50 protein-coding genes and 6 pseudogenes (1 of these 56 cut by a window edge) are annotated in these 56,173 nt (G+C 65.4%); 38 read left to right on the forward strand and 18 right to left on the reverse strand.

Annotation, left to right across the window (positions count from 1 at the left end):
- Positions 1 to 182, reverse strand: a pseudogene (locus ACFXHE_RS39425) (cytochrome b); the annotation flags it as partial.
- A gap of 17 nt (positions 183 to 199) precedes the next feature.
- Positions 200 to 1,612 carry an FAD-dependent monooxygenase gene (locus ACFXHE_RS39430; protein ID WP_379390097.1) on the reverse strand — a complete coding sequence of 471 codons (1,413 nt, stop codon included), beginning with the start codon at positions 1,610 to 1,612 and terminating at the stop codon, positions 200 to 202.
- On the opposite strand from ACFXHE_RS39430, the pseudogene ACFXHE_RS39435 reads away from it, so the two are divergent.
- From ACFXHE_RS39435 to ACFXHE_RS39460, 6 genes and pseudogenes are all read left to right on the forward strand, one after another.
- Positions 1,562 to 1,831: pseudogene (locus ACFXHE_RS39435) on the forward strand (transposase); the annotation flags it as partial. The gene ACFXHE_RS39430 and the pseudogene ACFXHE_RS39435 sit on opposite strands and share 51 nt — an antisense overlap.
- A 161-nt stretch (positions 1,832 to 1,992) precedes the next feature.
- Positions 1,993 to 2,205: a hypothetical protein gene (locus ACFXHE_RS39440; RefSeq protein WP_379390099.1), complete on the forward strand. Its 213-nt coding sequence runs from the start codon at positions 1,993 to 1,995 to the stop codon at positions 2,203 to 2,205.
- 145 nt (positions 2,206 to 2,350) lie between these two features.
- Positions 2,351 to 3,208: pseudogene (locus tag ACFXHE_RS39445) on the forward strand (nitrilase-related carbon-nitrogen hydrolase); the annotation flags it as partial.
- 69 nt (positions 3,209 to 3,277) lie between these two features.
- On the forward strand, positions 3,278 to 3,490 hold the full coding sequence (locus tag ACFXHE_RS39450) for a hypothetical protein (protein WP_379390236.1): 213 nt from the start codon (positions 3,278 to 3,280) through the stop codon (positions 3,488 to 3,490).
- Positions 3,491 to 3,790: 300 nt separating this feature from the next.
- The gene (locus ACFXHE_RS39455; protein WP_379390101.1) at positions 3,791 to 3,964 is read left to right on the forward strand and encodes a hypothetical protein; all 174 of its coding nucleotides are present in this window, start codon (positions 3,791 to 3,793) and stop codon (positions 3,962 to 3,964) included.
- 50 nt (positions 3,965 to 4,014) lie between these two features.
- A pseudogene (locus ACFXHE_RS39460) lies at positions 4,015 to 4,372 on the forward strand (transposase); the annotation flags it as partial.
- A gap of 45 nt (positions 4,373 to 4,417) precedes the next feature.
- Here the strand turns inward: ACFXHE_RS39460 and ACFXHE_RS39465 are convergent.
- The 6 genes from ACFXHE_RS39465 to ACFXHE_RS39490 all read right to left on the reverse strand — a co-directional run bounded on the left by ACFXHE_RS39465 (position 4,418) and on the right by ACFXHE_RS39490 (position 12,126).
- The gene (locus ACFXHE_RS39465) at positions 4,418 to 6,043 is read right to left on the reverse strand and encodes an indolepyruvate oxidoreductase subunit beta family protein (RefSeq protein ID WP_379390103.1); all 1,626 of its coding nucleotides are present in this window, start codon (positions 6,041 to 6,043) and stop codon (positions 4,418 to 4,420) included.
- Positions 6,040 to 8,205 (reverse strand): thiamine pyrophosphate-dependent enzyme, encoded by a 2,166-nt coding sequence (locus ACFXHE_RS39470; RefSeq protein WP_379390105.1) that lies wholly within the window; start codon positions 8,203 to 8,205, stop codon positions 6,040 to 6,042. Before ACFXHE_RS39470 ends, ACFXHE_RS39465 begins: the two co-directional genes overlap by 4 nt.
- A 13-nt stretch (positions 8,206 to 8,218) precedes the next feature.
- Positions 8,219 to 8,989 (reverse strand): cyclase family protein, encoded by a 771-nt coding sequence (locus tag ACFXHE_RS39475; protein ID WP_379390107.1) that lies wholly within the window; start codon positions 8,987 to 8,989, stop codon positions 8,219 to 8,221.
- A gap of 112 nt (positions 8,990 to 9,101) precedes the next feature.
- Entirely contained in the window at positions 9,102 to 10,712 is a 1,611-nt protein-coding gene (locus tag ACFXHE_RS39480; RefSeq protein ID WP_379390109.1) for a phytoene desaturase family protein, read from the reverse strand.
- Between the two features lie 110 nt (positions 10,713 to 10,822).
- Positions 10,823 to 11,260, reverse strand: a complete 438-nt coding sequence (locus ACFXHE_RS39485) for a cupin domain-containing protein (protein ID WP_379390111.1) — start codon at positions 11,258 to 11,260, stop codon at positions 10,823 to 10,825.
- Complete coding sequence (locus tag ACFXHE_RS39490; RefSeq protein WP_379390113.1) at positions 11,260 to 12,126, reverse strand: fumarylacetoacetate hydrolase family protein; 867 nt, start codon at positions 12,124 to 12,126, stop codon at positions 11,260 to 11,262. The genes ACFXHE_RS39485 and ACFXHE_RS39490 overlap by 1 nt, the downstream gene beginning before the upstream one ends.
- A gap of 174 nt (positions 12,127 to 12,300) precedes the next feature.
- Here ACFXHE_RS39490 and ACFXHE_RS39495 point away from each other — a divergent pair, with 174 nt between their 5' ends.
- The 4 genes from ACFXHE_RS39495 to ACFXHE_RS39510 all read left to right on the forward strand — a co-directional run bounded on the left by ACFXHE_RS39495 (position 12,301) and on the right by ACFXHE_RS39510 (position 17,325).
- Entirely contained in the window at positions 12,301 to 12,705 is a 405-nt protein-coding gene (locus ACFXHE_RS39495; protein WP_379390115.1) for a RidA family protein, read from the forward strand.
- Between the two features lie 105 nt (positions 12,706 to 12,810).
- Positions 12,811 to 14,424 carry an AMP-binding protein gene (locus ACFXHE_RS39500; protein ID WP_379390117.1) on the forward strand — a complete coding sequence of 538 codons (1,614 nt, stop codon included), beginning with the start codon at positions 12,811 to 12,813 and terminating at the stop codon, positions 14,422 to 14,424.
- Complete coding sequence (locus ACFXHE_RS39505; RefSeq protein ID WP_379390119.1) at positions 14,421 to 14,912, forward strand: acyl-CoA thioesterase; 492 nt, start codon at positions 14,421 to 14,423, stop codon at positions 14,910 to 14,912. The genes ACFXHE_RS39500 and ACFXHE_RS39505 overlap by 4 nt, the downstream gene beginning before the upstream one ends.
- A 7-nt stretch (positions 14,913 to 14,919) precedes the next feature.
- The gene (locus ACFXHE_RS39510) at positions 14,920 to 17,325 is read left to right on the forward strand and encodes a bifunctional salicylyl-CoA 5-hydroxylase/oxidoreductase (protein WP_379390121.1); all 2,406 of its coding nucleotides are present in this window, start codon (positions 14,920 to 14,922) and stop codon (positions 17,323 to 17,325) included.
- A 70-nt stretch (positions 17,326 to 17,395) separates the two neighbouring features.
- On the opposite strand, the gene ACFXHE_RS39515 is transcribed toward ACFXHE_RS39510, so the two are convergent.
- A complete protein-coding gene (locus ACFXHE_RS39515) occupies positions 17,396 to 18,394 on the reverse strand; it encodes a helix-turn-helix domain-containing protein (RefSeq protein ID WP_379390123.1) in 999 nt (332 codons plus the stop codon).
- Between the two features lie 37 nt (positions 18,395 to 18,431).
- Between ACFXHE_RS39515 and ACFXHE_RS39520 the strand changes: the two genes are divergently transcribed.
- From ACFXHE_RS39520 to ACFXHE_RS39540, 5 genes are all read left to right on the forward strand, one after another.
- Entirely contained in the window at positions 18,432 to 19,415 is a 984-nt protein-coding gene (locus ACFXHE_RS39520) for an SDR family oxidoreductase (RefSeq protein WP_379390125.1), read from the forward strand.
- A gap of 27 nt (positions 19,416 to 19,442) precedes the next feature.
- Positions 19,443 to 20,672 carry a styrene monooxygenase/indole monooxygenase family protein gene (locus ACFXHE_RS39525; RefSeq protein ID WP_379390127.1) on the forward strand — a complete coding sequence of 410 codons (1,230 nt, stop codon included), beginning with the start codon at positions 19,443 to 19,445 and terminating at the stop codon, positions 20,670 to 20,672.
- A complete protein-coding gene (locus tag ACFXHE_RS39530; protein WP_379390129.1) occupies positions 20,669 to 22,384 on the forward strand; it encodes a flavin reductase in 1,716 nt (571 codons plus the stop codon). The genes ACFXHE_RS39525 and ACFXHE_RS39530 overlap by 4 nt, the downstream gene beginning before the upstream one ends.
- A 164-nt stretch (positions 22,385 to 22,548) precedes the next feature.
- Complete coding sequence (locus ACFXHE_RS39535; RefSeq protein WP_379390131.1) at positions 22,549 to 23,454, forward strand: acyl-CoA thioesterase; 906 nt, start codon at positions 22,549 to 22,551, stop codon at positions 23,452 to 23,454.
- Positions 23,455 to 23,477: 23 nt separating this feature from the next.
- The gene (locus ACFXHE_RS39540) at positions 23,478 to 24,362 is read left to right on the forward strand and encodes a PaaX family transcriptional regulator C-terminal domain-containing protein (RefSeq protein ID WP_379390133.1); all 885 of its coding nucleotides are present in this window, start codon (positions 23,478 to 23,480) and stop codon (positions 24,360 to 24,362) included.
- Positions 24,363 to 24,531: 169 nt separating this feature from the next.
- Here ACFXHE_RS39540 and ACFXHE_RS39545 read toward each other — a convergent pair whose 3' ends face one another.
- On the reverse strand, positions 24,532 to 24,732 hold the full coding sequence (locus ACFXHE_RS39545) for a hypothetical protein (RefSeq protein ID WP_379390135.1): 201 nt from the start codon (positions 24,730 to 24,732) through the stop codon (positions 24,532 to 24,534).
- Between the two features lie 62 nt (positions 24,733 to 24,794).
- On the reverse strand, positions 24,795 to 25,382 hold the full coding sequence (locus ACFXHE_RS39550; protein ID WP_379390137.1) for a TetR/AcrR family transcriptional regulator: 588 nt from the start codon (positions 25,380 to 25,382) through the stop codon (positions 24,795 to 24,797).
- A gap of 107 nt (positions 25,383 to 25,489) precedes the next feature.
- Here ACFXHE_RS39550 and ACFXHE_RS39555 point away from each other — a divergent pair, with 107 nt between their 5' ends.
- The 4 genes from ACFXHE_RS39555 to ACFXHE_RS39570 all read left to right on the forward strand — a co-directional run bounded on the left by ACFXHE_RS39555 (position 25,490) and on the right by ACFXHE_RS39570 (position 28,503).
- Positions 25,490 to 26,635, forward strand: coding sequence for an FAD-dependent monooxygenase (locus tag ACFXHE_RS39555; RefSeq protein ID WP_379390139.1), 1,146 nt, complete (start codon positions 25,490 to 25,492; stop codon positions 26,633 to 26,635).
- An 18-nt stretch (positions 26,636 to 26,653) separates the two neighbouring features.
- Complete coding sequence (locus tag ACFXHE_RS39560; protein WP_379390141.1) at positions 26,654 to 27,322, forward strand: MBL fold metallo-hydrolase; 669 nt, start codon at positions 26,654 to 26,656, stop codon at positions 27,320 to 27,322.
- Between the two features lie 31 nt (positions 27,323 to 27,353).
- The gene (locus ACFXHE_RS39565; RefSeq protein ID WP_379390143.1) at positions 27,354 to 27,842 is read left to right on the forward strand and encodes an ester cyclase; all 489 of its coding nucleotides are present in this window, start codon (positions 27,354 to 27,356) and stop codon (positions 27,840 to 27,842) included.
- Between the two features lie 115 nt (positions 27,843 to 27,957).
- On the forward strand, positions 27,958 to 28,503 hold the full coding sequence (locus ACFXHE_RS39570; protein ID WP_379390145.1) for a 2,4'-dihydroxyacetophenone dioxygenase family protein: 546 nt from the start codon (positions 27,958 to 27,960) through the stop codon (positions 28,501 to 28,503).
- Between the two features lie 113 nt (positions 28,504 to 28,616).
- On the opposite strand, the pseudogene ACFXHE_RS39575 reads toward ACFXHE_RS39570, so the two are convergent.
- Together ACFXHE_RS39575 and ACFXHE_RS39580 are read right to left on the reverse strand one after the other, a co-directional pair.
- Positions 28,617 to 29,006, reverse strand: a pseudogene (locus ACFXHE_RS39575) (hypothetical protein); the annotation flags it as partial.
- Between the two features lie 602 nt (positions 29,007 to 29,608).
- Positions 29,609 to 30,361: a GntR family transcriptional regulator gene (locus ACFXHE_RS39580; protein WP_379390147.1), complete on the reverse strand. Its 753-nt coding sequence runs from the start codon at positions 30,359 to 30,361 to the stop codon at positions 29,609 to 29,611.
- A gap of 98 nt (positions 30,362 to 30,459) precedes the next feature.
- Between ACFXHE_RS39580 and ACFXHE_RS39585 the strand changes: the two genes are divergently transcribed.
- The 8 genes from ACFXHE_RS39585 (at position 30,460) to ACFXHE_RS39620 (ending at position 38,221) form a co-directional block, all read left to right on the forward strand.
- Positions 30,460 to 31,647, forward strand: a complete 1,188-nt coding sequence (locus ACFXHE_RS39585) for a CaiB/BaiF CoA transferase family protein (RefSeq protein WP_379390148.1) — start codon at positions 30,460 to 30,462, stop codon at positions 31,645 to 31,647.
- Positions 31,644 to 32,510, forward strand: a complete 867-nt coding sequence (locus ACFXHE_RS39590; protein ID WP_379390150.1) for an HpcH/HpaI aldolase/citrate lyase family protein — start codon at positions 31,644 to 31,646, stop codon at positions 32,508 to 32,510. Before ACFXHE_RS39585 ends, ACFXHE_RS39590 begins: the two co-directional genes overlap by 4 nt.
- A 52-nt stretch (positions 32,511 to 32,562) precedes the next feature.
- Positions 32,563 to 33,312 carry an ABC transporter ATP-binding protein gene (locus ACFXHE_RS39595; RefSeq protein WP_379390152.1) on the forward strand — a complete coding sequence of 250 codons (750 nt, stop codon included), beginning with the start codon at positions 32,563 to 32,565 and terminating at the stop codon, positions 33,310 to 33,312.
- On the forward strand, positions 33,309 to 34,151 hold the full coding sequence (locus tag ACFXHE_RS39600) for an ABC transporter permease (protein WP_379390154.1): 843 nt from the start codon (positions 33,309 to 33,311) through the stop codon (positions 34,149 to 34,151). The genes ACFXHE_RS39595 and ACFXHE_RS39600 overlap by 4 nt, the downstream gene beginning before the upstream one ends.
- A gap of 11 nt (positions 34,152 to 34,162) precedes the next feature.
- Positions 34,163 to 35,194 carry an ABC transporter substrate-binding protein gene (locus tag ACFXHE_RS39605; RefSeq protein WP_379390156.1) on the forward strand — a complete coding sequence of 344 codons (1,032 nt, stop codon included), beginning with the start codon at positions 34,163 to 34,165 and terminating at the stop codon, positions 35,192 to 35,194.
- Positions 35,191 to 36,042 carry a cyclase family protein gene (locus tag ACFXHE_RS39610; RefSeq protein ID WP_379390158.1) on the forward strand — a complete coding sequence of 284 codons (852 nt, stop codon included), beginning with the start codon at positions 35,191 to 35,193 and terminating at the stop codon, positions 36,040 to 36,042. Before ACFXHE_RS39605 ends, ACFXHE_RS39610 begins: the two co-directional genes overlap by 4 nt.
- On the forward strand, positions 36,032 to 37,405 hold the full coding sequence (locus tag ACFXHE_RS39615; RefSeq protein WP_379390160.1) for an MmgE/PrpD family protein: 1,374 nt from the start codon (positions 36,032 to 36,034) through the stop codon (positions 37,403 to 37,405). Before ACFXHE_RS39610 ends, ACFXHE_RS39615 begins: the two co-directional genes overlap by 11 nt.
- A gap of 114 nt (positions 37,406 to 37,519) precedes the next feature.
- Entirely contained in the window at positions 37,520 to 38,221 is a 702-nt protein-coding gene (locus ACFXHE_RS39620) for a hypothetical protein (RefSeq protein WP_379390162.1), read from the forward strand.
- A gap of 279 nt (positions 38,222 to 38,500) precedes the next feature.
- On the opposite strand, the gene ACFXHE_RS39625 is transcribed toward ACFXHE_RS39620, so the two are convergent.
- On the reverse strand, positions 38,501 to 41,782 hold the full coding sequence (locus ACFXHE_RS39625) for a protein kinase (RefSeq protein ID WP_379390238.1): 3,282 nt from the start codon (positions 41,780 to 41,782) through the stop codon (positions 38,501 to 38,503).
- Between the two features lie 316 nt (positions 41,783 to 42,098).
- Positions 42,099 to 42,728, reverse strand: a complete 630-nt coding sequence (locus ACFXHE_RS39630; RefSeq protein ID WP_379390163.1) for a TetR/AcrR family transcriptional regulator — start codon at positions 42,726 to 42,728, stop codon at positions 42,099 to 42,101.
- Between the two features lie 57 nt (positions 42,729 to 42,785).
- Here ACFXHE_RS39630 and ACFXHE_RS39635 point away from each other — a divergent pair, with 57 nt between their 5' ends.
- From ACFXHE_RS39635 to ACFXHE_RS39650, 4 genes are all read left to right on the forward strand, one after another.
- Positions 42,786 to 45,173, forward strand: coding sequence for an alpha-L-rhamnosidase N-terminal domain-containing protein (locus tag ACFXHE_RS39635; protein WP_379390165.1), 2,388 nt, complete (start codon positions 42,786 to 42,788; stop codon positions 45,171 to 45,173).
- A gap of 18 nt (positions 45,174 to 45,191) precedes the next feature.
- The gene (locus tag ACFXHE_RS39640; RefSeq protein WP_379390167.1) at positions 45,192 to 46,460 is read left to right on the forward strand and encodes a DUF3089 domain-containing protein; all 1,269 of its coding nucleotides are present in this window, start codon (positions 45,192 to 45,194) and stop codon (positions 46,458 to 46,460) included.
- The gene (locus tag ACFXHE_RS39645) at positions 46,457 to 47,692 is read left to right on the forward strand and encodes an MFS transporter (protein ID WP_379390169.1); all 1,236 of its coding nucleotides are present in this window, start codon (positions 46,457 to 46,459) and stop codon (positions 47,690 to 47,692) included. The genes ACFXHE_RS39640 and ACFXHE_RS39645 overlap by 4 nt, the downstream gene beginning before the upstream one ends.
- 136 nt (positions 47,693 to 47,828) lie before the next feature.
- A complete protein-coding gene (locus ACFXHE_RS39650; protein WP_379390171.1) occupies positions 47,829 to 48,506 on the forward strand; it encodes a hypothetical protein in 678 nt (225 codons plus the stop codon).
- A gap of 256 nt (positions 48,507 to 48,762) precedes the next feature.
- On the opposite strand, the gene ACFXHE_RS39655 is transcribed toward ACFXHE_RS39650, so the two are convergent.
- The 3 genes from ACFXHE_RS39655 to ACFXHE_RS39665 all read right to left on the reverse strand — a co-directional run bounded on the left by ACFXHE_RS39655 (position 48,763) and on the right by ACFXHE_RS39665 (position 51,779).
- Positions 48,763 to 49,080, reverse strand: a complete 318-nt coding sequence (locus tag ACFXHE_RS39655) for an EthD family reductase (RefSeq protein ID WP_379390173.1) — start codon at positions 49,078 to 49,080, stop codon at positions 48,763 to 48,765.
- On the reverse strand, positions 49,077 to 51,089 hold the full coding sequence (paaZ, locus tag ACFXHE_RS39660; protein WP_379390175.1) for a phenylacetic acid degradation bifunctional protein PaaZ: 2,013 nt from the start codon (positions 51,087 to 51,089) through the stop codon (positions 49,077 to 49,079). The genes ACFXHE_RS39655 and paaZ overlap by 4 nt, the downstream gene beginning before the upstream one ends.
- A gap of 81 nt (positions 51,090 to 51,170) precedes the next feature.
- Positions 51,171 to 51,779, reverse strand: a complete 609-nt coding sequence (locus tag ACFXHE_RS39665) for a TetR/AcrR family transcriptional regulator (protein ID WP_357011584.1) — start codon at positions 51,777 to 51,779, stop codon at positions 51,171 to 51,173.
- A 108-nt stretch (positions 51,780 to 51,887) separates the two neighbouring features.
- Between ACFXHE_RS39665 and ACFXHE_RS39670 the strand changes: the two are divergent.
- From ACFXHE_RS39670 to paaC, 7 genes and pseudogenes are all read left to right on the forward strand, one after another.
- Positions 51,888 to 52,277: pseudogene (locus ACFXHE_RS39670) on the forward strand (beta-ketoacyl synthase N-terminal-like domain-containing protein); the annotation flags it as partial.
- A 32-nt stretch (positions 52,278 to 52,309) separates the two neighbouring features.
- Positions 52,310 to 53,032, forward strand: coding sequence for an enoyl-CoA hydratase/isomerase family protein (locus ACFXHE_RS39675; protein ID WP_379390240.1), 723 nt, complete (start codon positions 52,310 to 52,312; stop codon positions 53,030 to 53,032).
- Positions 53,029 to 53,910 carry a 3-hydroxyacyl-CoA dehydrogenase family protein gene (locus ACFXHE_RS39680; RefSeq protein ID WP_379390177.1) on the forward strand — a complete coding sequence of 294 codons (882 nt, stop codon included), beginning with the start codon at positions 53,029 to 53,031 and terminating at the stop codon, positions 53,908 to 53,910. Before ACFXHE_RS39675 ends, ACFXHE_RS39680 begins: the two co-directional genes overlap by 4 nt.
- Positions 53,907 to 54,689: an enoyl-CoA hydratase/isomerase family protein gene (locus ACFXHE_RS39685; protein WP_379390179.1), complete on the forward strand. Its 783-nt coding sequence runs from the start codon at positions 53,907 to 53,909 to the stop codon at positions 54,687 to 54,689. Before ACFXHE_RS39680 ends, ACFXHE_RS39685 begins: the two co-directional genes overlap by 4 nt.
- 11 nt (positions 54,690 to 54,700) lie before the next feature.
- The gene (gene paaA, locus ACFXHE_RS39690) at positions 54,701 to 55,645 is read left to right on the forward strand and encodes a 1,2-phenylacetyl-CoA epoxidase subunit PaaA (RefSeq protein ID WP_379390181.1); all 945 of its coding nucleotides are present in this window, start codon (positions 54,701 to 54,703) and stop codon (positions 55,643 to 55,645) included.
- Between the two features lie 2 nt (positions 55,646 to 55,647).
- A complete protein-coding gene (gene paaB, locus ACFXHE_RS39695; RefSeq protein WP_379390183.1) occupies positions 55,648 to 55,941 on the forward strand; it encodes a 1,2-phenylacetyl-CoA epoxidase subunit PaaB in 294 nt (97 codons plus the stop codon).
- A 9-nt stretch (positions 55,942 to 55,950) separates the two neighbouring features.
- Positions 55,951 to 56,173, forward strand: partial view of a 1,2-phenylacetyl-CoA epoxidase subunit PaaC gene (gene paaC / locus ACFXHE_RS39700; RefSeq protein WP_379390185.1) — the 5' end (the start) only. Its footprint extends 695 nt past the window's final position; 223 of the gene's 918 nt are visible here — the first part of the coding sequence; it begins with the start codon at positions 55,951 to 55,953; its stop codon lies beyond the right edge, outside the window.

Genomic DNA, 56,173 nt, shown 5'->3' on the forward strand with positions numbered 1-56,173 from the left:
AGCGTCAGGTAGATACCCGACAGCAGCAGGATGATGAACGCGTACAGCGCGATCTCACCGAGCAGGAACGACCAGTGGGTCGGGAAGACCTTGTTCATTGCCCCGCGTACCATCGCAGCGGGGTGAAAACGCTCATCAACCTCTTTTGCGAGGTTGCCTGACTGATCTGGCTTTGTCCGCATTGCCGCGTCCTTATTCTTCAGTAAACTGGATTAATCAGGCTGGCGACTGTGATGCGCGCGAGACGATCGGATTCAAGGCGCTTGAATATACCGCGGCGTACTGCAAGTGCAGGTCTGGTCTTCCTGTGAACCATCCATCCATACTGGTGAGACTTGCGCTGTATGTCCCGTACTCGCCGGCTCCGCTTGATTTGATACTCGAGAAGTGCGCCGCCGATTTCTGGCGAATTATTCAGGGTTCGTGCGAGTGTAATAGCATCTTCGATTGCCATCGAACCGCCCTGCCCGAGGTCTGGGCACATAGCGTGTGCCGCATCGCCGATAAGAGCAACCCGTCTCGTAACCCATGTCGTAAGTATTACCTCCTCGATATCTCCGGAGTGTATGGAGGCATCGTCCGGATTTGATTCCACGACGTACCTGGCCGGTCCATCGAAAGAACCGAAGAGCTCCCGCAGAAGTCTCATGCTTTCCGATGCGTCGCGAACCACTCCCCGCGCCGAGGGGAAAGTGGAGTAGGAATAGAGCAGATCATCCCCGATCGGGAGAATTCCCATTCTCCGTCCACTGCCCCAGAGCTCCGACATGCCTTCGAACCCCGTCGGGCGCGGGATGACGACCCGTATTGCCGAGTATCCCGCGTAACGGCGTTCAATCTCTCCGAAGATCAGCTTCCGAACTTGCGAGGCGCGTCCGTCCGCGCCTACTACGAGGTCGTACTCTGCGCTGGTTCCATCGCTGAATTCTGCAACAATACCGCCGGGGAGCTCTCGAAGGCCCGTCACGGTAACACCCAGTCGCGGATTATTCTCGAGCGATGCGGCAAGGGCGTCATGGAGAGCACCTCGGTGGATTCCGATGGTTGTCGTCCCGTATACATCGGCCACCGCACCGAAACCGAAGCCATTCATATGGCTTCCATCCGAGTCGAAGATAGTCACCTTGTTCAGAGGGACTCCTCGATCCTGGACCGCAACCCCCATGCCGATCGTATTGAGCGCCAGGATCCCGTTGAAGCCAATCGCGATTCCCGAACCTACTGGGCGCCATTCCGGCGCGAGATCCACCATGTCGGCGGTAGCACCGTGATGCTTCAGCGCAGCGGCGAACGTCAGTCCCGCAATTCCGCCACCCACGATCAATATTCTTCGCGGTATCGCCACCGTCGCTCCTCTTCGAGTCATGCCGGGGTTGCTACAGATAGAGTAGTTATTGCTACAGTTGTAGATGCACCTGCTGATGCTGTCAAGAGCCGATGGGGTGCTGAGCTGGCAGCAGGCGACAAATTCGTGGGTGCCGTCACCGGCGTCGGTGCGGACCCGGTACTTTCTTCCCGGCCCGATAGCCCGGCCGCCACGGCAGGCTGTGATGCGATCACCGCCGGTGACCCACTGATCATCGACCTGGACGCCACCCTGATCGACGCCCATTCGGACGAGCAGCACGCCGCTCCAACAGTCAAGCGGGACTTCGGCTTTCACCCGCTGCTCGGCTTTCGTCGACCGTGGTTGGCGAGAGCGCCGGGGAACCGGTCGCCGCGCTGCTGCGCCCCGGCAAACGCCGGCGTCAGCACCGCCGCCGACCACGAACGGTCGCTGGCCGGCGCGCTGGAACCTCGGCCGGATACACCGTCACCGGGGCGATCGGTTCACCGCTGGATCAAGGACCAGATTCGGGTTCCCGCGGATCACCTCCGTCGGCATGGCTCTCATCGCGGCTACGCCCAGAGATTCAGAAACTTCTCCATTTGGAGAAAACATGAGATACGCTGTGCGCACAGGACACAACGTGTCGGTAGTGAAGGACAACGATGACCAACACGATCATCACCGACGGGCGGGTGCGAGCACTCGCGCCTGACACGCCGGAAGGACAAGCGCTGGTGCTATCCGACGGATGCGGGCTGGCGGCGGGGGACCGGGACTCCATGGTCCTGCACGCATATCTGGGCGGCTCGATCGTCCACGACAGCGGCGACCACGACTCGCTGGCCGCCGCGAAGACCGAGGGGGTTCGGTCGTGAACGCCGAAGTGACGAGCCGGGTGCTCGCTCGGATCGACAGCTTGCGTGACGAATGTGCCGCGAAGACATACGCCGTCGCCGCTATCGAATGGTGTGGTGCGGAATGACCGGCCTCGCCGCCGGGGCAGCACCGGTCGCACCGTATATGGCGGTCGGGTTGTCGACCATCGTTCACGGCATCGGGGCGCGCGACCACATCGCGCGCAACCTCGACACGATCGAGGAGACCATTCACGCGGCGGTGTCGATCGTCGGCATCAACCTGCCGGTGAAACTCGTCGCTCTGGCCGAAGGGGCCCTCACCGGCTTCACCGACGAGATCTTCGATCTGCCGCACAGCCGGTGCGCCAGAGAGCTTTTCATCGATATACCCGGCCCGGAGACCGATCGTCTCGCTGCGCTGGCCCGGCTGTACGAAACCTACCTCATCGTCCAGTGCAAAGCCCGCTGGCCCGAGGTCATCGCGGACCGGTTCTTCAATGTCATGGTGGTGATCTCGCCGCAGGGTGAGATCGTCCACCGGGCCGCCAAGAACCATGTGTGGTGCCGGGAGCATTCGTGTACCCCGCACGATGTCTACGATCGGTGGGTCGAGCTGTTCGGCGATGGCATCGACGCCTTCTATCCGGTGCTGCGGACCCCGGACATCGGCAACATCGGCACGCTGTGCTGCAGCGACGGCGAGTACCCGGAAGCCGTTCGGGCACTGGCGTTCAACGGCGCGGAGGTGGTGTACCGACCCAGCGAAGCCGTGCCGATGACCGCGGCCGGTCCGGACGCTGGAGGCACCTGGCTGCTGCAGAATCGGGCGCACGCGCACTTCAACGGGGTGTACATGGTGTGTCCGAATACCGGGCCGGTTTACTCCAGCCCCGCCGCCGAGCACCCTGTGGACATCGCCGGCGGCAACGGGCACATCGTCGACTATCACGGTCAGGTGATCGGGCGGGTATCGTCGGGCGCCAACGCGATCATTGCCGCGCCGGTGGATGTCGAGGCGCTGCGCCAGTATCGGATGATGAACCTGAACTCGAACTGGCTCAAGGACATTCGCACTGAGCTATTCCAGCGCATGTACGACCGATCGATCCATCCGGCCAATCTTTGGCTCGACCGTGAGCCCGGGCGGCACGCCGCGGTAGACGACATCTACCGGGCCAATATCGCTCGTCTGGTACAACAGCGCGCGTATACCGAACCCGCACAACGGTTTCCCGGTGCACGCCATATCCCTGTGTCAGGCGACAGCGACATGGACGCCGTCGTGGCCAGGTGGCGGACGTAGCCGTCCTATCACCACCGCGGCCGAAAGGACGTGACGTGTTCCTCACCTCCCGCAAGCCCCGCCTTGTCGTCGGCACATCGGGTTGGAGCGCACCGCAACTCGGTATCGACCTGCTGTGCACGCTCGCCGAATCCGCGATGGTGGAGACACACCGGGTCATCTCGCACGGAGCACGGCGCTGCATCCAGCTGGAGGATGGCCGGGGTGAGGACGTCTCCGGGTATGGCCGTGGTGCCGACGTCACGCCGAAGGAACGCCGGCACCTGGTGCTGGCCGTACGTGAGACTCCACATCCGAAACATGAAAATCGTTGCGCTCGCCGGAGCGACGGTCCTGCCGCGGGTGCCCGCCTTCTACCACCGGCCCCGGACAATCGACGACCTGCTCAGGCAGACTGTCGGCAAGATCCTCGACCAATTCGGCATCGACCACCACCTTGTCGCCCGCTGGCGTGCTCCCGATGAAGACCGATGAACCACGCGCGCAACGATTTCCGGACACGCTCACCGCAGCGGGACCGATGCTCGGATCGGCAAACAGTCGAAGCGCCGCGCTGTGATCTTCGGTGGAAGATCGCGTGTGGGTTCGTGTTGGACGACGAGGGGTTTCATCCGAGCACGCTGACGTATTGGCGGCGGTGACTGGCGGCTTCGGATCGGCCGATCGGATCTTCTATTCCGTGCGTGCGGTGGTCGCCGAAACCGGTGTGCTGCAAGGCAAGACACGTCGGACGTTGGATTCGGTAGTACTCGACGCGGTCGAGTACTACCCAGGACCCGGTGATGCAGTCGATTGCGGCGATCCGCCGGGTCCGCCGCCAGGTTTCCCGCGAAACTCATCGACACGCGATGCCGAGCCCATGGTTACGACGACCCGGGCAAGTGTTGGTTGTGCCGGGATGTCCGACGCGTTGCCTCGAGAGGATTGTCAGCTGGGCACCGCTGCAGCGAGCGCGATGGTCAGAGCTGTATGGGTCTCGTCGGCGAGTGCGGCCGCCCGGAGCTTCGAGAGTCGTTCGGCTGCATCTGGGTGCCCGGTTAGTTTGTGGGCGGCGTGCATGAGTTTCCCGAAACTATCGGTGCCGTGTTCGAAGGTGGCGCCGTAGCCTTTCAGCACACATTGGCATTCGAGGATCTCGCGGGCGAGGTCGGCATCGAGTGGGGCAGCGGTTGATGCTGCTTTCAGCCATTCGTTGATGGCTTGCTGTTCGCGCTGATAGCGCAACGATCGTGGGCGCAAAGGACGTAGTCGGGCTGTTATCGACAGGGCCGTGTAGCCGGTGATCGAGCTGGTATTGACGGTCATGCCTCGACGGGTGAATTTTCGGACCAGACTTTGGAATGTGCTGGAGCGTCGCAGGACCGAGCCAACTCGAGCCGGCATGGTGTCGGTGATCTCGTCGATCTGTGGGTGGAGGTACTCGCGGACCTGAATCAGTTGGTCCGGTTCGGCACGCGCCTCGGAGCGGATGCGATCCATGCGGCGTCGCCGGATTTTTTGCAGCGCAACCTGAATGGTGTCCTGATAGCACATCCACAGTGCGATCTGCCGGGCCGCTTCGGTGGTGAGCAGGGCACTGCCCTCTGCATCTGGATCTACTGCCGCGAATTCCCTTACGCGACTCAGATATAGCCGAGAGTACGAAGTGTCCTGATACACCGCGGTGCGGACCAGGCCATGCAGGATCATGGACCGCGCCGCAGGCGGGAGATCTCTGACGGTCTCCGCGAGCTTCCGCAGTTTGGGGCCGACGAGCGCTCCGGGGTCGAAGGCGGCTATTTCGTTGCGGTGCTCATCTTCTCGTGCCTTCCGCTCGTCAGCGGTGAGCGGCCGGGAAATAAGGGTCAATTCCACTGGCTGTGAAGTTCGCGGTGGGATCAGGGGTTCGGTGACTGTCGGTGTGGCGGCAGCGCGGAAGCCGTCGGCGAACGCACGCAGGGACTGTTCGACCCCTTTGCCGAAGCCGCGAATCGGCTCTTCGAATTGTTCTCGGGTGAACGGTAATACGCCGGATCCGGCCACTGCGCCGAACAGCGCCGCACTGATCACGCTGCGGTGCTGGTCGGCTACTGCCATGAAGTCGGACGCTATCAGTCGCTTCGATCCGCGCCGGGCCGCGTCCAGCAGCGTCGCGCTGTCGACCCGACCGTCGCCGAGAGCCATCTTCTCGTCGATCGAATACACCCTGTGTGTGGAGGTGAACAGGGTGGTTCGATCCGGTGTTGTGAAACCACGTTGGACGGCGCGGGCCGCTTCCATCAGCTCGGAGGCAATCACGATGTCCACTTCACCAGGGGTGGGGAACACGCTCAGCACAGGTTCGCTGCGTGCGGTTCCGGTGGTGTGGCCGGTTCGGGAGGGTGGGAACAGTTCCACGTAGTACACGGTGGATCCGGTGCGCTGGGCGACACCGGGCACAGACGTGGTCTGGGCGAAGTAGTCAGCTGACTCGGCGACTTCCACGATCCAGTCGGAGAGTACGCCCCCGCCTTCGCCGCCCATGGCCAGGATCGCGAGTGTTATGGGGCGCTGTCCGGTGTACCAACCTGTCATGGAGTTACCTCGAATCCGGCGGCGCGGCGCTCTATTCCGCGCGCGAGCATGTTGATCCACCAGGTGCGCAGCCGGGCCAGCATGCGATCGCGCCGGGTGGGGTTGTAGACAACGTCCGTTCGGTAGAAGGACGGACACAATACGGCCGCATGCGCGTTGGCGCCGCACACTCCGCATCCGACGCAGCTGTCGATCACGGTCGCGATCGGATCGGTGCGCATAGGGTCGGGGTTGTCGGTGATGGTCAGCGACGGGCAGCCGGAGATGCGGATGCAGGCGTGGTCACCGGTGCAGGTCTCCGGGTCGACGCCGAAACGTTCGCGGACCACCCGCTCGCCGGCCTGCAAGGCCTGTGCCCGCTGCGGCTTCTCACGCCGCTGCCGATTGAGCTGGCATTCACTTTGCATGACAAGGACTTTCGGCCCTGTTTGATCGGTGGTGAGCGCATCGACGAAGGTGTCGCGCACGGTGGTGACGTCGTAGGTGTTGTCTATTGTCTTGGCCCAGTTGACACCGATGCCGCGGACGGCCCTCTCGATGGGATGTTTCGTGGAGCGGGTCGGCAGGTCGGCGTGCGAGGAGAGCACGTCCTGACCTCCAGTGGCGGCCGCGTAGTCGTTGTCGACGACTACCAGTAGCTGGTCGTTCTTATTGAAGACCGCGTTGCCGACGCCGCTGCTCAGCCCGTTGTGCCAGAAGCCCCCGTCGCCCATCATCGCGATGGTTCGGCGGTCGGAGCCCTTCGAGTTCAACGCCGCCGCAGCCGCCGAACCGAGGCCATAGCCCATGGTTGTCGCCCCCAGACCGAACGGCGCGTTTATCGAAAACAAGTGACAGCCGATGTCGGCACTGATGTGGTGTTCGCCCGTTTCGCGTTCGGCGAGTTTCAATCCGCTGAAGATGGGGCGCTCTGGACATCCGGTGCACAGCCCGGGCGGCCGGGGCCGCACAATGTGCGGCTCGACCCGGACCGCGAACGGGCTCGCCGGGTCATCGGCCGAGCGCAGGAGCGCGGGTTCGGCAGTGATCACCTCGGGCAGATAGCTGCTGAGAAAACGATGCACTCCACGCGTGACGACCAGCGAGGTGTACTCGCCTGCCATGGTCAGCATGTCCTTGCCGTGCAGTTCTGTGGGTATGCCGGCACGGCGCAGGATGGCATTGATGTTCTGTTCGATGAAGTCCGGCTGGCCTTCTTCGATCAGCAGCACCGAGCGCTTGCCAGTGCAGAATTCGATGACTTCTTCGTCGATCACCGGGTAGGCAACGTTCATTACGTACAGCGGTACCCGAGTGTTGCCGAACGCATCCGAGCATCCGAGCAGTTCCATCGACCGGTTGAGGGTGTTGTACAGCCCTCCTTGAACGATGATTCCGACGTCGGCGAGGTCATCGCCGAACACCTCATTGAGCCCGTGGTCGCGGATGTGCTTCACCGCGGCGGGCCATCGGTTTTCGATCTTTTCCTTCTCATGTTGAAAGCTGGCCGGCGGCAACACGATTCGACTCACGTCGCGAGTGGGCCGCCGGGTCGCTTCGGTGACCGTCATCGGAGGCCGCTTGTTGTCTTCGGCCTCGAACGCTCCATGCAGGTGACAAGAGCGCAGGCGCAGCAGCAAGAACACAGGGGTGTTGCTCGCCTCCGACAACTCGAAGCCGGATTTGACCGCGTCCACGATCGCAGTGATGTTCGGCCGCGGATCCAACAGCCACATCTGCGATTTCATCGCGAACGCGTGCGAACGCTCCTGCATGATGCTCGAGCCCTCGCCGTAGTCCTCGCCGAGGATGATGAGTGCTCCGCCGGTGACGCCGCCGCTGGCCAGATTCGCCAGGGCGTCGGCAGCAACGTTGGTGCCCACGGTTGACTTCCATGTCACCGCGCCACGTAGCGGATAGTGCACCGATGCGGCCAGCATCGCCGCCGCGGTAGCTTCCGAGGCGCTGTTTTCGAAATAGACGCCGAGCTCGTCGAGTACGTCTTTGGAATCGCCGAGCACATCCATGAGATGGGAGATCGGTGCGCCCTGGTAGCCGCCGACATAGGCGACACCGGCCTGCAGCAACGCCTTCGTGACTGCCAGGATCCCCTCCACGTGCAGGGTCGTGCCGGAGCCCTGCCGCAGTTTGCCGACCTCGTTCGCGAAAGACCGTTCCGCCATGGTTTTCCCTCCCTTAGCGGGCGTCGCGTTCGACGAGTGCGAGCACCCGCGCCGGGCTGCCGGACCCGCCGACGATCGGCAGCGGGGACACGATCAGCAGGGCGCCGGTGGCGGGCAGCCGGGCGAGGTTGCGCAGACTGGTCAGGCCCCATTTGTTGGCGCCCAGTAGCTGGCTGTGGCACGGGAAGGGCGGTTCGAACCCGGCGGCCGCGCCGGCGTCGGTGCCGACGGTTTCCACGCCGAGTCCGGTCAGTGCAGATTCTTCGGCCAGCCACTTGGCGCAAGCGGCGGAAACGCCGGGTGTGCGCCCGTCATTGGTGAACGCGGCGGCATCCTCACCTCGGGATTCCCATCCGGTGCGATAGAGTAGCCAGCCGCCCGCCGGGAGCGGTCCGTGCTTTTTCTCCCAGCGGCGGATGTGATCGATTTCCAACAGGAATTCCGGGTCGGCCGCGACCTCAGCGGTCATGTCGATCATGGCAACGGGCGCGAACAGTGTGCGCATCGGGGCTTGTGAGACATCGTGTCCGTCACGGCCGCTCAACCAGTGCACCGGTGCGTCGAGATGGGTGCCCGTGTGCTCGCCGGTGTGGATGTTGTTCCAGTACCAGGCGGGCCCGCGGTCGTCGTAGCGGCTGATCTCCTCGAGCCGGAACGGGACGGTGTTGGCCAGCGGCGGCGGTAACGGCAGGATCGGGGTGGACTCCTGCAACGGAGTAGTGAGATCGATGATGTCGACAGCGCCGGAGCGGGTCGCTTCAATGACGGCGTTGAGCAGAGACATCGTGGCTCCTGTGGTGGGGTAACTGGTTTCGAAGTCTGATGCGGCTGGTCGGGCCGAGCTATCCGCTGCACGCGGCGGTTATCCGGCCGGCGCAGTGCACCGGGGGCGCTGTTCACCGTGCGCGGAACAGTCTGCGCAGCTTGCGATTTCGTGTGAGCGTTCGCGCTACGAGGTGTCCCGATCCGCCGCTCAAGCCGGGGCCGGGATGCGTGGATGCGCCGATCTGCCACAATCCGGGCACGGGTGTCGCGTGCCGTCCGGCGGAGGGCAGGGGGCGCCACAGGTAACTTTGGTCCAATTCGCACGAACCCCCGTAGGGATCGCCCGTGACGGCATTCGGGTTGTGTGCGGCCAAATCGGCCGGGGTGATGACGTCGACCGCGAGCACTTTCCGGGGAAGGTCGGGAGCGTGGGTGGCGATTCGCGCCAATACACGATCGGCGAAACTCCGTGCCAGCGCCGGAGTCCAGCCCTGAGTTGTATCCAGCGCTCCGGCCGCATCGCCTACCGGTGCGAATGGGACTTCCTGCAGTTGCAGCCAGAGTGCGGCCGTACCGTCCGGCACTCTGCTGGGGTCGAGCAGGTACTGCTGGCCGACGACGACGGTCGGTCGGCGGGGGAGCAGCCCGGCTTCGGCCTCGGCGCAGGCGATTCCGGTGCTGTCGGATCCATCGGAGACGTGAATCAACGGAATGTGCCGCAATCGGGTGTCGGCCCAGTCCAGCGGCGCCGACAAAGCGACATGGACTTGCATTTCCGCGCGGCCGTAGCGGAAGGTCGCAGCCTCGGCGCGGATGGTGGATGACACTGCGTCGGGTGGTAACAGCTTGTCGTACAAGGCGGTTGGCGTCACCGAAGCGAGCACCGCGCGGCGGGCGTATGTGGCGTGGCCATTGGCGACGACCCCGACTGCTCGGCCGTGGTCCACCAGGATCCGCTCCACCGAGGTGGAAGTTCGCACCTCTACGCCGAGGGAATGCAGCAGCGACTCGAACGCTGTCAGCAGCCCGGCGGATCCGCCGGCAACCACCGGCAGTCCGGCCCCGTGCAGGGTGGTCGCGAGCAATGGCATCATCAGTCCGCCTGAAGCATGGTCCGGAGAGAGACCGGCGTGCAGCAGCCACGGTGCATAGAGATGATCGACCTCGTGGCCGCGAAACTCGCGGCGCGCGAATCCACGACCGCTGCTGAGCGCCATCCGCAGCCAGTCTTCAGTGTCGCGTCGCCCACCGCGGATCAGACCGGCCAGCGGTCGGAGGGCGGACGGCGAGCGCAGTTCGGCGTCCATCAGTCCGCCGATCGGTGCCGCACTCGCCGCAAGCCGGGCCAGCATCGCGAGGTATGCGGTTCGGTCCTCGGGGTCAGCGAATTCCATGACGGTGCGTTCCGGATCGCGGTGTGCGAGGGTGACGCGGCCGTCATCGGCAACGCTGGCGGTCATCCATTCTTCGGTGTTGCGGAATTCGAGTCCGTGTTCGTGCAGGTGAGGTCCGAGGCTCGCATAGGCGGCGCCGGAGACGAACAACGGATGCCAGGACGAGTAGGTGTCGTGCCGGTAGCCGGGAAGAGTGCGTTCTTCGGTGGCGATGAATCCGCCGATCTCCGCATTACGCTCCAGCAACTGCACCGACCAGCCGGCCAGTGCCAACTCGGCCGCGGCCACCAGGCCGTTGACCCCTGAGCCGACGATAATCGCGTCGGCTTCGGTTGTGATGTCGGTCATAGGACGCACCGTATGGTTGCGGCACTTGCTCGGCTATACGCTGCGCGCGGCATCTGTCCGGATCGTGCGGTCCGATGGCCCGGGCCGATGGTGCGACCCGAGCTCGAATCTCACGCCTGCCGGTATCCAACCAGGATGGAATCGTCGACATCGGGCAGGTTGACGACGATATTGTCCGGAGTGCGGCAGGTCAGCCAGACCAGCTTCTCGGTGGTGCTCATGTTCACCTCGACGTGCGGCATGAACGGTGGCACGAATACGAAATCGCCTTCGCTCATGTCGACGTACTCCTCATAGTTCTCCCCGTAGTAGATGCGCGCCTTCCCGGTGAGGACATAGCCGCCGGTCTCGGCTTCGCCGTGGTGATGGGGCAAGGAACGGTAGCCGGGTTCGTTGGTCACCTTGCCGTACCAGATCTTGGTCGCCGGGGTGTGCTGCGGGCTCACACCCGAGACGCGCACCGCGCCACCGGACTGTGCCGTCTCGGTGTACTCCGCTCCGGCTCTGGTGACAATCGGAGCGACCTGGATGGTGGAGTCGCTGGTCATCATGATTCCTTTCCGTCCCGCTGGGCGGGCTCGATATCATTGGGGGACAGGGTGATTCGATTGCGTAGCAGGCCGATGCCCTCGATTTCGGTCTCGACGACGTCGCCGGCACGCAGGTAGCGCGGCGGGTCTGCCGCGATGCCGACACCCCCCGGGGTGCCGGTCAATACGACGTCACCGGGACGCAGCACGGTGAACGCGGAGATGTACGACAGCAGGGTCGCCGGGTCGAAGACAAGGTCGTCGGTGGCCCCGGTCTGCTCCGCGGTGCCGTTGACTCGGCAGACTATGCGGAGGCCATCTGCGGGGTCGGCCTCGTCGGGCGTCACCAGATCGGGACCCAGTGGAGTGGTGGCGTCGAATGCCTTGCCTTGCAACCACTGCGAAGTCCGCCGCTGCCAGTCGCGCACCGAGAAGTCGTTCGCGACGGTGTATCCGGCGATAGCTGCCCGTGCCGTGTCGCGATCGGCCCGGCGCAGGGTGGCGCCCACGACGATCGCGAGTTCGGCCTCCCAGTCGAACAGCACCGCCTCGGCCGGGCCGGGCAGGGCGATGTCGGCGTCCCAGGCGGTGAGGGTGTCGGCGAATTTCGCGAAGAGTGTAGGGAATTCGGGCGCGGATCGACCCATCTCGGCGATGTGGGCGCGGTAATTGTGGCCGCAGCACACGATCTTGGTCGGCGCTGTCACTACCGGCGCCGCCCGCCCGGGTGGCGGCTGCTCGCCGGGCAGCGGTCGGACCGAGCGCCAGTTCTGGTCCGAGAGCAGTGCGCCGACGTCGGCGGCCGTCGTCGCATACCACTGTCCGTCGGCGCGGACTTCGGCGCGACTGCCGTGGTCGTCGCGGAGAACTGTTCGCAAACGCATCGCTGGAGACTCCAGGAATTCGGCCGGGTTGCCCGCGGCGGCTTCGAACGCAAGGAGCGGCAGCTCGTATATAGCGTTCTATTGACGATCATCAATCTAACACCATAGTGTGGTTCGGGCCACCCCTTCGAATCGGCTCGCCGCCCGGTGGGTCTCCGCGAGAAAGAGGCGATCATGCTCGTCGACCACATCAATCCGCCCGAGCTGGCGAAACCCTCCGGGTTCTCCCACGCCACGCGGTTTCGCGACATCGTTCACCTGGCGGGCCAGACCGCCTTGACACCCGAGGGGACGATCGTCGACGGCGGGATCGTCGCCCAGTTCCGGCAGGCGCTGGCCAATGTGATCGCGGCGCTCGAGGCTGCGGGTGGAAAGCCGCAGAATCTACTGTCGGTGACCATCTATCTCCTGGACATTCCCGGCTATCAGGCCAACGCCAAGGAAGTCGGCCGGCTCTGGCGCGAGTTGGTTGGCGAGGCGTACCCGGCGATGGCCGGAATCGGTGTCACCGCGCTCTGGCAACCCGAAGCGCTCGTGGAGATTCAGGCCGTAGCCGCGCTGGGCTCCGAACAGCCCTGATATCGCCCGCTCGGTGCGGCCTAGGAACATGGCGCGACATCGACGGCGGTCAACCAGAAGCAATGAGATTGTATTAGCCTCACCAGTTCGAAAGGGCCGAGCTTGATGCTCACACCCTCCGCGCACAAAGACACCTTCTGCCGCGACAATCTCCCGCCCGAAGCCGACTGGCCCGATCTGGTCTTCGACCTGGCAGGGCTGCACTACCCCGATCGACTCAACTGCGCGAGCGCCTTGCTCGATGCGACGGTAGCGGTCCATGGCCGGGCCAGGCCCTGCCTGCACTCCGAGTCCGAAACTTGGACCTACGGCGATCTTCTCGACCGTGCGAACCAGATTGCGCATGTGCTGGCCGACGAGTACGGCCTGGTTCCCGGAAATCGTGTGCTGTTGCGCGCTCCCAATACCCCATGGCTGGTTGCCTGCTGGTTCGGTGTCGTCAAGGCAGGAGGGGTGGTGGTGACCACCATGCCCCTGCTGCGTGCTCCCGAGCTGACCAAACTGATCGAGCTGACCCGCCCGGCGCTAGCTTTGTGTGATCACCGGCTGCTCGACGAACTGTCCGCGGCCGACACGGCCTTGCGTATCGCCTCGGTCGGCGGGCCGGGCGACGATGACCTGATCCGCAGGGCAGCAGCGAAACCGGTCGCCTACACCGATGTGCGGACCAGTGCCGACGACGTGGTGCTGCTTGCGCCGACCTCGGGTACGACCGGAATGCCGAAGATCGCCATGCACTTCCACCGCGACGTGCTGGCCATTGCCGACACCTTCTCCGCACATGTGCTGCGACCGCACGGCGCTGATGTCTTCATCGGGACACCGCCTTTGGCATTCACTTTCGGCCTCGGTGGGCTGGTGATGTTCCCGCTATCGGTCGGAGCGTCGGTCGTGCTGTTGGAGAAGCCTGATCCGGATGCGCTCGTCGCCGCGATCGAGAAGTTCTCGGTGACAGTGCTTTTCACTGCGCCGACCGCGTACAAGTCTTTGATCAAGCGCGACGATCCGGAGCGCCTGACATCCCTGCGCCGGTGCGTTTCGGCCGGTGAACATCTGCCCGAAGCCGTTTTCGAGCGGTTTCACGAACGGACCGGGCTGAAGATCATCAATGGTCTCGGTGGCACCGAGCTCCTCCACGTCTTCATCTCGGCGGCTGACGACGACATCCGCTCCGGCTCCACCGGCAGGGTCGTGCCCGGATTTCGCGCCGAGATCCAGGACGACGACGGCAATCCGGTACCGGATGGCACTCCCGGCCGGCTGGCGGTGCAGGGACCAACCGGATGCCGGTATCTGGCCGATCCCCGTCAGCGTCAGTATGTGCGCAATGGCTGGAATCTGACCGGCGACACCTACACTCGCGATGCCGACGGCTACTTCTGGTACCACGCCCGTAGCGACGACATGATCGTCTCGGCCGGGTACAACATCGGTGCACCGGAGGTCGAGGCGGTCCTCGACCAGCACCCGGATGTGGTTGAGAGTGCGGTGATCGGTGTTCCCGATGAGGACCGCGGCATGATCGTACACGCGGCGGTGGTGCTCCGGCCGGGCGTCGCGGGCGACGCGGCGAAGGCTCGCGAGCTCCAGGACTTCGCCAAAAGCACTGCGGCACCGTACAAGTACCCGCGCAGTATCGAATTCGTCGACAGTCTGCCCCGCAATCCCAGCGGCAAGCTACAGCGGTTCAAGGTGCGCGAGAACTGGGGGACGCGATGACCGACATCGTGATCGAGCGTGTCGTGGACTGGCAGGACACCGATGCGGCTGGCCACTACCACCACAGTACGGTCGTGCGCTGGGTGGAGGCGGCCGAAGCTGCACTGCTCGACCGAATCGGGCTGCGCTGGCTGTTCGGCCGTATTCCGCGAGTGCGATACGAAGTCGACTATCTGGAGCGCCTCTGGTTCGGCGATACCGCGTCCATCAGCCTGTCGGTGGGCAATGTCGGCCGATCCTCGCTCCGGTACGACTTCATCATCACCAGGATCCCCGCGGTGACGCAGCCGTCACTGCCGGAACCGTCGACGATCGCGGCCCGCGGCGTCCTGACAGCGGCCCACGTGCCCAACACAGACAGGGGCTCGCTGCCATGGCCCGACAATATTGCCGCGGCCTTACGCGGCGCCCCGCTGCCCGAATTCGGCTCGGCCGAGTCCAACCGGCAGCCAACTGAATTCGACCCTACTTCGACCCGAAGAGTGTGAGGCTTTCATGCGTATCGCCGTGATCGGCGGAGGGCCCGCGGGGCTGTACTTCTCCGCCTTGATGAAACAACTCGACCCCACCCACGACATCACCATCTGGGAGCGCAATGCTCCCGACGACACCTTCGGTTTCGGTGTGGTTTTCTCCGACGAGACCCTCGGTGGCATCGAGCATGCGGACGAGGAGATCTATCGTGCGATGAGCGAGCAATTCGCCCGCTGGAGCGACATCGATATCCACTACCGGGGTGAGGTCCGCACCTCCGGCGGCCAGGGGTTCGCGGCGATGAGCCGCAAGGAGTTGCTGCGCATCTTGCAGCGGCGATGCGCCGATCTGGGCGTCACCATCCATTTCCGCACGATCGCGCCGGATGTGAAGGAGTTGTCCGCCACCCATGATCTGGTGCTTGCGGCCGATGGTCTCAACTCCGTGGTGCGGACCCGTTTCGCGGATGTGTTCGGACCGGATCTGGATCGGCGGCACAACAAGTACATGTGGCTGGGCACCGACCGCGTGTTCGAGGCATTCGAGTTCTTCATCAAGCACACGCCGTACGGGGTCATGCAGGTACACGGCTATCCGTTCAGTGCCGAGCAGAGCACCTTCATCGTGGAGATGCATGAATCCGTGTGGCGGAAAGCCGGTTTCGACGTGTTCGCCGACCGCGCGTTCTTGCCCGGGGAGAACGACGAGAAGTCCATCGCGCTACTGGCCGAGATCCTGGCCGATGAGTTGGACGGCCACGGTCTGCAGGCCAACAACTCCCGGTGGATCGACTTCACCACGGTCCGCAACCGGACGTGGCGGCACGGCAATGTCGTGCTGATGGGCGATGCCGCGCATACCGCGCACTTCTCCATCGGCTCGGGCACGAAACTGGCCATGGAAGATGCCCTCGCGCTCGCCGCCTGTCTGCACGAAAATGACTCCGTCGCAACCGGTCTGGAAAAGTACGAGCAGGAACGACGGCCCGTCGTGGAGTCCATTCAACGGGCAGCGCAGGCCAGCCTGGAGTGGTTCGAAGCGATCGGCAATTACACCGATCAAGCGCCGGATCAGTTCGCTTTCAATCTTCTCACGCGCAGTCGCCGCATCACCTACGACAACCTGCGGCTGCGTGACAACGGATTCGTGAACCGGATCGACGGGTGGTACCTCTCGATCCAGGACGACACGCCGCAGAACGTGGCAGTGATCGGCGACGAGACTCGTCCGCCCATGTTCTATCCATTGCGGCTCAAGGGAATCGAGCTACCCAACCGGATCCTTGTCTCGCCGATGGACATGTACTCCGCCGTCGACGGTGTGCCCACCGATTTCCACCTGGTGCATCTGGGCAGCAAGGCGCTCGGCGGCGCTGGGCTGGTAATGACCGAGATGGTGTGTGTGTCGCCGGAGGGGCGCATCACGCCCGGTTGCGCGGGGCTGTACACCACCGAACAAGAGCGGGCGTGGGCCCGGGTCGTGGATTTCGTGCACACGAATTCCCGCTCGAAGATTGGTGTGCAACTGGGGCATTCCGGCCGCAAGGGCGCCACCAAGGTCATGTGGGAGGGCATCGACGACCCGCTGGACACCGGCGGCTGGGACACCGTCGCCCCGTCGGCCATCCCGTACGGACCCGACAGCCGCACCCCGCGCGAGATCACGTGCGAGGAGATGGACGAGATCACCGAACAATTCGCTCGGTCGGGCCAGGCCGCCGCCCGCGCCGGGTTCGATCTGCTCGAACTGCACTGTGCGCATGGATATCTGCTGTCGTCTTTCCTCTCCGCGCTGGCCAATCAGCGCACCGACGACTTCGGCGGCTCACTCGAGAACCGTTTACGCTTCCCGCTGCGCGTCTTCGATGCGATTCGAGCGGTGTGGCCCGCGGATCGGCCACTGTCGGTGCGCATTTCGGCCACCGACTGGGCGGAGGGGGGCAACACCGTCGACGACGCGGTCGAGATCGCTCGTGCCTTCGCCGAACACGGAGCCGATGTGCTGCATGTGTCCTCTGGCCAGGTGGTCAAGCATGAGAAGCCTGCGTTCGGGCGCAGCTATCAGACGCCGTTCGCGGACCGGATCCGGCAGGAGGTCGGTGTGCCCCATGGCATCTCGGTGGTGGCGGTCGGTGCCATCTCCTCCTACGACGATGTCAATTCGGTCCTGCTCGCCGGGCGTGCCGACCTGGTGGCGATCGGCCGCGCTCATCTGTGGGATCCGCAGTGGACACTGCACGCCGCGGTGGACCAGCAGTATGTCGGCGAGGCGGCGGAATGGCCCGCGCCCTTCCGCGCCGGTAACCGCAAACCGCCTAGCGGCCGCACCGACGGCCCGCCCCCGCGTCTTCAGTTGATCCGCGCTGCTGAAGGGGCAACGACCCTCCGGCGACGCTGGCAGCCGCCGGACGTCGGTGTGAGTCGCTGAGTACCGTCACACAGGATCTGTTTACATCCCCCGCCCGGCTACGGGCGGGGGATTTGCCTTGTGGTGTGGGCTATTTCCGGACGGTGCGGTCACGTTCCAGTCGAAGCGTCTGCGACGGTGATTCGCCGTAGCGATCGCGGTAGAGGATCGAGAAACGGCCCGGGTGCAGGAATCCCCACCGGATCGCGATATCGGTCACCGTGGCGGTTATCGGATCGGCCTGCAGCAGGTCGGTCCGTACGCGCCGCAGTCGTACATCGCGCAGGTATGCCATCGGTGTCGTGTCGTAATAGCGGCGGAAGCCGTCCTGGAGCGTGCGCGTGCTCACGCCGATTGCCTCGGCGATGTCGTCGATGGTGAGGGGTTCATGGGCGTGGGCTTCGATGAGGTCCGCGGCCTGCGCGATGGGCCGGGCCACGGTCCGCTGTGGTCGCCGGTCGAGCTCGTCGCGGTAATTGTGCGGCTGGCCGAGCAGCAGTTGGCTGACGAGGAGCCCTTCGAATTCCCGGACAGGTATGGATTCCGGGATCTCGGCCGAGCCGACGGCATCGGTCAACAGTTTGAAGAGCCCGCTCCAGGTGCGGCCGGCCGGGGTCGTGAGATCCATCCGCGGGGTGAATGCGAGGGGCGTGGTCGGTTCCCTTCCGATCTTCTTGCGCAGCACGTCGTGCACCGATGCGCGATCCAAGCGCAGCAGCAGTTGCCGATTCGCCCCTTCCCACGACATCGATACTCGCGGTCCGGGTTCGAGTACCGAGGCCACTTCCGGTGTGGAGGTGAAACTTTCGGCTCCAACGGTGATCGTGGCGCGACCGACGAGCGGGACCTGGACGAGGTAGAAGTCGTCGAGGTCGCGTGGGTCGATGCGAACATCGGTGCCGTACTCCAGGTAGTACACGCCCACGCTGTTCCAGCGCAGGCCGTTGAAATGTGCGTCGAGTCCGGTACTGCGGCTCAGTGGTGACAGCCGGTGGTCGCAAAAGGCCTGGCCGACGGTGTCGCGTACGACGTCAGGGTCGCTGGAGGCCGCTAGGCGGTATCGGCTGAGCGGGCGCTCATCATCGTTCATGCTTCCTCCGGGCGACACACGCGCGCATATCGTCCTATTGACCATCGTCATGATTGCGGATTATCAGTTTGTTCCATTCCGGCGTCATGCGTGTCAAGAACCGCCGGATCGACGCTGTGCGGACAAGCTCCGCGTTTGCGGGATAGCCGACGATCCAGCCGCTCCTTACCGTGACTCGGGTCACATTAGCGTGTGTAGTTCGGAGGGCTGCATGTCAACCTCAATCTCACTGTCCACGAAAACGGCGATCGTCACAGGGGGCGCCACCCTGTTCGGGACTGGTGTCGTCGCCGAGCTCGTCGCCGCGGGCGCGCAGGTGGTGGTAGCCGATATCGACGAGGTGGGCGGCGCGGCGGTTGCCGAGAAGTTCGACCGGGCCGCGTTCGTCCGGACCGACATCACCAGCGATGAGTCCATCCGGCGTTGCGTCAGTGCGACGGTCGAAAGGTTCGGATCGCTCGATGTCCTGGTCAATCTGGCCTGCTCGTACGGAGACGATGGCGCCGACACCGACCGGGCAACCTGGTTGCGGACCCTGGACGTCAACTTGGTCAGCGCGGTGCTGTGCGCTGCCACCGCCCGTCCCCATCTGGCGCGGAGCCGCGGAGCCATCGTCAACCTGAGCTCGATTTCGGCGAAGGTCGCGCAGGCCGGTCGGTGGGTATACCCGGCAAGCAAGGCCGCTATCGCCCAGGTCACCCGCAGCATGGCGTTGGATTACGCCGCTGACGGTATCCGAGTGAATTCGGTGAGCCCGGGCTGGACCTGGTCGAAAATCATGGATGAGCTTTCCGCCGGCGACCGCGCGCACACCGATTCCGTCGCGGCGCCCTTCCACGTGCTCGCCCGCACCGGCGACCCATCCGAGGTGGGTCGTGTGATCGCCTTTCTTGCCTCCGACGCGGCGTCGTTCGTCACCGGCGCCGACTGGGCCGTCGATGGCGGCTACTCCGCTCTCGGCCCGGAGCAGACCGTGAGTGCCATCCCGCAACTCGCCGCCGAGAGCGCTCCGGCGCACTGACCCGAACCCGAAAATCGAAGGAACACAATGCGTACCATCACAATCATCGGTGCCGGTCAGTCCGGCCTGCAGCTCGGCATGGGTCTGCTGGATGCCGGATACGACGTCCGGATCGTGTCGAACCGCACCCCCGAAGAGATCTTCACCGGCCCGGTGACCTCCAGCCAGTGCATGTTCGGCAGCTCGCTGGCCCGAGAACATGCACTCCGTCTGGATTTCTGGGCCGAGGGATGTCCGGATGTGGACGGCATCGCGTTCACTGTTCCCGACGACAAAGGGGGTAAGGCGATCTCCTGGGCTTCCCGGCTGGACCTTCCCGCGCAATCTGTCGACCAGCGGGTGAAGATGCCACGCTGGATGGGCGAATTCGAAGACCGCGGTGGTCAGCTCGACATCCACGATGCCACCCTCGACGACCTCGAGAGATATGCGCGCGAGTCCGACCTGGTGCTGGTGGCGGCGGGCAAGGGTGACATTGCCAAGATGTTCGAACGTGACTCGGCCCGTTCGACATTCGACCGACCGCAACGGGCGTTGTCGCTCACATACGTGACCGGCATGGCACCCCGTGAACCGTATTCGGCGGTGTCGTTCAATATGGTTCCCGGAGTCGGCGAGTACTTCGTATTCCCGGCGCTGACCACGACCGGGCCGTGCGAGATCATGGTCATCGAGGGTGTGCCCGGCGGTCCGATGGATTGCTTCGGTGGTGTCACCGACCCGCACCAGCACCTCGAGACCGCGAAGAAGATCGTCGAAACCTACCTGCCGTGGGAGGCCGAACGTTGCCGCGACCTCGAGCTCACCGACGATCTGGGCGTGCTCGCCGGTCGCTTCCCACCGACCGTGCGCCGGCCGATCGGGGTGCTTCCTTCGGGAGCTCCCGTGCTCGGTATGGCCGACGTCGTCGTGCTCAATGACCCCATCACCGGGCAGGGATCCAACAACGCCTCCAAATGTGCCGCCTCCTATCTGGCGAGCATCCTCGAGCACGACGAGCGCCCCTTCGACCGGCAGTTCATGCACGACACGTTCGAAAGGTATTGGGACTACGCGAAGTACGTGGTGGCCTGGACCAACGGGCTACTGGTTCCCCCACCCGAACACGTACTGGCGATGTTGGGCGCGGCCGGAACGAGTCCGCGTATCGCTCGTCGCTTCGCCAACGGTTTCGACGATCCGCGGGACTTCTTCCACTGGTTCATGGACCCCGACAGCGCGCGGTCGTACCTCGACGACCTCGCCCCTGCGGCATGAACGCCCAGGAACTCCACCGTATCGCCATCATCGGGGCAGGACAGGCCGGAGCCTTGCTGGCGTTGGGGCTGCGGCGCCACGGCTGCACGGTGACCTTGATCGGCGACCGCCACCCCGACGAGGTCCGGACCGGTTCGGTGCTGTCGAGTCAATGCCTGTTCGGGTCAGCCTTACGGGTCCTGAGCCGTATCGTCGACGTCGAGGAAGATGCCCCCGCTATCGACCGTCTTGCACTGAGCATCGACGGTGTGGGGGAAGTGGTTTCGGCGTTCGAGACTCCTGCGTACTCGATCGACCAGCGTGTGGCCTGCGCCGCCTTGATCGAGGCGTTCATCGCCGAGGGCGGGAGCTTCCACGTCGAGGACGTCACCGTGGAACGTCTGGATTCCCTTGCGGCACAACATAGTCTGACCATCGTGGCCACCGGCACCGGAGACCTGGGCCGGATGTTCGTCCGCGATCGGGTGCGGTCGCCGTACGACCGTCCGAAGCGGGCGCTGGCCGTGGCGTATGTGCGCGGACTGCTGCCCGACGACTCCGGCGCCGACCTCACCATCTCGGTGATGCCGGGTGCAGGGGAAGTGATCACGCTGCCTGCGCTCACCACCTCCGGCCCGTGCTCGATCCTGGTCGTCGAAGCGATCCCGGGCGGACCGATCGATCGCTTCGACAACGTGAAGACGCCGGAGGAGCATCTGCGACGGTGCGTGGAGGTCCTCGACGACGCGTTTCCGAAGATCGCGGCCCGAGCCCGCGATATCGAGCTGACCGATGACGGCGGTGTGCTGCGCGGCCGGTTGACGCCCACGGTGCGACGGCCGGTGGCCTTCACCGCGTCCGGACATCCGGTGCTGGGCTTGGCCGACGCGGTGGTGCTCAATGATCCGCTGACCGCTCAGGGCGCGAACAACGCTGTCCATGCGGCAGGTATCTACCTCGATGCGGTATTGCGGCACGGCGCGAAGGTGTTCGACACCGAGTGGATGCATGAGGTATTCGAATCCTTCTGGCGCAACTGGGGGCGGTGGTCCGTGGCGTGGACCAACCGCATGCTCACCGAGATACCCGAGCATGTACTGGATTTCGTGCGGATCGCCGCGGACGAGCCGGCGGTGGCCGGGTTGTTCGCAGCTGGATTCGACGACCCGAGCGCCGTGCACGACTGGTGGTTCGACCGGTCCGACGCCGAGCGCATGCTCGATGCGGTCCGGTCCGAATCGAATGCGGTCGACCCGCGGGCCTTGCGAAATGCCCTCGGGCTATACGCGACCGGTGTCACGGTCGTGACCGCACGCGCACTCGATGGCCGCAAGGTCGGGGTGACCGCCAACTCGTTCACCTCGGTCTCGCTGGATCCACCGCTGGTCGCCTGGTGCCCGGCCAAGAAGGCACCGAGTCTGCCCGACCTTGTCGCGGCGTCTCATTTCGCCGTGAACGTGCTCGCCGTCGACCAGTACGAGCTCTCGCGGCAGTTCGCCACGCCCGCGCCGGACAAGTTCGCCGGTGTGGCCCACCATGACGGTATCGCGGGTGTTCCATTGCTGGACAACAGCATCGCCCGCTTCCAGTGCCGGACCGTACAGCGGGTAGAAGCCGGTGATCATGTCATTTTCATCGGCGAGGTCGAGCAGTTCGACACCTGTAGCGGTCAGCCGCTGGTCTTCCACTCCGGGGGTTACCGAATCGCCGCCGATCATCCCGACTTCTCTTGAACGACAAGGGCGCTCGTCCACCGGTCGTCCGGACGGTAGTGGTTGCCGTCGCGTGGCCACCACCTTGTCCCATGATGTAGATTGTTCGTGACGATCGAAATACTGACTCTATATAACCGCTGCCGTAGTTGTACCTGCGGGCTGGGCTCTGAACGGACGGATCGATGCAGACCGAAACCCCGACCACATCCACCATCTTCACTGCGGCGGTAACGCTGACGCCGACCGAGCCGCAGCACTTCGATCTGGCCTTCGACGCCACTACTCAGCCATGTCCATGGCCCAAGGCTTATGGAGGCGATCTGGTGGCTCAGGCCGCGGCGTCGGCGATGCGGTCCGTGACCGATGGCAAGACGCTGCATTCGATGCACAGTTACTTCCTCCGCCCTGCCGATATCGGGGCGGTAGTGCGCTATGAGGTGGAGTTACTGCGAGATGGGCGCGGCTACAGCACCCGCCAGGTTCGGGGTTATCAGAACGACAGGCCGGTCTACGTCTGCCTGGCAAACTTCGCTGCTGGTGAATCCGGCGGCACCTTCGCCGGGCATATTGCGACTCCCGTCCCCGATCCGGACGAGTTGCCCAGCTCCGCGCGATATCTCGCCGACCGTCACGGCGGGACCATGACCGACGAGTCGAAAACCTACTGGTCCGAAGGCCGAAGTTTCGACATGCGCCACGTACCGGGCCCGGTATACCTGACGGTTGAAGGAAAGCGGGCACCGCACCAAGCGGTATGGGTGAAACCATTCGACCCGCTTCGCCCGGTTGACGGTCTCACCGATACCCAACGCGACCTCGCCGCCCTCGCCTACGTCTGTGACTACACCATCCTCGAACCCGTCCTGCGAGTGCTCGACCTGCCATGGGCCCGGCCCGGCCTGGTCACCGCCAGCCTCGACCACGCGATGTGGTTTCACCGCCCCGGCCGGGTCGGCGACTGGCTGCTCTACGTGCAGGAAGCGGTCGCCGCCGATGCCGGGCGCGGCGTCGGAATCGGTCGCTTCTATGACCGCGACCAGCGTCACCTGGCAACTGTCTTGCAGGAGGGAATGATTCGCGCCTCGTGACCCAGGGGACGTATGGTGCAAATATGACGACAGGGCTGGAAGTGGTGCCGAATGTGCGCGGACGAGAAGCTCGCCTCGCTCAGTTGATCATCACCATCTTCGGTCTGTGCGCGCGTGCCGAAGGCAACTGGCTGTCCACGGCGTCGGTTATCGCGCTGATGGCAGATCTGGGAGTAGACGCCCAGGCGGTCCGATCGTCCATATCGCGGCTCAAGCGGCGCGGCGTACTACTGAGCGAGCAGAACGCCGGTGCGGTCGGATACTCCCTTTCGGAATCGACGCTGGAGGCGTTGGCCGAAGGCGATGTGAGAATCTTCCATCGTGCCAGGGCATCCGAGGAAGACGGTTGGATTCTCGTCGTTTTCTCCGTGCCCGAGTCGGAGCGCGAGAAACGCCACGCGCTCCGATCGAGCCTGACCCGGCTCGGCTTCGGCACCGCAGCACCGGGAGTCTGGGTCGGCCCCGGAACGCTGGCCCGGGAGACCCGTCAGGTGTTGGACCGTCGCGAGTTGTCCGGCTACGTCGACATGTTCACTGGCCGCCACCTCGGATTCGGTGACATGCGCGCGAAGGTGCGTCAATGGTGGAATCTGCCGGAGCTCACTCAGCTGTACACAGACTTCCTCCAGCGGTATCGGCCCGTCCTCTATCAGGTGACTGCGACGAATATCGCCCCGCAGGAAGCGTTCCAGCTCTACGTCCCGATACTGACCGAATGGCGCCGGCTACCGTACCGTGATCCCGGCCTCCCATTGTCGCTACTGCCCCCCGCATGGAACGGGGAGGCCGCCGGCACCTTGTTCGACGAACTGAACGAGGCCCTCGCCATACTCGCCCAGAAGCACGCGCTGGCCGTCATTCATGGACAGCGCGCGAAGAGGCGGGGCCCGGCGCGGAAGGAGAGCTGAGCCTCGACGCCGGTCGATCCGGATGTTGGGCTGCCGCGTCACAACCGATCTCGACCGCCGTCGACTCCACGCTCGATCCGCCTTGGTCGATTGCCGCGCGCACACCGCCTCTTCGCTGCAGGGAGATCCGCGGCCCGTCATCAGTCGACACGCCGGAGATGCTTCCTGCTCAGACGAATCCGGTGATGTCGTCGCTGCGTTTGACGATCTGGATAGTCAGGGCAAGAACAGATTTCGCCCAGTCGGCCAGAGTGCCGACGTAGGTGCCGTCGGCCCAGATGAGGCTGATGGTGTCGAACAGTTCCCGCAGCTGTCGCAGGGCCGGCCGGGCGCCGTCGCGGTCCTGGGGTGCTCGCGCCGGTGAGCACAATCAGCAGCAGGCCCAAACAGTCGACGATGACGTGGCGTTTGCGGCCTGCCACTGCAGTCTGTCTACGGATGCCAGGTATTCAGCACTCGCTCCAGCCCATGGCGCAGGGGAGTCAGATCGTCGGGTGCGCGTGTGAATCGATCGAAGATCAGGCCGTCGAGCAGCGCGACGATAATGCGGGCATCATGATCGGGGTCGTCGGAACCGGCCGCAACGGCGATTGGCCTGACTGCACGCCACATCGCGGCAGCGCCGCTGCTGACAGCGGTTCGAACCGCAGGATTTCGGGTGCCTTCCAGTAGTACCTCATACCTTGCGATTTGGTGGATCGGGTCACTTTCGATCCATTCGACGAGAGCTCGCTGTAGCGAGTCGTAGTCCGGCTCAGGTGAGCGGCGGGCCAGTACCAGCATCAGCTCGTGCATGAGGTCGGTCAGGCGCTTCTCGTCGAGTTCGGCGAGGCGCTCGACGGCGGCTACCACCAGATCGTTACGGGTACCGAAGTAGTAAGTGACAGCCCCATGCGGTACGCCGGCGGTCTCCTGCACCGACCGGTGCGTGACCGCTGCGAGGCCCTTCGTGCCGATCACCTGTATTGCGGCATCAAGCAGGCGGGCACGGCGGTCGGTGACATCTGAACTCTGTCGCATGAGGTCAGTATCCCATCCACTCTTGACAGCCCTAGTAAGTACGTCTACAACTGTAGCAAGAACTGCTAAGAGTGTAGTAAAGCAGGCTGGGCGCTAAAGGAGTATTGGTGGCGATACCACAGAGGATCTTGATTGTCGGTGGCGGGATTGCTGGATTGACGTTTGCTGCCGCTTTGAAGCGTTACGGCGCTTCCGCTGATGTGGTCGACCTCGCGCCTGAATGGCGCCCAGTCGGTTCTGGAATTGCGATCGGATTCAACGGAATTCTGGCGTTGAACTCCATTGGATTGGGGAGTGCGGTCCAGGAGCGTGGGGTTCCGCTCAACAGCGTGACTGTCCTGGACTCGGATGGCAACCGCATGAACGGATTCCGGTTCAGCTCCGTGGCGGATGTCTACGGAACGTCAACGACCGGGATACACCGCGGGGCTCTGCATGACGTCCTCGCCGGCTCGCTCGAGAATAGTCCGCGGCTCGGGATTACGGTGACCGCATTGAGGGAGCTCGCCAAGGGTGTGGTCGCAGAATTTAGCGACGGGACCAGCGCGGAGTACGACCTCGTCGTCGGGGCAGACGGGCGAAATTCAAAGGTTAGGAAACTGGTCTTTGGAGAGGTTGATCGACAATATGTGGGATACTGCGCGATTCGAGTGGTTATCCCGCGACCGCAGGGGTTCGAAGGTATGTGCGAACTCTGGGGTAGTGGTCGGAGAATGGGGATACTTCCAATTGGTGAAGATCTGCTGTATTCGTACTCTACTTTTCTTTCCGCTCGAGGCGCTGTGCGGGATCCGTCCGAGAATATGAATCTCCTGCGTGAGCTGTTCGGCGATTTCAAGGGACCGGCCAGGTATATCGTGGATTCGAATCCGGATGAGGATGCGATCCATTACGGCGATATCGAACAGGTAATCCTACCCAGGTGGATCTCGAGTCGAGTAGTTCTGATCGGGGACGCGGCGCACGCCATGTCCCCAGACCTCGGGCAGGGCGGTTCCATGGCAATCGAGGATGCGATCACACTGGCTCGAATTCTGGTCAACTCGACTGAAATTGCGGACGCGTTGCATCGCTTCCAAACCAGCAGGTACAAACGAGTCCGAGACATGCAGCGCAAATCTCGTCAGTATGGATGGATGGTTCACAGGCGCACCGCACCTGCTCTTGCTGTACGTCGACGTGTTGTCGAGAGGTTTGAATCGGATCACCTCGCGCGCACCACGGTTGCCGGCTTGATAAATCCAGTAGCCTGAACACCATTAGGAATGGCGATGATCATTGAACTTGCCGAGGATGTATACCAGATTTGCGGATATCCGAGGTACTCTATCAATTCCTACGTAATCGACGGCATTCTAATTGATGCCGGAACCAGGTACAGCGGCCGACGCATACTACGTGATATAGCGCGTTTTGATATTCGGGCGCATGCGGTAACGCATGCACATCCCGATCACTTCGGGGCGAGTAGGCGAATTTGTGAGGAATTGGGAATCCCTTTATGGGTCGGTCACGCTGATGCTGCAGCGGTCGAGACGCTCGGGCTGATGTACGACCGATTTCCGGATCATCCTGCTCCCCGGATATTGAGCCGCTTTCAGGGCGGTCCGCCGGCGGCGGTCGACAGGCGGCTTCGTGAGGGTGATCGGGTCGGGAGTTTCGAGGTCCTCGAAGTTCCTGGACACACAGTCGGCCACTTGGCGTTCTGGCGCGAGTCGGACCGAACTCTTCTGCTCGGCGATGTTGCGAGTGGCCACCATCCGTTCACGGGGGTCCGCGGATTGCGGGAACCGTTCGAGTTCTTGACAGCGGATCCTCCAGGCAATCGCAAGTCGATTGCCAGACTCGCCGGGCTCGGTCCGGATTTGGTCTGCTTCGGGCACGGACCGGTATTGCGTGACGCCGACAGGTTTGCTGATTTTGCGGCCGCCCTCCAATAACCGGAAAGAATCATTCGCAGGGAAGGAAGTTGTGAAGTTGGATATCCAAGATATCAACAAAGATGTAGTGGTGCGCCTCATGGAGGCATTTTCCGTGGCAAACCACGGATTGCTCGACTCCCTTATGTCCGATGACTATATTCAGCATAATCCGACTCCCAACGGCCGCGAGCCGGTCAAGCGCATGTCAGACATCCTCCAGACTGCATTTCCCGATGGTCGGATGGTGATCAACGATATTGTTGCCGAGGGCGATAAGGTTGTAGCCAGAATTTCGATGACGGGTACACACACTGGACCACTCATCGGTATCGCTCCGACCGGTAAGCACGTCGAAATGACTTCGATTGATATTTGGCGGGTGAAGAACGGGATCTGTGTAGAGCATTGGGACGAGATTGACCGAGTGGGTTTGCTCCGTCAGATTGGCCTGAAAGCGATTCTTCGTGCACTCCTGAAGAGCAGTAGCCGTCGCCAGATACTCTCTTTCGCGCGTGAGCAAGGGATCATGCGACGCTGAAATGGAACTAGGCCGGTGGGATGATCTTCGCGGCTTGACATTCCGATACACAGAAGGTTCTTGCGCTGAGATTCGCAAGCGTATTCATTATCGAGAAGTATGAGAGAGGTTGAACATGAATTTTCCTGGTCCCGTCCGGACGTCGAGCGGAGCGCTTCTTCCCTTTGTCGCTTTGCCTCAGACCGAGATTCTGACGGTAAACGTCAGCGGAACACCGCTGATCAGGGATGCTCTAGGCCCGGGGGTGCATTTTCAGCCGCTGCGACTGGACGTTGAAGCCGGTGTATGGCTGGTGTTGGCGACCTTCTCGCCCGGGGCGGTAATTCCACTGCACTATCACACCGGTATTGCTGAGGTCTATACCCTGTCAGGCAAGTGGTATTATCTCGAATATCCGGAACAGCCACAAACAGCTGGCTCGTACCTTTTCGAGCCCGCAGCATCCACACATACCTTCGTCTGTCCCGAGTCGAACACTGAGGACACAGTCATTCTCGTGCGCGTCGAGGGTGCCAATGTCAATTTCTCTGAGGATGGAAGCTACCACTCGATCCTTGATGCTGCGGCGCTCCGTTATCTGACCGAGGAACTGGCCAAGGCTCAGGGTTTGGGACCTGTGGACTTTATCTCTGGGGGTACCGCCGAGAACGTCCTGAAATAGGGAGTCGGTAGTAGCCTCGATTTCACGCCGGGCCTTCGGCCCGGCGTGATCGGGTTCGGATTGGGGTTTTCCGATCGTATCCCGGGTTGGTGGGTGTGGTTGAGCATCCTGTTTCATCGGGCTGGCTGCTGAGTTCCACGGGCTCGGTGGTGGTCTTTTCGATGGCTGTAGGGGTGGATTCGTTCTGGCCAGGTCGCTGTCGGGCGGGCGGTGGCGGTGGCAGCGAGGCTGGTCCACGGGTTGTGGATCGGCAACCGCAGGTGGACTTGGCGGGCCAGGCGGATGGGGATCGAGAACAGCCGCAGCCGTAGGGTTTTCAGTTCCCAGCGGCGTGTGTCGTGGTCGTGCCAGATGCGGATGACGCCGAAGCTATGAAATGGCAGGTTCCGCAAGCCGGTGTACTTCGCGCTGCGGATGCAGTCCTCACAACGGGCTCGCCGGCGGTGTCGCAGTTCCAGGTCGGACAGCTGGCCTTTGGTGGTTTCGGTGACGAATGCGGTCAGCTACCGGAAGCGGACCGGCAACTGTTCCAGGCGGTCATGGCCGGGCGCACCGCACCGAACTGGTCCCTGTTCGAGCAGTACGTCCTTACCGCGGCCCGCACCTGCGCATCACCGCCCGCCAAGACGTACACGTCGGCTGGCGCGACCAATTCGACTTCTACCCCCACATGATCGCCATCTGGCATACGCGAGCGGCCACCCTGAAAGCGCGGCAATGGTGACGCCATAGTCGGGCGCTGTCGCCGCCAGGCGTGAGCTGATCATGTCTTCGAGCTTGATCCATAACGACAGGCCGCCTGGCGGCATCGCCACTGTCCACGCTGGAATATGTTCGGCGAGTGCCGTATACAGCGTGTAGCGCTGGGCGCGCAATTGATCAATTTTGCTTGGTAGGTAGCTGTCGAGACGGTCGAGAAGGATACCGGCGGCAAGTTGTTCCAGGACCGAGGTTCCGAGGTCGCTACCGGGACGGGTCTGGACCAGTGCGATGCCTCTCAGCAAGTACCATCGTGTCGTACCGCGCTGGGTTGTTGGGGCATCCTTGCCGCAGTGGCCTTTCTGGCGTTCCTACCGCAGTACCGCCACGAACCCGTGTGCCGTGATCACGCCCCGGACTTCTCCGCTCGACTGTGCATGGTGGCCAGGCGGGCGGAGGCGGCCAGCCGGACTTGCTGCACCATATGGTTTTCGGCGCCTTCGGCGTCGCCGACTTCGAGCAGGGCCAGCAATTTGGCGTTGGAGTCCACGGCCTGTGCGGCCACTTTCGGGTTCGACCACACTGATTGTTCGATGGGGATGGGGTGACTCTCCCAGATCCACTGCAGGTGGCGGGCGATGATGGAGCGTCCGCCGGCGCGGGCGATCTGGGCGTGGAACTGCCGGCTGGCGGCGGCCATTCGCGAGGGGTCGCCCGCATCGAGCGCGGTGCGCAGTTCCCCGTGGATTTCGTGTAGCCGTTGCACTTCGGCGGGGGAGATCGAGGTGGCGGCGAGCCGAGCGGCCAGACCCTCGACGGCGGCACGCAGCAGATACAGCTCTTCCATTTCGCCGGCGGCGAGTTCGGCGACCTTGGCGCCGAAATTCGGCTCGTAGACAACCAATCCGACCGATTCCAGATTCCGCAGGGCCTCCCGCACCGGCGTAATGGAGACACCGAGGCGTTCGGCGACCTTGTCCTGCAGGATCGGCGTGCCGGGAGGCATTGCGCCGCTGAGGATTTCCGACCGGAGTACGTCCTGAACGTAACTGGCGCGGCTGCCGGGCGGTTTGACCTTCGCGTAGGTCGGGGCGGATCCGGTGGTACCGGTTTCGGGCTGTCCCGTTCCGGTCGCGGCCGATGCGCTGCGCCGTGCCATCGAGTCGGGCCTCCTGTTTCTCGTGTCGCCGTCTGTCCTGATCGTAGTGCCTCCACGGACCCCTTGACGTCTCATCTTATAACTTATAAGTTAATGCCATGATGTGTCCTGAGTCACTGAAAGTGGTGGATGCGGCGACGCTGTTCGCCGGGCCCCTGGCGGCGACGATGCTGGCGGACTTCGGCGCCGACGTCGTCAAGATCGAATACCCGCGGCGCGGCGATCCCAGCCGCGGTCACGGAGCGAGAAAGGACGGAGTCGGGCTCGTTTGGAAACAGCTCGGTCGCAACAAACGCCCGATCGGCGTCGACCTGTCGGCGGAGCAGGGGCAGGCCATCGCGCGGGCACTGCTCGCCGACGCCGATGTGCTGATCGAGAATTTCCGTCCGGGCACCCTGGAGCGCTGGAATCTCGGGCCGGAGGTGCTGCACGAGCTGAACCCGCGGCTGGTGATCGCCCGCGTCACCGCTTTCGGGCAGTTCGGGCCGCGCTCGCACGAGCCCGGCTTCGGTACCCTCGCCGAGGCGATGAGCGGATTCGCCGCCATGACCGGCGAGCCGGACGGGCCGCCGACCCTGCCGCCGCTGGCACTCGCGGATGGAATCGCCGGGCTGGCAACGGCTTTCGCGATCATGGTGGCGCTGGGCGAGCGTGAGCGCACCGGCCGCGGCCAGGTGGTGGACCTGGCCATTATCGAACCGATCCTGATGATGCTCGGCGCGCAGATCACCACCTACGACGCCCTCGGCGTGGTGCCGCGCCGCACCGGAAACCGGTCGGACAACAATGCGCCGCGCAATATTTACCGCACCCGGGACGGCCGCTGGCTGGCGGTATCGACCAGCGCCCAGTCCATCGCCGAGCGCGTGATGACCCTCGTCGGTCGCCCGGATCTGGTGGCACAGCCGTGGTTCGCGAGCGGCTACGGCCGCGTCCAGCACGTCGACGAGGTCGATGGTGCGGTGGCGAGCTGGATCGCCGATCGCGATGCCGCAGAGGTCGTCCAGGCGTTCACCGAGGCGCAGGCGGCGATCTCCCCGGTGTACGACATCGCCGACATCTTCGGCGATCCTCAGTACAAGGCGCTGGAAACCATTGTGCGACTGCCGGATCCGGAACTGGGGACGGTGGCCATGCAGAATGTGCTGTTCCGGCTGTCGGAGACCCCGGGCGCAATCCGCTGGGCCGGGCGGGCGCCGGGCCAGGACACTGATGACGTGCTCGGAGCTCTCGGCTTCGCTGCCGAGCAGATCGAGGCCTGGCGGGAAGCCGGAGTCGTCGCATGAGATACCCGGGTACCTGGCTCTATGTCCCGGGCGATCGGCCCGACCGGATGAGCAAGGCCATGGTCTCCGGCGCGGAGGTCGTGGTGCTCGACCTGCAGGACGCCGTCGCAATGTCGCGCAAACAGCAGGCTCGTGCCACGGTGGCCGAGTTCCTGGCGGCGGCCGAGCCCGCACCGCGGGCGCCGCGGATCCACGTGCGGGTCAACAATGTTCACACCGAGACTGGGCGGCGTGATCTCGACGCCGTCGCCGGGCTGCCCGCGCTCGCCGGCATTCGCCTCCCGAGGGTGGAAGCACCGGCCGATATCGAATCGGCCATCCGCGTCGTCGGCACGGGTGGGGCGGGAGCCGGTTTCCACTGCCTGATCGAGACGGCGGCTGGTGTCGAGAACGCCTATCGCATCGCCGCCATCCCGGGCGTCGCCGCGATTTCGCTGGGGGAGGGCGATTTGCGGGCCGAGCTGCGCGCTCTCGACGAGCAGGCGCTGGAATGGACGCGCAGCCGCATTGTGGTGGCGGCGGCCGCGGCTCAGCTGCCACCGCCGGCGATGGCCGTGTTCGGAAACATCAAAGACGCTGCGGGGCTGCGGGAGTCGTGTGAGCGGGGACGTCGACTGGGTATGCGCGGCCGAGCCGCGATCCACCCCGCTCAGTTACCGATCATCGCCGAGGCGTTCGCGCCGACGGCTGCCGAGGTCGAGCAGGCCCGGCGCATTGTCACCGAGGCGGACGCCCATGCGGGCGGATTCGCCTTGGACGACGGCACATTCGTCGATCACCCGGTCGTGGCCGCGGCCCGGCTGACGCTCGAATGGGCCGAAAGGTATCAACCCTCCCGTGCACGAGGACGTGACCATGAGTGATCACCCCACGTCGGATCGGTCTCCGGCCTTGATCGAATTCTCCGACGTTGCAATGACATTCCGCGAAACCACGCGCTCCTTCCGCGCCATCGACGGGCTGTCGCTGTCGATTCCGCGTGGCCAGTTCTGCTGTGTCGTCGGCCCCAGCGGATGCGGCAAGTCCACGCTGCTCAATATGGTGGCCGGTCTGTTGGAGCCGACCCGCGGTGAGGTTCGTTACGACGGAAGAACCGTGACAGGAGCCAATACTCGCGTCGGCTATGTCACCCAGAAGGACAATTTGCTGCCGTGGCGAACGGTGCGCGCGAATGTGCGGTTGCCCCTGGAACTGCGCGGCCTGGGCAAGGCCGAGACCGACCGTCGCACCGACGAGGTGCTCGACCTGGTCGGGCTGGCCGGGTTCGGCGACGCGTATCCGCGCCAGCTGTCCGGTGGCATGCGCAAACGCGTCACCCTCGCCCGCACCTTGGTGTACGAGCCGGAAGTCATTCTCGCCGACGAACCCTTCGGAGCCCTCGACAGCCAGTTGCGCACGGTGCTGCAGGGCGAACTGCTCGACCTGCGTTCGCGCACCGATGCCACCGTGCTGTTCATCACCCATGACCTGGGTGAGGCGATCGCGCTGGGCGACCGGGTGCTGGTGATGAGCGCCCGACCCAGCCGTGTCCTGCTGGACGAACCCGTCGAGCTGCCCCAGCCCCGCGACGTGTTCTCCGCACGCTTCGCACCGGAATACGCGCGCCTGCACGAAACCCTCTGGGCGGCATTGAGCCCCGAGGTGGAGTCGGGAGTGTTGGCATGAGCACCGCCGCAGCTGTCCCCACTGCCGCGATGGGCGGGCAGGCTCCAGCGATCGATGCGGACTTCGACGCTCGATATTGCCGGAAACAGCGCACGCACCGGCTGCTGGTCTTCGCGATCCGGATCCTGATCGTCCTCGCGCTGCTGGGCGCGTGGCAGGGACTGTCGGGACCGGTCATCGAGCCGTTCTGGGTGTCCTCGCCACGGGCGATCGGGGAGCGGCTGCTCGAGTGGACCCGCGATGGCACCCTGGCCTCGAACGCGCGAGCGACCCTGCTGGCCATGGCCATCGGCCTGGCACTCGGATCGACCGCCGGAATCGCCGCCGGATTCCTGTTGGGCCGCATCCGATTCCTCGGCGATGTGCTCAATCCGTTCATTATCGCCCTCAACAGCCTGCCCAAACTCGCGCTGGCGCCGCTGTTCATCCTCTGGTTCGGTATCGGCCTGCAGGCCAAGGTCGTGATGACTGCGCTGGTGTGCTTCTTCCTCGTCTTCTACAACACCTTCGCCGGTGCCCGGGACGCGGATTCCGAACTGCTCGGAGTCGTCACGGTGCTCGGCGCCAACGGCCGACAGCGGCTGACGAAAGTGATTCTGCCGCACACGATGTCGTGGATCCTGACCGGAATGCGGTTGGCCGTGCCGTATTCGCTGCTCGGTGCGGTGGTCTCCGAGATCACCGCGTCCAACGAGGGATTGGGCCACCTGCTCAAGACCTCCGCCAACACCTTCGACACCGCGGGCACGTTCGCCGCCATCGCCGTGCTCGTGGTGGTCGCACTGCTGCTCAATATCGCGGTGACCCGCGCCGAGAGCCTGAGCTCCCGGTGGAAATGAGAGAGATCGCCATGTCAACCAGAACCCGACTCGCGGCAGTCGTCGCCGCACTCGTCCTCATCGGGTCGGCCGTCGTCGGCTGCGCCGGGGGCGGGACGAGGGTCACCGACTGTTCGGGGCAGACGGTGAAGATCGGCCAGTCCACGGTCGGCAATCTGCAATACGCGGCACTGTATGTCGCGCAGGACAAGGGTTACTTCGGCGAGGGCGGGCTGAAGGTCGAAACACTGGAGATGGGTGGGGGTTCGGAGGCGATCCAGGCCCTGGCGGGCGGAAGCGTGGACGTCGCGCTGACGACCTTCGCCGCGATCCTCAGCGCGGCCGAACGCGCCGCGCCGCTGGTGGCCTTCGCCGCCACCGCTGATCGCAACACCGCTGACGTCGGCGTGAAGAACCGCCTCGCGCCGCCCGACGGCGCGGATCTCGACACCGCCGTGCGCGCGCTGCGCGGACACCGGGTGGCTGTCACTTCGGCCGGCTCGGGAGCCGACCAAACGCTGCGGTATCTGCTGCGGCGTGCGGGGATGAATCCCGACTCCGATGTGAACATTGTCGCCGCGGGCGGTGCGGCCGAGACCGTCGCCGCCTTCGCCAACGGCTCGGTCGACGCCTACATCATCGGGCCGCCGGCCTCGCTGGTGGCCGCCGAGCGTGGGGACGGGCGCGTCATGCTGCGCCTGGCCTCCGGCATCGCCCCCGACCTGGACAATCTGCTCTACGGCGTCGCGGCCACCAGCAACGCCACCATGAACCGGAAGGAACCGGTGATGCGCTGCTTCGCTGTCGCGCTGAACAAGGCCGACGCCTTCATCCACGGCCGGCCCGACCAGGCCGCCGCCCTGCTGCGATCCCGCTTTCCCGAAATGACCGACCCACAGTTCGCGCAGAGCTGGGACCCGATCGTCAAGGCCACGCCCGCCACGGCGGCCATCAACCCTGGCGAAGCCGCCAAGGCGGCCCAATTCGTGAGCACCGTTCTGAACAAGTCCGGCATCGACGCCACCAAGGCCTACGACGGCCGCTTCACCGAGGACCTGAAATGACAAACCACATAACCGATTCCGCCGCCGCACTGCGAACCGTCACCGGTGCGCTCGCGGGTCTGCGCATCATCGAACTGGGACAGCCGCTCGAGAACGGCATGCCCTGCTCACCCAGTCACCCGGGCTTCCGGATGGCCCTGCTGCGCAGGCACGGCGACCGGGTGAACGCCCAAGGCGGGTCGGGCGCGAACGAACTCATCGTCACCGGCGGCCACGTCGGCACCCACCTGGACGCGCTGTGCCACGCCGCCATCGACGGCCGCATGTACGGCGACGTGGACGCTCACGCGGCAAGCGTCGGTGGTTCGTTCACCGTGCACGGCGTGGACACGGTAGCGCCGTTCCTGTGCCGCGGTGTGCTCGCCGACATTCCGAAACTGCTCTCCGTGCCGCGGCTCGAACCCGGATTCGGCATCACCGCCGAGCATTTGCGCGCGGCGTTCGGTGACACCGTTCCGGGCGTCGGCGAGGTCGCGTTCATCCGCACCGGCTGGCCGCAGCTTTATCACGACCCCGCCGCGTACGTCGGTCACGAGACCGGCGTCCCCGGTATCACGGCCGAGGCTGCGGAATACCTTGCCGACACCGGGATCCGGGCCGTCTGCAGCGACACCATCGCCACCGATCAGATCCTGCCCGGCATCGGTCACGCGGCGCTGCCCGCACATGGCGTACTGCTGGTAGAGCGCGGCGTGCACATCATGGAGGTGCTGACCTTCGAGGAACTCGCAGCCACCGATGTACAGGAGGTGCTGTATCTGGCTGTGCCGCTGAGGATTACCGGTGCCACCGGATCCCCGATCCGGCCGCTCGCGCTGATTCCGGGGGAGGTCGGCGATGCTTCGTGAACTGTCCCGGGCGGTGGCTGATTGGGCGCACGCCGCCTACTCGAAATCCGAAGTGCCCGAGGCGGGCCTCGCAGCAGCGGGTGAGCACTTGACCGACACGGTTGCCGTCGCGATCGCCGGAATCGGCGAGGCCCCCGTCGATTCCATCCGACGCGCCACCCGCACTCGCGGTGACACCGGCCGGTTCGCCCTGGTCCTGGGCACGGCCGCACACGCGCTCGACTACGACAACGCCCAGACACCGTCGCTGGTGCACCCCGGCTGTGTGATCGTGCCGACGGCCATCGCCATCGCGCACGAAGGACCGGGCAGCGGTGCCCACGATCTGCTGCGGGCGATCGCGATAGGGGAGGAGATCAGCCTCTGGCTCGGTGAAACCGCTGTCACCGATGGCAATTCCATCCTCTTCGAGCGAGGTTTCCATCCCACGGCGGTGTGCACGCCAATCGGCGCCGCCGTGACCGCGGGCCTGCTGCGCGGCCTGGCCCCGGAGCAACTTGCCCACGCCATCGGGACCGCCGCCTCGCTGTCGGGTGGGATCCTCGAAGGCAACCGCACCGGCGGCCAGACCAAACCGATGCACGCCGGATTCGCCTCCGCCGCAGGCGTTCTGGCAGCCGAGCTGGCCGCCGTCGGTGCCACTGCGCCGCCGACCGCGCTGGAAGGACGATTCGGATTCCTGCAGGCATTTCTCGGCGTCGATCCGGCCGAGGTCCGGTGGCCGTCGGAGACCGCCGGCGCGTGGCGAATCGAGTCGGTAACGACGAAACCGTATCCTACCAACGGGTTCACCCATTCCTCGATCGACGCCGCACTACTACTGCGGGCTCAGGGATTCCGCCTCGAACCCGGGGCCGCGCTGCGAATCGGGGTGGCGGAACCGGTGCTGCGGACCGTCGCCTTCCCCGAGGCTATGAAATACGCGCCGCCCACGGCCTACGCCGCGCGCTTCTCCGGTCCAGTGGTCGTCGCAATGGCCTTGCTCGGCGGATCTGGACTCGGCGTCGGACTCGCGGACTTCGACGGTGAGAACGCCATAGACGAAAGGATTCTCGCTGCCGCCCGGCGAGTGCGGTTCGAAGCGGACCCCGCCGCCACCGCCGCATTCCCCGATCGCGTCGTGGCCTTCGCAGTCGGCATCGACAGCGATGGCGGGCAATACCGCGTCGAAATCGACACCGGGCGCGGCAGCCCCGGTAACCCGCTGTCACAGCGCGAACTGCGCACAAAGTTCGACGATTGCGTCGTGCCGCGACTGGGCATGGCCACCGCCGCCTTGTGGGAGAACCTGCGGGCGAGCATCAACGGCGACGACACGGCCTGCGCTTCCGTGATCTCCACCCTCGCCGAACATTTCGGCTGAGCGCCACCACCGAATTCGACCGGCTGCCCCGCCGCACCCGATCGGGTCGTGGCGTGACGAGGCATGCCCAGAACTCGACCGATCCGGTTCGAGAAGAAGAAGAGGAAACATCCAATGAGGAAGACTGCAGCGGCATCAATGCTGCTCGTCGCGGCCGTGGGACTCGGTGCGGGGCAGGCGACCGCCACCCCACCGCCCGACCCGGCCGCGGTCGACTACACCGCGACCACCACCGAACACTCCACCATCATCAACATCGACGCGGGATCGATGGTCGTCGAGAACGGCGAATTCACGATTCGAGCGGGTGACGGCACCGTGCTGGCCGGAACCGAATTGTCCTTCCGCGTAGACGATTTCGTCTTCCCCATTGATGCTCGGATAACGAATCACACCGCAACACTCACCCCGCTGTTGGATCGGCGACACGCCACCTACAGTCCCGTAGCCCTGCCGTTCGAGGACCAGGCGCCCTGGAAGAACTCCTACGACCGCGAACAGGCCGCCTGGAGCCGGATGACCAGCACCATCACCATGGGTGCGACCGTCGGCACGCTGGTCGGTGGCCTCGGCGGAGCGGCCGTGGGTTGCCTTGTCGGCGGCATCGCCGGCGCGACAGTTGCTTCGGCCGCCATTGTCGGGCTGTTCGGCGGATTCCTCCCGGCCGCAGCGATCGGCTGCTTGGGCGGAATCGTGGCCCTCGGCGCGCTCGGCACGATCGCGGGCCAGCTGTTGGTCACCGCCCCGGTGACGATCATGGCAGCCGTCCAGTACTTCACCACGATCAGTCAGCCGCTGGCGCCCACCATGAAGTGAGAGTTGGTCCCGGGCCGGGCCGCGACCCTGGGCGGGAGATCGCGGGCGAGCATTACCGCTGGCTCCGGGGCTTGTCATTTTCCCGCCGTCGGCGTGCCCGGACTGCCGGTCGACGAGCACGGGCTCCCGTCTCATCGTCGGCGTGACAGGTGCCATGGGTGCGCCGCTGGCTGTGCGAATTCCCGAGATGCTGCGCGAAATGCCCGAGTTGGAGACACATTTGGTGTTGAATGCCTGGGCGCAGCCTCCCACCTGGGCGGTTCAGTCGTTAGCAGGAGATCAATGAGTCTGTTGTTCGGCGTCTGTTGCGATCCAGGCTGCGATCTGCGCGCGGGAGGTGAATCCGAGTTTGGTCAGGATGTGTTCCACGTGCCCCTGTGCGGTGCGTTGGGAGATCACCAGTTTGGCGGCGATCTGCTTGTTGGTTAATCCTTCGGCGATCAGGTCTGCGACCTGCCGCTCACGCTTGGTCAGCTCGGCAAAAGGACCCGACGTGAGTTTCGTGTCGGTGGGCTGCTCGCCGAGGGCGTAGGCCACGGCTGCGTCCATTCCCAAGGCTTGGCCGTGCTGGAAGGCCGATTCGAATCCGCGTGCCCCGAGGGCGGATCGCATCAGCCGGACACATTCGTCGTGATGCTGCCGCATTGTCGGGACGATGCTCGAAATGATCCCCGCAGACCGGTCCAATTCGTATGCGGCTCCCATGAGCACGGCCGCACGCTCGGCGTCGCCGCCGGCGCAGGCCGTCCAGGCCAGCGACTCGAGACTCGCTGCGGCGACAACCGGGCTGCGCATTCGCCGGTTGACGCGCAGTGCATTCGCGAGCAGCTCAGTTGCCCGAGACCGTTCACCTTGCTGCCAGGCGGCAACGCCGATGCCCCACAAGGCCGTCGACTGGAAGAGCAGTTCGCCGCACGTTTGAGTGATGGAAAGCACTTGTCGGTGATACTCGATCGCCCGTTGTGGGTCGCCTGCCAGTTCGTGCGCCCAACCGAGCAGGGTCAAAGCAGCAAGATAGAGATATCCTCGCGGATTCGGGCTGAGCACTTCGACGGCACGTTCGAGGGACGAGGTTGCGCGGGCAAGCTCACCGCGGTAGAGCGCCACGGCGCCGGCAGCGTGGGCGATCAGCGCTTGGGTCATCGGAGTGGGGTCCTGTTCGGCGAGCACGCGTCCCTGTTCCACCTGGATCGCCGCCGCTGGCAAATCGCCCTGCATCGCTGCCAGACAGCAGCCTGCATAGAGCGCCTTGACACGGTTGGGGATGGACTGCCGAGCAGGGTGGTTCAGGACCCGATTGATCCAGCGCCGAGCTTCGCCGTATTGACCCGGGAAAATCCAGAACACATATAGTGCGGCGGCGGTCCGTAATCCGGCTTCCGCCGCTTCCTCGGAATTCTCCGCCAGGCAGTGTTCGAGCGCGTCGCGTAGATTCGGTAGTTCGCGTTCGAGCCTGGCGAACCAGTAGGGCTGCCGGTCGCTGACCCACTCCGCCTCCGCATCCAGTGCCAGCAGCTGATACCAGTCGCGGTGCTGGCGTCGCACCAGCTGATCCTCACCGGACTCGCGGAGCTTTTGCCGACCGAAATCCTGGACCGTCTCGAGCATTCGGAATCGCACCACATGGTGGGATTCGTCTCGGATCAGGATCGACTTGTCCACGAGTGCGGACAGCACATCGAGCGGGCTGTGCGGTGCCAGGTCGGTGCCGCAGATTTGTTCGGCGGCGTCGAGTTCGAAGCCTCCAGTGAATACCGATAGTCGCGCCCATAGCCGTTGTTCGGCCGGGGTGCACAGCTGGTAGCTCCAGTCGATCGACCATTGCAGGGTCTGTTGGCGTGTGTGTGCGGTACGGCTGCCGCGTGTCAGTAGGGCGTAGCGGTCGTCGAGGCGTTGCAGGATCTGTTCGGGGGACATTGTCCGCATGCGGGCTGCGGCGAGCTCGATGGCCAGTGGTAGTCCGTCCAGCCGGGCGCAGATGCGGGCGACGGTGTCCTTGTTGTCGTCGGTGAGTTCGAAACTTGGCACGACTGCGGTCGCGCGGTCGGTGAACAAGGTGACCGCATCGTAGCGGGGCAGTCCACGCAGCGGCGTTTCCTGGTTCGGGTTCGGCACGGTCAGCGGAGGCACCCGCAGTACCGACTCTCCGGCGATATCGAGCGGTTCGCGGCTTGTGGTCAAGATTCGCAGATGTGGGCAGGCCTGTAACCAGGTTTCGACCGACTCGGCCACGGTCGAGACAAGTTGTTCGCAGTTGTCCAGGACCAGCAGCGACTTGCGTGCGGACAGGAAATCGACCACAACCTGTGGCAGCGGTCGTGCTGGATCGTCGCGTAGTCCGAGGGCGGCTGCAATCACGCCGACGAGTAGTGACGGGTCGGAGATGTCGGCCAGTTCGACCAGCCATATCCCGTCGGCGAACTCCCGGCGCGCGGTTGTCGCGGCCCGCAGCGCCAGCCGGGTTTTTCCGACCCCGCCGATCCCGGTCAACGTCACCAGCCGGGCCGAGGACAGCAGATTCTTCACCTCTGCCAGCTCGGCGCGGCGGTTGACGAAACTGGTCAACTCCAGTGGCAGCAGGCCCGCGGTGCGACGACCCACCGCCGTCTGCGGATGCCACCCCGAGGTGGCGGGTTCATGGTCCCGGTGCTCGCGGTCGGGTTCGCCGTGCAATGCCATCTCATCGACGGCGAATCCATGGTTTCGCTGTGCCTGCCGCAGTGTCTCCCGCAGCGCGGTCGACGAGGGCCGCTGGTCCGGGTCACGGCTCATCGCCGTCCACACGATCGTGGATATGTCGGCCGCGATGCCGTGCTCGCGCAGGTCAGGCACCGGCTGGGTGGTGATCCGCAGGAACTGAGTCACGACGTTCTCTCCGCTGTGCCGTTCGAACGCAGCATGCCCTGTCAACGCACAGAACAAAGTGGCCCCCAACCCGTACACGTCCGCAGCCGGCGTGGGAGCCTCGCCTTCCAGTACCTCCGGGGCGGTGAACGCTGGGGATCCGGTCAGGGTGCCCGAGGTGGTCTGGAATCCGCCGGTGATGCGCGCGATTCCGAAGTCTGTCAGCGCGGGCTCGCCGTAATCGGTGAGGAGGATGTTGCTCGGCTTCACGTCCCGATGCAGGATGCCCAGGCGGTGCACGGCCTCCAGCGCCCCGGCGATCTTCACCCCGATCCACAACACGGTCTCCACCGGCAGTGGACCCTGCCCACGGATCCGGGCATCCAGGGAGCCCAACGGGTGATACGGCATCACCAGGTAGGGCCGTCCACTCGCGGTGGTGTTCGCCTGCAATATCGTGACGATATTCGGATGACCCGTCAGCCGGCCCATCGCCCGCTGTTCCCGGAAAAAACGCGCCCGACTCGCGGTGTCCAGCTCGCCGGTCAACACCTTCACTGCCACCGTCCGGTCCAGCTCCGCCTCGGTACAGCGATAGACCACACCGAATCCGCCCCGCCCGATCTCCTCGGCATCCTCGAACCCGGCCGCGGCCAATTCCTCCGTGACCGGCACCAACACTTCACGGGCCGTGCGGAACGGATCCCGCTCGTTCATCGGCTGCCCATATCCGCCGGTGTACCCGGCACCTAGCAACATGCGTTAACTCGTTGTTAACGGACAGCGTATCCCCACCGAACAACGGCGACCAGAAGTGTGGGATTGGCGGTAGATCCGATCCCGGTGCTGGGTCCTGGCCGAAGTCGTCGCCGGCACTGCGAATCTCGCCGTCGCCACGGTCCGGAGGGTCGCATCGAGAGAAGCGCTGCGATGAACTGTTGAACATCATGCAACGGTCGATCTGAATCCTTATCGGAGCCCGGTCTGATCGTCTTGCCGCTTTTCGATGCCTCGAATGGGGTTGCCCTACCGGCTATTTGGCCGTGAGGGTGCGGATCAGGTCGCGGGTGAAGGAGTCGGTGACGGCTTGCAGGTCGATCGAGTCGGGGTCGAGTAGCCATTGGGTATTGACGCCCTCGATGAAGGCGACTATTTCGATCGCTTTGAGCGTGGGGTCGATGGTGGGGGAGAAGTCGCCGGTGCGCTGGCCCTGCTCGACGAGTGCGGCGACGACGGCGCGCAGGTTGCGGTAGCGCTGGACGAAGTGGTCGTGGGCCAGGTCGTCGGGGTTGAGGTTTTCGGCGAGCAGGACGGCGAACAGGCGCGCCAGGTTGGGGTCGGCGATATTGCGGCGGGCGAAGTCGGGCAGTTTGTCCAGGGCGCGGACGCCGCCCAGGGTGGCGAGTTCCTCGGCGAATCGGAGGCTTTCGTCGTCGCGGGCGTCGATCACCGCGTGCAGCAGGCCGACCTTGCTGCCGAAGTAGTAGAGCAGGGCCTGCTGGGTGACGCCGACTCGCATGGCCACGTCGGCGAGGCTGGTGTCGCGGTAGCCGCGCTCGGCGAAGAGGGTGGCTGCGGCGCGGAGCAGCTCTTCGCGGCGGGAACGGCCGTCAGCGCGTTCCTTGCGGCCTCGTCGGCGTGGCGCTGTCGGCTGCGGTTTCATGGGTTCTTCTTACAACACCCTATTGAGTTTTACCGAGTGGTAAGTAAAACTCTGGGTGTGGCGACCACGCGAGACACCTGGACCGGACAGTGGATCTGGTCCGATCGCCCGGCGCTGGGCGGACCCAGTCAGGCGCAACCGTACGGATCCCTGGACCCCAGTCGTTTCGATCAGCGGGTGCTGTTCCGGCGTGGCTTCGAGCTGGCGAGTGTGCCCGCCCGGGCCATGGTGCGAATCACCGCCGATTCCCGGTATCGGTTGTATGTCAACGGAATCGACATCGGTGCGGGGCCGGTGCGGCATGGGCCGCGCCAGTTGTGCTTCGACGAATACGACATTCGGCGCATACTGCGCGAGGGCGGCAACACGGTCGCGGTACTCGCCCGTTTCTACGGTTATCCGGTGCCTTGGTGGGAGCCGTCGCCGCCGAGCTTCACTATCGGTGGCGGCGGCCTGGTGGCGGAGGTCCAGCTCGGCGAGGAGATCATCGGGACCGACCCCTCGTGGCGGTTCGCGACCGGCGACGCCTGGCGTCCCGGTCACCCGCCGGGCATGTTACTGACCCAGCTGCCAGAGAACTTTGATGCCCGTCTACTGGAACCGCGGTGGACGGCAACGGATTTCGATGATTCGTCCTGGTCGTCCGCGCGTGTGCTGGCCGAGTCCTCGGTGGTCGGCCCGCGCGGTGGGACGCGGCCGCCCACCGAGCCGTGGGGCGTCCTGCGGCCCAGGCCCATTCCGGCCCTGACCGGTGAAATCCGCACCGCGACAGTCATGGACAAGAGGGCGGCCCCGCCTTCCGGCGATGATCCACGCGCCGCCCTGGCCGCGGCCCTGGGCGGGGCGGGCGGCGATCGCGTGATGCTGATCGCCGATTTCGCGATGATCGTCAGCGGCAGGCTGGAACTGCATTTCGAGGCAGCCCGGGGTCAGGTCATCGACGGCGCTCTGGTCGAGGTGCCCACAGTGGCCGCGCTCGACAGTGCGCCGGTATTCCGGTACGTGGCCCGCGGCTCGGCTGACACCTATCTTTCGGCTGACTCGGTCGGCGGACGCTACCTCGTTCTCGCACTGGAGGACGCGACGACGCCGGTCTCGCTCCGGATCCGTGAACTACTACGCCCGCGAGACCCGGTCGCCCCGTTCGACTCCAGTGACTCACGCCTCGACGCCGTCTACCGCACGGGTCTGCGCACCGTGGACCTGACCTCCCACGACGCCTACATCGACTGCCCGACAAGGGAACAGCGATCCTGGACCGGGGACGCCGTGGTGCATCAGTCCGTCGATCTGATCGCCAACCAGGACTGGCGGCTGGCTCGATGGAACCCGCAGCTGGCGGCGCAGCCGCGCGCCGACGGCCTGCTGCCCATGGTGGTGGCCGGTGATTTCGCGACCACACAGGTACCGACGATTCCGGACTGGTCGCTGCATTGGATTCGCTCCGTGCACAACCTGTTTCGCTACACCGGCGATCGGGAACTGGTCGGCGGTCTGCTGTCCACCGCCGAAGGAATCCTGCGCTATTTCGAACCCTATCGCGGTCCTGCCGGTCTCGTGGAGGAGGTGCCCGGGTGGGTCCTCATCGACTGGTCGCCGGTGCAGGTATCGGGCGCGAGCGCGGCACTGAATGCGCTGTTGGCACGCGGATTACGGGATTTCGCCGAGATGGCGCGCTGGGTCGGTGATCATGGCCGGGCCACGTGGGCTGCCGCCTTCCACGATCGCCTGCTCCGCGGGTTCGAGTCCTTCTGGGACCCGGGGCGGCGCGCCTATCGCGACAATCTGGTCAATGGCCGCCGTGGCACCTCGGTGAGCGAGCACGTCGCGGCCGCGGCGGTCTGCGCGGATCTCGTCCCGCCCGAACGCAAGCCGGAGATCCTGCGGCTGCTGCTGGATCGATCGGCCATGTTCACCGCCAGCCCACTGGCCGATCACGGCGGCGACGCACTGGGACCCAGCGCTGGTCAGCCGGTATCCGTGCGACCCGAACCCGATTGGGACACAGAGCGTTCGGTGGTCGGGGCGCAGCCGTTCTTCCGCTATGTCGTGCACGACGCCATCGCACGATTGGGTGCGGCCGACCGGATCGCGGAACTGTGCCTGGACTGGGACCGCCTGCGCGCCGATGCCCCGACCGCGTTCCGGGAGTGCTGGGAAGGCGGATCCTACTGTCACGGCTGGTCGGCCACGCCCACCCGTGATCTGGTCTGCTACACCCTCGGCATCACGCCGGCCGAACCCGGATTCACGCGGGTCCGCATCGCGCCGCGCCCCGGTGAGCTGACCGCGGCAGCGGGCGCCGCGCCCACGCCGTACGGCGTCGTGTCGGTGGAGATCGACGGCAACCGTGTCGTGGTCGACTCGCCGGTTCCGGTGGAGATCGTCGACACGTCGGGTACAGCGACCCCGCACGCTGCCGGAAAGTTCACCGCGCGCTTCTGAAATCTTCTGGAGTATCCGATGAAACACGTGATCCGCATGATCACGGCGGCCGCGCTTGTGGTCGGCTCGGTATCGGGGATGGCCGTGGCCGCCCCACCCGACACCACGACCGGGACGGTTTGGTTGTGTAAACCCGGCATGGCAGTCGATCCCTGCGACCAGGATGCCGACGGCAGGCCCGGGGCCCAGCCCGCGCTGGCACGCTATCCGGATGGCAGCCGAGCCGCACTATCCGTCACCACTGTCGGTCACAGTGACCTCGGTGACGAAACCGCTACCGCCTCAGCACTTCCGGGCGTGGACTGCTTCTACGTCTATCCCACGGTGGACCTGGTGCCCAACCCCGTGACCGGAGATCGGCCGCAGCCTCGGGCCGAGGAACTCGCGGTGTTGCTCGCACAGGTGGGGCCGTTGCTCGGTCACTGCCGCATGTTCGCCCCGCTCTACCGGCAGGACACCTTGCCGCAGCTGGCTCAGCATGTGGTCACCGGCTCCGACGGCTACGCCGGACCCGGATTCGCCGACGTGCTCGCGGCGTGGGACGACTACTGGGCCCACGACAATATCGGGCCGGGTGGCGACCGGCGCGGGGTGATCCTGCTCGGCCATTCGCAAGGCAGCGTCGCGCTGGAACAGCTCATTCGCGACCGGATTGACGGGCGGCCCGACGCCACCGCGCAACTGGTCAGCGCCGTGCTACTGGGCGGAAAGGTGCAGGTGCCCGACGATCGTCCAGCAGGCGGCGGCGCGGACCCGGACTCCACGTTCCAGCACCTGCGGCTGTGCGGCTCGAGCACACCCGTTCCAACCGGATGCGTCATCGCCTATTCCTCCTACGCCGAGGGGCATGCGCCGGCGTCGAGGAGCCTGGCCTGGAGCGCGGCCCCCGGCCACCACATCGCCTGCGTCGATCCAGCTGCCCTGCGCCACGCCGCCGATCCGGCCGCGCGCACCCCACTCGAAACGGTCATGCCGACGCGGAATCTGCTGCAGGGCAACGATATCGCGCCCGCTGGGCACCTGACGGTGGTGCTGCGCGACTACCGGGTGCCGAGCACCACAACGGGTTTCACCCGCTATCCCGGCGTGCTGACGGCCACCTGCCGCTACGCTCCGGGCAGTGACGGCTCAGCCGCGTGGCTGGAGATCGGCGGCGATCTCGATGCCGTTCTCGGCACTTCCGGCGACACGCAACTCGGCCTGCACGTGGCCGATTACATTGTCGCGCTGGGTGATCTGGTAGCCGTCCTGGACCGGCAGTCCGCTACCTGGCTCGCTCGCCGATGACCGCGACGACCGGTCACGTTGCCGTGGCGCGGCCCTGGTCGCTGGCGGCCTTGGCGGGCATGGCGTCCTATCTGGACGCCGGCACCATCATCGCCGTGTCCGCGGCGCTTTCGCATTGGCAGTCGCGTTTTCGAATGTCGGAGTGGCAGTTGGGCTTTCTTTCCGCCGCGCTGACTGTCTGTGTCGGACTCGGATCCATCGCTGGTGGGCGGATCGGCGACCGCTACGGTCGCAAACGGGTCTACGCCGTGGACCTGTTGGTGTATATCGTCGGGCTGCTGTGGCTGGTGCTGGCCGTTCACCCGGTCATGTTGTTCGTCGGCGTGGTGACCGTGGGCGTGGCAATCGGCGCGGATGTGCCCGCGGCGCTGGCGCTGGTCGGCGAGAATGCTCCGCCGTCGGAGCGGGGGCGGCTGGTGACGTTCACCCAATTACTGTGGGCACTGGGACCTTTGGCCGTGATCGGGCTGGAATTGTCCGGTTCCCGGCTCGGTGATCAGCTGCCGCGCGCGATCTTCGCGCACCTGCTGGCGCTCGCGCTGATCACTTGGCTGCTGCGGCGGCGCATGGCCGAATCCCTGCGTTGGCAACCGTCGGACAGCAGACCCCGGGAGCTGCTCGCGCCGAATCTGAGGCGCGGCAGTATCTTTTTGCTGGTCTTCTATGTCACCGTCACCCTCGGCACCAATTTCTACGGATCCTTCGGCCTCTACGCACTCGAGACCGTGGGCCATCTCGACTCGTCCCGAGCGCTGACGGCCTCGCTGCTGGTGGTCCCACTACTCGCGGTCACGGTGCTGGCGATGATGCCGCTGATGGATACCAGGGCCCGGACACCGGTTTTCGTCGCGGGCGCGGTCACGCAAATCTTGTCCTGGGCTGCGCTGCTCGTGGTAGACACCGGCGCACCGACGCTCGTCGCCGCGTTCATCGCCTACGGCATCGGCAACACCCTGGCCGGTGAGGCGCACTACAAGCTGTGGTGCCAGGAGAGTTTCCCAACCCGATTGCGCAGCACGGCGATCGGCCTCAGCTTCGGTCTCGCCCGCATCGCTTCCGCCGTGATGCTGGTCTTCGTGCCGACCCTGCTGCACCGCGGCTTCGCTGTCCTGGTGACCATGATGGTGGTCGTCACCGCGATGTCCGGCCTCGTGGGTGTGACCTTCCGCCCGCGCGGCCAGGGCGAGAGCATCGAATCCATCGACGCCCGTCTGGAATCCGCCGCTCCGTAATCGAATCTCTCGCCGGCCCCTGAAGGCCTTGAATTTTACCTAGTGGTAAGTAAAACTCATGGTGCGAGCGCGGGTTTCGCGACGGATTCCGCTCGCGCTCATGCAAATCCACAATCAGTGAGCGAGAAGGCTTTTCATGACCAGTTCGTCCGATCATCGCGCGCCGCAGGGCTATGGGCCTGCGACGCAGCAGCCCGTCACCGGCTATCCGCCCCCGTGGCCGCCGCAGCCACCGAGGCGACACCGGAGGTGGCTGGGTGGGGTCGGCGGTCTGGTAGGCATGGCGCTGTCGATCGCCGTCGTGTACGGCTGGCAGCACGTCACCGATCATGGCCATGTTCGAGACGGTGGCCGTGATCCGCTGCGGAAGGTGTCCGCCGGTGACTGTGTGAAGGTCAGCGGCGGGCCCGCCATGGTCGACGTGACGACGGTGTCCTGTGACGACCCGACGACGATCTACCGCGTCGGCGTGGTGCTGAAGGATCCGGGTGGCGGCTCGTGTCCCGGCACCGATTACGACACCGTGCGCTCCATCGGCGGCATGCGCAACACCACCCTGTGCCTGGAATTGCAGGTGCGCGAGGGCGAATGCGTGGCCCAGAACAGCCTCGACAACTCGGCGCAGCCGGTCGACTGCGGCACTGCCGCGGCGCAGAGCGGGCACCAGGCGCAACTGACCTATTTCAAGATCGGCCGAATCATCAAGGGCTCCACCGACCCCACCGCGTGCGGCGACGCGACCGACGCCCACAACGCGGTCGTCTACCCGAAACCCGATCCGACGATTCTGTGTCTGGTCGATCCCGGCGAGTGAATCGCGGCAGCGGCCGGGCGCCCGGTATCGGAGTAACCGGGCGCCCGGCGTGTCGGTTGGAAGTCGGTGGGTCACCACCGGTTTCATCGGTGTGTCGAGCAGCGCGAGTACATCGCGAATACCGGCAGCGTGACGTCCTCGCGCTGCGCGCTGACATTGGTGCGGGTGCCGTCCGGGCTGATGGCATTGATCGCGGCACGCAGGGTGGTCGCGCCGCCGCCTGCCCGCGTCCGCGCCCGACCGCGTGGCGTGCGGATCAGGGAATCAGTCCTGATTGCTCGGATTGGGTGAACATGGTGACACCGCCGGTGGCGAAGTTACGGACATCGCGGCCGGCGGCCTTCATTTCGGTTGAGGCCAATGCCTGATCGAGTGCCTCGGCCGTCGGGAAGTCCAGGCTCGCAACCATGTAGTACGGCGGTTCGCCGCTACCGAGCGCGGAGCAGGGGCCCCAGGTGAATGCGGAGAGGCCGGGGATCTTCCGAGCCAGCGGGACATGGGTTTCGGCGTAGTACGCGTCGAAGGCCGCGGGATCTGCCGGGCGGCCGTAGCAGATGGCGATGCGGTAGGTCATGACTTCGCCACCAGGGTGAGTACGTCGTAGGTCGCAACGGCTTCGGCATTCTGATTCGTCACCACGGTGTCCCAGCGGACTTCACCGTAGTCGGCGGTGGCCCGGGGCGTGATGGCCTTCGCGGTGAGGGTCACGGTGAGGATGTCGTCGACCTTGACGGGGGTGAGGAATCGGAGGTTGTCGACGCCGAAATTGGCGAGGACCGGGCCCGGCGCGGGGTCCACGAACAGCCCGGCCGCAAGCGATACAACCAGGTAGCCGTGGGCGACGATACCGCCGAAGAGTGGATTGGCCGCCGCGGCAACGGGATCGGTGTGCGCGTAGAACGTGTCGCCGGTGAACTCCGCGAAGTGTGCGATGTCCGCGCCCGTGACCTGCCGCGGACCGCCCACGATGGTGTCACCGATAGCCAACTCCGCCAGGCTCTTCCGGAATGGATGCACCGCGCCGGCGTGCCGGGCGGCGCCGGTGACCCACTGTCCGGTAATAGCGGAGAGCTTGTCCGGCGACGCCTGTACGGCCGTGCGCTGCATGTGATGGAGCACGCCGCGGATACCGCCCAGCTCTTCGCCGCCCCCGGCCCGGCCGGGTCCTCCGTGTACGAGCACCGGCAGCGGGGAACCGTGGCCGGTCGACTCCTTCGCATCCTCGGTGTCGAGAACCAGGACACGGCCGTGGAACGGAGCCAGGCCCAGCACGATCTCCCGGGCGATCGCCGCGTCGGCGGTGACCAGGGAGGCGACCAGACTGCCCTGCCCGCGCGCCACCAGCTCGATCACCTCGGCGGCGTCGCGATAGCCGATGACCGTCGCCACGGGACCGAACGGCTCGATCTCGTGCGGTTCGGAGGTGGTGTTGTCCTTGCAGCGCAACAAGATAGGCGACAGGAACGCGCCCGGTCCCTCCGTAGCCTGCGCTCGGCCGACCACGATATCGCTGCTGGCGGTGAGTGCCTGGACGGCCTTCAGCACTTCGTCGCGTTGCTGCACGCTGGCCAGCGCGCCCATGGTGACGCCCTCGTCCCCGGGTGCGCCCATCACGACCTTGCTCAACCGCTCCCGGGCGGCGTCGACCACCGCGTCGACCATGTTCTCCGGAACGAACGCGCGGCGGATGGCCGTGCACTTCTGTCCCGCCTTCGCGGTCATCTCCGTAACCAATTGGCGCACAAACAGATCGAACTCCGCAGTGCCGGGCGCCACGTCGGTGCCGAGGATCGAGGCGTTGAGCGAATCGGCCTCCGCCGTGAAACGGGTGCCGTGGTGCACGACGGCCGGGTGCGTGCGCAGCAGCGCGGCAGTCTGCCCGGAACCGGTGAACAGCAGCGAGTCCTGGCCGCCCAGCTGGTCCAACAGGTCGCCGGTGCTGCCGCAGACCAGCTGCACCGAACCCTCGGGCAGCAGACCGGATTCGACGATGTGGCGGAACACGGCCTCGGTCAGATACGCCGTCTGCGACGCGGGCTTCACGATGCTCGGTACACCCGCGATGAACGCCGGAGCCAGCTTCTCGAGGAAACCCCAGACCGGGAAGTTGAAAGCATTGATCTGCACCGCCACGCCCGGGCGGGTGGTGTAGACGTGCTGGGCGACGAAGGTTCCGCGCTTGCCGAGCCGTTCCACCCCGCCGTCGAGATACACGGTGCCATTGGGCAATTCACGCTTGGCTCGACTGGCGTAGCTGAGCAGGGTGCCCGCGCCGCCATCGATGTCGATCGCCGAGTCCCGATCGGTCGCGCCGGTGGCCCGCGACACCGCGTAGAACTCGTCCTTGCGCGCCAGGATGGCTAGCCCAAGGGCCTTCAGCAGTCCCGCGCGCTCATGGAAGGTCAGCCGCGCCAGCGCGGGCCCGCCGACCGAGCGCGCGTGGTGCACCGCCGCAGCGAAGTCGACGCCGGTCGAGGAGACCCGGGCGATCTCGGTGCTGTCCACGGCGCTGAGGACCGACTGGCCCGCATCCGGCGGAGTCTGCCACCGTCCGCTCACATAACTCTGCAACAACCTGCTCACAACAACTCCAATCTACCGTCCATTCGGTCGGTAATTACGATCGCGCGAGGCCCTCGCTCGTGTCAAGGAAACCGTGACCGGTCAGTGCGTGCGCAGGCCCTCGAACGTCATGTGGACCACGGCGTCGGCGAGCTGGTCCACGGAGGTGCCCCCACGCGGGCTGTACCACTCGATGAGGGAGTTGACCATGCCGAACAGCAGGCGGCTGATCAACGCGGGATCGATGTCCGGGCGCAGATCGCCCTCGGAAACGGCCTCGCTGACCAGTCGCGCGACCACATCGTCGAATTCGCGGCGGCGGGCGAGCGCGCGGCGTTCGACGGGGCTGTTGCCACGCACCCGCAGCAGCAATGTCACATACGGCAGCTCGGTGGCCAGCACCTGGACGCTGCGGCGCACCAGATGCTCGAGCCGGTCGATGTAGGGGCCCGAGGTGACCTCGGGTTCGGTGGTAACCGCGAACAGCCCGTTGAGTGCGCGCCCGAGCGCCAGCTCCAGCAACTCCTCCTTGCCGGAGACATGGTGGTAGATGGAGGATTTCGTGATTCCGAGCCGCTGCGCCAGGGTCTCCATGCTGGTGCCGTCGTAGCCCTTCTCGTTGAAGACCTTGACGGCGACCGACAGCAGGGAGTCGAGGTCGTAGCCGGGCCGGCCGGGGCCGGACCTGCGGGTGACGCGCGGAGAAGCCATCCGACCATCTTCCCAGTGACCGGCGAGCATTTCGCGCAGACCCGCGGCCGACTGTTGATTACCGACCGAACATTCGGTAATCATAGAGGCGAGGACAGGAGTGTGAGGATGCGCGAGGTCTTTCTGGTGGACGGGGCGCGAACGCCCCAGGGCCGCTACGGCGGCGCTCTTGCCGAAGTCCGGCCCGATGACATGGCAGCGCTGGTGATCCGGGAAGCGGTGCGCAGGGCCGCGATCCCCGACGGCGCAGTGGACGAGGTGATCCTGGGCGCGGCGAATCAGCCCGGCGAGGGCAACCGCAATGTCGCCCGCATGGCGGCGCTGCTGGCCGGGCTGCCGGATTCGGTGCCAGGGTTCACGGTCAACCGGTTGTGCGCGAGCGGATCGACGGCGGTCGCGACCGCGGCCGCCATGATTCGCGGCGGCGACGCCGACCTGATCGTGGCGGGCGGCGCCGAATCGATGACGCGAGCGCCGTGGGCGGTGGCCAAACCCGGTGTGGCGATGCTGGTGGAGGCCCCGTGAGCCGCCTGTTCTCCACCCTCGATGTCACCGAGTCCGACGACCGCACCGTGGTGGTCCTGGATCGGCCGGAACGGCGCAATGCCATCGACGCCGAAATGATCTCCGAGCTGCACCGGGTCTGCGAGCGGCTGGAACGTACGCCGAAACCATTGGTGCTCACCGGTCGTGGTGACCATTTCGCCGGTGGCGCCGATATCGCCGAATTGCGTGACCGGGGACTGAACGAAGCGCTGGCCGGGATCAACCGCACCCTGTTCGACAGGGTGGCGCGGCTGCCGCTGCCGACGATCGCCGCGGTGAGCGGTTACGCCTTCGGCGGTGGCGCCGAACTGGCCTATGCCTGCGACATCCGGATCGCCACGCCGACGGCCGTTTTCGCGAATCCGGAACCAGGTCTGGGCATCATGGCCGCGGCGGGCGCCGGTTATCGGCTGCCGGAGCTGGTCGGCGCCTCGATCGCCAAGCAGGTCCTGCTCGGTGGTGCGCGGCTGGATGCCGACCGCGCACTGCGGTGCGGGCTGGTGCTCGACGTCGTCCCGGAGGGGACACACGTCACCGCCGCACACGAACTACTCGACCGCATCGTGCGCCAGTCACCGCTGGCATTGCGGCTGACCAAGCTGGTCGCCGACGGCTCCCGCGCCGATGACATCGCCCAAGCGGTGCTGTTCGACAGCGCCGAGAAATACGAGCGGATGACCGCATTCCTGGAGAAGAGGACACGATGACCGACACTGCGGTAGCCGTACGGATCGGGGTGATCGGCGGGGGACGGATGGGCGCGGGCATCGCGCAGTCCTTCGCCGCCCTCGGCAGCGATGTCACCGTCGTCGAATCAGGCGATCTCGCCGCAGCACGGCAGCGTATTCGCAATGGCCTGTCTGCGGCAGCGGACCGAAATGCGCTGGGCGGCAGTGATATCGACACGATCATGGGGAGAATCACCCTGGCTACGGCGATCGCCGAGCTGCCCGCCGATTCGGATCTGGTGATCGAAGCGGTGCCGGAGACCCCGCGAATCAAGGCCGAAGTGCTGACTGCCGCGGAGCGGGCGGTCGGGCCGGACACGGTACTCGCCTCCAACACCAGTTCCCTGTCCATCACGGAACTGGGTGCGGTGCTGAAGGACCCGACCCGCTTCCTGGGCATGCACTTCTTCAATCCCGTCCCCGCGTCCAAACTTGTCGAGGTGGTGCGCGCCCCCGGCACCGACCCCGGCGTCACTGAGCGAGTGCGGGGCTGGGTCGCCGCGCTCGGCAAAGCCGAGGTACTGGTCAACGACGCCCCGGGCTTCGCGACCAGCCGTCTCGGGGTGTGCCTCGGGCTGGAAGCCGTCCGCATGCTCGAGGACGGCGTAGCGGACGCCGAATCCATCGACAGGGCAATGGAACTGGGTTACCGGCATGCGATGGGCCCGCTGCGGTCGACCGATCTGGTCGGGCTCGACGTCCGGCTCGCGATCGCCGAACACCTCGCCGCCACACTGGGACCCCGCTTCGAACCCCCACAGCTGCTGCGCGACAAGGTCGCCCGGGGCGAGCTCGGGCGCAAGACCGGACGCGGGTTCTACGACTGGAACGGCGGAACGAAAGGAACGACTCGATGACCACCGCCACCATGCAACGGAGTGATGGCCTGGCCGTCCTCACGCTGGCGCGGCCCGCGGCATCCAACGCGCTGGACCGCGCCCTCAAAGAGGAACTGCTCGACGCCCTGCGATCCCTCGCTGCCGACAACAGCATCCGGGCCGTCCTGCTGCGCGCGGAGGGCCGGAACTTCTGCGTCGGACAGGATCTCGCCGAGCACGTGACCGCCCTGGACGCCGACCCGGCCACCGCCATGGCGACCGTCCGGGAACACTACAACCCGCTGATCACCGCGTTGGCGGCGATCCAGGTACCGGTGGTCGTCGCGATCCAGGGCGCCTGTGTCGGTGCGGGACTCGGCATCGCGCTGACGGGCGATATCCGGATCGGCGGGCGGTCGTCGACCTTCGCCACCGCGTTCACCGGCATCGGCCTGGCCAGCGATTCGGGTCTGAGCCGCAGCTTGGCACGTGCTCTCGGCACCGCGCGGACCGCAGGGCTCATGCTGCTCGGCGATCGGATCGACGCCGCCCGGGCACTGGAATGGGGACTGGTGCATCGGGTCGTCGACGACTCCGAATTGGACACCGCGGCACGCGAACTCGCGGCCCGCCTGGCCGCAGGACCGACCGCGGCCTACCGAGAGGTGAAGGCGCTGCTGGAGCGGTCGGACGCCGATCTGGCCGAAACGCTGGAACACGAAGCCAACGCCCAGCAGCGGCTCGGCGCGAGCGCCGACCATCGCGCCGCGGTCACCGCCTTCCTGTCCAAGACAACCCCGGTCTTCACCGGTCACTGAAGGGTTCGGTCATGAACACCCCTGTCTCCGACGATCTGCAGGCGGGATTCGACGCCACACTCGACGCCGATCAGCGCATCGAGCCACGCGACTGGATGCCGGACGCCTACCGCGCCACCCTGATTCGCCAGATCGCCCAGCACGCCCACTCCGAGATCATCGGCATGCAGCCCGAAGGCAACTGGCTCACCCGCGCGCCCTCGCTGCGCCGCAAGGCGATCCTGCTGGCCAAGGTCCAGGACGAGGCCGGGCACGGTCTGTACCTGTACTCCGCGGCGGAAACCCTGGGCGCGGACCGCGGCGACCTCACCGGCAAACTGCTCTCCGGCCAGCAGAAATACTCCTCGATCTTCAACTATCCGACCCTGACCTTCGCCGATGTCGGGGTCATCGGGTGGCTGGTGGACGGCGCGGCGATCTGCAACCAGGTTCCGCTGTGCCGCAGCTCGTTCGGTCCCTACGCGCGCGCGATGATCCGGGTCTGCAAGGAGGAGTCGTTCCATCAGCGTCAGGGCTACGAGCTGCTCATGACCATGATGCGCGGCACCGACGCCCAGCGGGCCATGGTGCAGGAGTCCGTCGATCGGTGGTGGTGGCCGGCACTGATGATGTTCGGCCCGCCCGACGACGCCTCGCCCAACACCGCGCAGTCCATGCGCTGGCGGATCAAACGCCACACCAATGACGAACTGCGGCAGCGATTCGTCGACATGACGGTTCCGCAGGCCGCGACGCTGGGTGTCACCCTGCCCGATCCTGAACTGGTATGGAACGCCGACCGCGGCGCCCATGATTTCGGCGAACCCGACTGGGACGAGTTCACGCAGGTCGTCGCGGGCAACGGTGCGTGCAATGCGCAGCGGATCGATGTCCGGCGATCCGCACACGACAACGGGGCGTGGGTGCGCGAAGCAGCCGCGGCGTTCGCCCACCGCAACGGAAGTCAGGAGGCATGACCATGACCGGAACTCGTTCGGAATGGCCGCTGTACGAGGTGTTCGTGCGTGGCAAGCGCGGACTCAACCACGTGCACGTGGGTTCACTGCACGCCGCCGACGGCGAGATGGCACTGCGGCACGCCCGCGACGTTTATACCCGCCGCAACGAGGGCGTGAGCATCTGGGTGGTGCCCTCGCACGCCATCGCCGCATCCAGCCCGGCCGAGAAGGATCCCTTCTTCGCGCCCAACCGCGACAAGGTCTACCGCCATCCGACCTTCTACGAGATCCCCGACACCGTTCCCCACATGTGAGGCGCCGCCATGATCGACCACGACAATCCCTTCGACGGTCTTGCCGCCGCCGATGACGACGGCCGCTGGGCCTTCGGGACCAGCTTCGACGATCCCCTGGCCGGGGTGGACACGACCGTGCCTGGGGACGCGGACGCCTCGGAGCTGGCGCGGTACTGCCTCATGCTCGCCGACGATGCCCTGATCAGCGCCCAGAGGTTGACCGAATTGGTCACGCACGCACCAGAATTGG

This window comes from Nocardia sp. NPDC059229, assembly GCF_042754165.1.
GTDB lineage: Bacteria > Actinomycetota > Actinomycetes > Mycobacteriales > Mycobacteriaceae > Nocardia.

Excerpts from the sequence above, each read along its gene's own strand:
- ACFXHE_RS39505 (WP_379390119.1), top strand. The coding sequence starts at position 14,421 with ATGACCGACATCGTGATCGAGCGTGTCGTGGACTGGCAGGACACCGAT.
- ACFXHE_RS39535 (WP_379390131.1), top strand. The coding sequence starts at position 22,549 with ATGCAGACCGAAACCCCGACCACATCCACCATCTTCACTGCGGCGGTA.
- ACFXHE_RS39510 (WP_379390121.1), top strand. The coding sequence starts at position 14,920 with ATGCGTATCGCCGTGATCGGCGGAGGGCCCGCGGGGCTGTACTTCTCC.
- ACFXHE_RS39450 (WP_379390236.1), top strand. The coding sequence starts at position 3,278 with ATGTACGACCGATCGATCCATCCGGCCAATCTTTGGCTCGACCGTGAG.
- ACFXHE_RS39625 (WP_379390238.1), bottom strand. The coding sequence starts at position 41,782 with ATGAACGAGCGGGATCCGTTCCGCACGGCCCGTGAAGTGTTGGTGCCG.
- ACFXHE_RS39615 (WP_379390160.1), top strand. The coding sequence starts at position 36,032 with ATGCTTCGTGAACTGTCCCGGGCGGTGGCTGATTGGGCGCACGCCGCC.
- ACFXHE_RS39430 (WP_379390097.1), bottom strand. The coding sequence starts at position 1,612 with ATGGGCGTCGATCAGGGTGGCGTCCAGGTCGATGATCAGTGGGTCACC.
- ACFXHE_RS39480 (WP_379390109.1), bottom strand. The coding sequence starts at position 10,712 with ATGACCGACATCACAACCGAAGCCGACGCGATTATCGTCGGCTCAGGG.
- ACFXHE_RS39455 (WP_379390101.1), top strand. The coding sequence starts at position 3,791 with ATGAAAATCGTTGCGCTCGCCGGAGCGACGGTCCTGCCGCGGGTGCCC.
- ACFXHE_RS39540 (WP_379390133.1), top strand. The coding sequence starts at position 23,478 with ATGACGACAGGGCTGGAAGTGGTGCCGAATGTGCGCGGACGAGAAGCT.
- ACFXHE_RS39485 (WP_379390111.1), bottom strand. The coding sequence starts at position 11,260 with ATGACCAGCGACTCCACCATCCAGGTCGCTCCGATTGTCACCAGAGCC.
- ACFXHE_RS39610 (WP_379390158.1), top strand. The coding sequence starts at position 35,191 with ATGACAAACCACATAACCGATTCCGCCGCCGCACTGCGAACCGTCACC.
- ACFXHE_RS39665 (WP_357011584.1), bottom strand. The coding sequence starts at position 51,779 with ATGGCTTCTCCGCGCGTCACCCGCAGGTCCGGCCCCGGCCGGCCCGGC.
- ACFXHE_RS39580 (WP_379390147.1), bottom strand. The coding sequence starts at position 30,361 with ATGGCACGGCGCAGCGCATCGGCCGCGACCGGAACGGGACAGCCCGAA.
- ACFXHE_RS39530 (WP_379390129.1), top strand. The coding sequence starts at position 20,669 with ATGAACGCCCAGGAACTCCACCGTATCGCCATCATCGGGGCAGGACAG.
- ACFXHE_RS39490 (WP_379390113.1), bottom strand. The coding sequence starts at position 12,126 with ATGCGTTTGCGAACAGTTCTCCGCGACGACCACGGCAGTCGCGCCGAA.
- ACFXHE_RS39620 (WP_379390162.1), top strand. The coding sequence starts at position 37,520 with ATGAGGAAGACTGCAGCGGCATCAATGCTGCTCGTCGCGGCCGTGGGA.
- ACFXHE_RS39595 (WP_379390152.1), top strand. The coding sequence starts at position 32,563 with ATGACATTCCGCGAAACCACGCGCTCCTTCCGCGCCATCGACGGGCTG.
- ACFXHE_RS39605 (WP_379390156.1), top strand. The coding sequence starts at position 34,163 with ATGTCAACCAGAACCCGACTCGCGGCAGTCGTCGCCGCACTCGTCCTC.
- ACFXHE_RS39465 (WP_379390103.1), bottom strand. The coding sequence starts at position 6,043 with ATGACAGGTTGGTACACCGGACAGCGCCCCATAACACTCGCGATCCTG.
- ACFXHE_RS39440 (WP_379390099.1), top strand. The coding sequence starts at position 1,993 with ATGACCAACACGATCATCACCGACGGGCGGGTGCGAGCACTCGCGCCT.
- ACFXHE_RS39560 (WP_379390141.1), top strand. The coding sequence starts at position 26,654 with ATGATCATTGAACTTGCCGAGGATGTATACCAGATTTGCGGATATCCG.
- ACFXHE_RS39475 (WP_379390107.1), bottom strand. The coding sequence starts at position 8,989 with ATGTCTCTGCTCAACGCCGTCATTGAAGCGACCCGCTCCGGCGCTGTC.
- ACFXHE_RS39495 (WP_379390115.1), top strand. The coding sequence starts at position 12,301 with ATGCTCGTCGACCACATCAATCCGCCCGAGCTGGCGAAACCCTCCGGG.
- ACFXHE_RS39550 (WP_379390137.1), bottom strand. The coding sequence starts at position 25,382 with ATGCGACAGAGTTCAGATGTCACCGACCGCCGTGCCCGCCTGCTTGAT.
- ACFXHE_RS39525 (WP_379390127.1), top strand. The coding sequence starts at position 19,443 with ATGCGTACCATCACAATCATCGGTGCCGGTCAGTCCGGCCTGCAGCTC.
- ACFXHE_RS39630 (WP_379390163.1), bottom strand. The coding sequence starts at position 42,728 with ATGAAACCGCAGCCGACAGCGCCACGCCGACGAGGCCGCAAGGAACGC.
- ACFXHE_RS39570 (WP_379390145.1), top strand. The coding sequence starts at position 27,958 with ATGAATTTTCCTGGTCCCGTCCGGACGTCGAGCGGAGCGCTTCTTCCC.
- ACFXHE_RS39645 (WP_379390169.1), top strand. The coding sequence starts at position 46,457 with ATGACCGCGACGACCGGTCACGTTGCCGTGGCGCGGCCCTGGTCGCTG.
- ACFXHE_RS39600 (WP_379390154.1), top strand. The coding sequence starts at position 33,309 with ATGAGCACCGCCGCAGCTGTCCCCACTGCCGCGATGGGCGGGCAGGCT.
- ACFXHE_RS39470 (WP_379390105.1), bottom strand. The coding sequence starts at position 8,205 with ATGGCGGAACGGTCTTTCGCGAACGAGGTCGGCAAACTGCGGCAGGGC.
- ACFXHE_RS39500 (WP_379390117.1), top strand. The coding sequence starts at position 12,811 with ATGCTCACACCCTCCGCGCACAAAGACACCTTCTGCCGCGACAATCTC.
- ACFXHE_RS39585 (WP_379390148.1), top strand. The coding sequence starts at position 30,460 with ATGATGTGTCCTGAGTCACTGAAAGTGGTGGATGCGGCGACGCTGTTC.
- ACFXHE_RS39590 (WP_379390150.1), top strand. The coding sequence starts at position 31,644 with ATGAGATACCCGGGTACCTGGCTCTATGTCCCGGGCGATCGGCCCGAC.
- ACFXHE_RS39680 (WP_379390177.1), top strand. The coding sequence starts at position 53,029 with ATGACCGACACTGCGGTAGCCGTACGGATCGGGGTGATCGGCGGGGGA.
- ACFXHE_RS39655 (WP_379390173.1), bottom strand. The coding sequence starts at position 49,080 with ATGACCTACCGCATCGCCATCTGCTACGGCCGCCCGGCAGATCCCGCG.
- ACFXHE_RS39640 (WP_379390167.1), top strand. The coding sequence starts at position 45,192 with ATGAAACACGTGATCCGCATGATCACGGCGGCCGCGCTTGTGGTCGGC.
- paaA (WP_379390181.1), top strand. The coding sequence starts at position 54,701 with ATGAACACCCCTGTCTCCGACGATCTGCAGGCGGGATTCGACGCCACA.
- ACFXHE_RS39650 (WP_379390171.1), top strand. The coding sequence starts at position 47,829 with ATGACCAGTTCGTCCGATCATCGCGCGCCGCAGGGCTATGGGCCTGCG.
- ACFXHE_RS39515 (WP_379390123.1), bottom strand. The coding sequence starts at position 18,394 with ATGAACGATGATGAGCGCCCGCTCAGCCGATACCGCCTAGCGGCCTCC.
- ACFXHE_RS39685 (WP_379390179.1), top strand. The coding sequence starts at position 53,907 with ATGACCACCGCCACCATGCAACGGAGTGATGGCCTGGCCGTCCTCACG.
- paaB (WP_379390183.1), top strand. The coding sequence starts at position 55,648 with ATGACCGGAACTCGTTCGGAATGGCCGCTGTACGAGGTGTTCGTGCGT.